Here is a 47400-nt window from a genome sequence, read left to right on the forward strand (position 1 = left end):
TGCGCACTGTCTATACTGTTTGTCGTGTCGAGCAGCTGATTTACTAAAAGAGTTTAACTTTATCAGGAGAGCATTATGGCTGTTACTAATGTCGCTGAACTTAACGCACTTGTAGAGCGCGTAAAAAAAGCCCAGCGTGAATATGCCAATTTCACCCAAGAACAGGTTGATAAAATCTTCCGCGCCGCCGCTCTGGCTGCTGCAGATGCTCGAATCCCTCTCGCTAAAATGGCCGTTGCCGAATCCGGTATGGGTATCGTTGAAGACAAAGTGATTAAAAACCACTTCGCTTCAGAGTATATCTACAACGCCTATAAAGATGAGAAAACCTGCGGGGTGCTGTCTGAAGATGATACCTTCGGCACTATCACTATCGCAGAACCTATCGGCATCATTTGCGGTATCGTTCCAACCACCAACCCAACCTCTACCGCTATCTTCAAATCGCTCATCAGCCTGAAGACCCGTAACGCAATTATCTTCTCTCCACATCCGCGTGCCAAAGATGCGACCAATAAAGCTGCAGATATCGTACTGCAGGCCGCTATCGCAGCGGGTGCACCGAAAGATTTAATCGGCTGGATCGATCAGCCTTCTGTTGAACTGTCCAATGCGCTGATGCACCACCCGGACATTAACCTGATCCTCGCGACCGGTGGTCCAGGTATGGTTAAAGCCGCTTACAGCTCTGGTAAACCTGCCATCGGTGTAGGTGCCGGTAATACCCCGGTCGTTATCGACGAAACAGCGGATATCAAACGTGCTGTGGCATCTGTACTGATGTCTAAAACCTTCGATAACGGTGTTATCTGTGCGTCTGAACAGTCTGTGGTTGTTGTTGATTCAGTATACGATGCCGTTCGCGAACGTTTTGCCAGCCACGGCGGCTACATGCTGCAGGGTAAAGAGCTGAAAGCCGTTCAGGACATCATCCTGAAAAATGGCGCGCTGAACGCGGCTATCGTAGGTCAGCCAGCGTATAAAATTGCTGAACTTGCAGGCTTTACCGTTCCTGCTTCTACCAAGATTTTGATTGGTGAAGTCACGGTTGTTGATGAAAGCGAGCCATTTGCGCACGAAAAACTTTCCCCTACTCTTGCCATGTACCGCGCAAAAGATTTCGACGACGCGGTAGAAAAAGCAGAGAAACTGGTGGCAATGGGCGGTATCGGTCATACCTCTTGCCTGTACACCGACCAGGATAACCAGCCAGAACGTGTTGCTCACTTCGGTCAGAAGATGAAAACCGCACGTATCCTGATCAACACCCCGGCTTCTCAGGGTGGTATCGGTGACCTGTATAACTTCAAACTCGCGCCTTCCCTGACTCTGGGTTGTGGTTCCTGGGGTGGTAACTCCATCTCTGAAAACGTTGGTCCTAAGCACCTGATCAACAAGAAAACCGTTGCTAAGCGAGCTGAGAACATGTTGTGGCATAAACTTCCGAAATCTATCTACTTCCGTCGTGGCTCACTGCCAATCGCGCTGGATGAAGTGATTACTGATGGCCACAAACGTGCGCTCATCGTGACTGACCGTTTCCTGTTCAACAACGGCTATGCAGACCAGATTACCTCGGTACTGAAAGCGTCCGGCGTTGAAACGGAAGTGTTCTTCGAAGTTGAAGCGGATCCAACGCTGAGCGTGGTTCGTAAAGGTGCTGAACTGGCCAACTCCTTCAAACCAGACGTGATTATCGCGCTGGGCGGCGGTTCCCCGATGGACGCAGCAAAAATCATGTGGGTGATGTACGAGCATCCTGAAACCCACTTTGAAGAACTGGCGCTGCGCTTTATGGACATCCGTAAACGTATCTACAAGTTCCCGAAAATGGGCGTAAAAGCGAAAATGATCGCGGTAACCACCACGTCCGGTACCGGTTCAGAAGTGACTCCGTTTGCGGTTGTTACCGACGATGCAACTGGTCAAAAATACCCACTGGCTGACTATGCCCTGACCCCGGATATGGCGATTGTTGACGCCAACCTGGTGATGGACATGCCGAAATCGCTCTGCGCATTCGGCGGTCTGGATGCGGTCACCCACGCTCTGGAAGCATACGTCTCCGTACTGGCTTCCGAGTTCTCCGACGGTCAGGCCTTGCAGGCTCTGAAACTGCTGAAAGAGAACCTGCCAGCCTCGTATAATGAAGGGTCTAAAAACCCGGTAGCACGCGAGCGTGTCCACAGTGCAGCAACCATCGCCGGTATCGCGTTTGCTAACGCCTTCCTGGGTGTTTGCCACTCTATGGCGCACAAACTGGGCTCTCAGTTCCACATTCCTCACGGTCTGGCGAACGCCCTGTTGATTGGCAACGTCATCCGCTATAACGCCAATGACAACCCAACCAAGCAGACTGCTTTCAGCCAGTACGATCGTCCACAAGCGCGTCGTCGTTACGCTGAAATTGCAGACCATCTGGGTCTGAGCGCACCGGGCGACCGCACTGCCGCGAAGATCGAGAAACTGCTGGCATGGCTCGACAGCATCAAAGCTGAACTGGGTATCCCTAAATCTATCCGCGAAGCCGGTGTTCAGGAAGCTGACTTCCTGGCTCACGTGGATAAACTGTCTGAAGATGCTTTCGATGACCAGTGTACTGGCGCTAACCCGCGTTACCCTCTGATCGCTGAGCTGAAACAGATTCTGCTGGATACTTACTATGGCCGCGAATACACCGAAGGTGAAACTGCTGCGCCTAAAGTTGAAATGCCAGTCAAGGCCGATAAGAAAGCGAAGAAAAGCGCTTAATTAACGGCCCAACAAAAAACCCGCCTTCTGGCGGGTTTTTTTATATATGGGGTTAACTGAGAATTGATTAAGTATTAACGGCGGTAGGCTTCTTGAATTGCGGTCAGGGAGCCCACTACCAGCGCGTCCTTATAGTGCTTGCGGCAGACCGATACGTAACGTTCGTTCCCCCCTATTACCACCTGCTCCCCTTCTGCATAAGGTTTACCATGCTGATCCAGACGCAGCACCATGCTCGCCTTACGTCCGCAGAAACAGATGGTTTTCAATTCCACCAGTTTATCTGACCATGCCAACAAATACTGGCTGCCAATAAACAACTCACCACGAAAATCCGTACGCAGGCCATAACAGAGCACAGGAATATCCAGTTCATCGACCACTTCTGAAAGTTCATGAACCTGCTGACGGGTTAAAAATTGGCTCTCATCGACCAGCACGCAGTGGATGGGCTGACGCGCATGTTCGGCGCGGATATCCTCAAGCAGGCAGGTCTGCGGGTTATAAAGCCGGGCGGGAGAAGAGAGTCCAATTCGTGAACTGACTTTACCGCTGCCAAAGCGATCGTCAATCTCAGCGGTATAGACGACAGTCCGCATCCCGCGTTCCTGGTAATTGTAGGAGGATTGCAGCAGCGCCGTCGACTTACCGGCGTTCATTGCTGAATAGTAAAAATACAGTTGTGCCATTGGCCGTAAAACCCTAATGAATGTGTATTATTCCCGATGCGGCATTGTACCATATTTTGTCGGGGCATCCGTCTGGCCTTGCAACAGGCGGCATAGCCGCGCCGCGATGGAGTTGCTATTAAAATCTAAAATAAAGCGAATGGCATGTAACAAGAACCACTGTAAGTTCTGGAAAATGCAGTTATTTATTGCTTAATGTAATGCAGAAAAAATCCGAAATTAATTAAGAATTCCTAAGGATTACTGTCTATAACGCGCTAATACAAATGGTTGATATTTATCCCTGGAAACTATAATGCTGTGGGAACCGTCACAAAAGAAAGCGATTACCGTCAGGTTAAATCCGCATCTTTTGATAACTAACGTCGCTTTCAACTGAGTAAATTTAAGTTAGCGTATTTAATAATATCGTCAGATATTGGCTATTTTTTGAATTCCTTACATTCTGCCCTATTGCACATATCAATTTATGCCTCTATTATTACCTCAACAAACCCCACAATATAAGTTTGAGATTACTACAATGAGCGAAGCACTTAAAATTCTGAACAACATCCGTACTCTTCGCGCGCAGTCAAGAGAATGCACACTTGAAACGCTTGAAGAAATGCTGGAAAAATTAGAAGTCGTAGTTAATGAGCGTCGTGAAGAAGAAAATGCTGCTGCTGCAGAAATCGAAGAGCGTACTCGTAAACTGCAACAATATCGCGAAATGCTGATTGCTGATGGTATTGATCCTAACGAATTACTGAACAGCATGGCTGCGGCTAAATCTGGCACCAAGGCTAAACGTGCAGCTCGTCCGGCTAAATATAGCTACATCGATGAGAACGGCGAATCTAAAACCTGGACTGGCCAGGGCCGTACCCCAGCTGTTATCAAGAAAGCCATGGATGAACAAGGCAAACAGCTGGACGACTTCCTGATCAAGGAATAATCCAGAACGCTTTATAAAAAATCCCGCTTAAGGCGGGATTTTTTTATGCCCCTGTTTTATTGACAGAGACATCAGGTTACAGATTGTCTTATTAAGACTCATCCTGGTGGGCATAAAAAAACCGGAGCCATGACTGGCACCGGTTTCAGAGTGGATAAAGCGAGCTTAGTTTTTAATACCCAGCGTCTCTTTCAACCAACCCTTGAATTCTTCACCCAGTGACTGGTGACGAATCCCATATTCTACAAACGCCTGCATGTAACCGAGTTTATTACCGCAGTCATGGCTTTTACCTTTCATATGGTAGGCTTCAACGGTCTCTTTCTCGATCAGCATATCGATACCGTCGGTCAGCTGAATTTCATCACCGGCGCCTGGAGGGGTTTTAGCCAGCAGCGGCCAGATTTCCGCACTCAGGACATAACGCCCTACCACCGCCAGATTAGACGGCGCTACGTCGGCTTTAGGCTTCTCTACAACGCCTACCATAGGTACGCTCTCGCCTGGCTGCAGCGCAATGCCTTTGCAGTCTACAACGCCGTATGCGGTTACGTCTTCGACAGGCTCAACCATAATCTGGCTGCTGCCGGTATCGTCGAAACGTTTGATCATTTCAGCCAGGTTATCCTGAGAAAGATCGGATTCAAATTCATCAAGGATAACGTCTGGCAGAATAACCGCGACAGGTTCATTGCCTACAACCGGGTGTGCACACAGTACGGCATGACCCAGACCTTTTGCCAGCCCCTGACGCACCTGCATAATAGTGACGTGAGGCGGGCAAATAGACTGAACTTCTTCCAGCAGCTGGCGCTTAACACGTTTTTCCAGCATGGCTTCAAGTTCAAAACTGGTATCGAAATGGTTTTCGATAGAGTTTTTGGATGAATGCGTTACCAGCACAATTTCAGTAATGCCAGCGGCAATACATTCATTGACCACATACTGGATTAATGGCTTATCAACGAGTGGCAGCATCTCTTTTGGAATTGCCTTCGTTGCCGGCAGCATACGGGTTCCTAACCCAGCAACCGGGATAACGGCCTTTGTGACTTTCGAATTTAGGGCAGCCATTGAAACTCTCCTGAACTGTTCAAGTTTTGAACTTATCTGCATAAATAACGCGTTTAGTATATCAGTCTCAGTTACCAGTCCGGGTCTGAAAAGGACGCGCTACCGATTAATTAGGATAAATACGAATGAAACTGGCAGTGATAGTAGCACTGCCCTTGAAACGACGGTAAAGCTATCTGTGGAGATATATTACAAATGCTTATTCCGTAGACAACATTAAGCGTAAACGGCCGCCTGCCCCCCAAATTTGACACTGCCAGGATGCGCAGCGGTGACTTATTTGGTTTAGATAGGTATTTCCTAAAGTACCTAAAGGGACGCCGTTACTGACCTGAATATGATGTTCCCCAGTATTAAGCGTGGCATTAAGCCCAGCGGAGACCAAAATCAAATTTTTTAAACCGCTATGGTAATAACCTACCAGTAACGGGAATTGTCCCGGTAAATTTGCCTGACGCAGCAGCTGATTAACCTGTTTAAGCAAGCTGCCCAACTCGGGGAGCCGCTGCCGCTGATGAGAAAGCTGTTCTTGCAATAAACCGTTAAACAATGCGCGTAACAATAAAGCAGCCAGGACGCCATTATCCCCTGCGCGGGTAACATCCAGACAATAAAATGCCAGATCGTTATCCGATAACGGTGCAATATCCAGCACCAGTCCCGGCTTGTCGGCAGCAACCAGCTGGCGATAATTAACCTTGCACTCGGCGATGGTCTGCTGAACCGGAGGCTGTAATTCTTTCAGTAATTTCGCTGCCGCATGGGGGTTATTGACCAGTGCATCCCAGTCCTGGAAGAGGCGTTCTTCCTCTTCCACACGTGAATTGAACATATTGGGATAAAGGCAAGCGAAGACGGTTTCCCGCAGACGATTGAGATCTTTCACTGGTTTGAGCAGTACGTCCTGCACGCCCAGACGAAGCGCTTTCGCGATGTCAGCCATATTCTCGGTGGCTGAAATCACCAGCACGGGCGTCTGATCGCCTTCATTGCGGAGGTGCTCGACGAGCGCCAGGCCATTCATACGCGGCATGGCGAGATCGCAGATCATCAGATCGGGCTTCATGCCCATCATAATTTCCAGTGCGTCGATACCATCACCGGCCAGTGCTGTTGTTGCACCTAACGATGAGAGCCAGGAGTCAAGCAGTGAACGGAAAACGGGCTCGTCTTCGACAATCAGGATATGTTTTCCGGCCAATGGTTGCGTCATGTTTTCTCCCCGGGCTGACAGTAGATCAATAGTGGCACGCTATCGGTACTATCGCCTGTCAGATTTTGCTGAAGTAATCAAAAAAAGGGGCGCTCAGTGTGTCGTGCGCACCAAAGGTATCAATTCATCCATTTTCTTTTCGACAGCTTGCACGCCTGCCGTAATGGCTGCTTCTGCCCGATGAAAATCGAGCGTCGAGATTTGCGGACAAAAAGGTTGAATCAGAATATCAGGTGGATCGCCCGCCATGCGGTTGCGTTTTAGGCGATTTTCTAGCACCTGGATGGAGGTCGTCATAATTTCCATTGCCGTAGGTGCCGCAACCAATTTACGCGCTGTAAAGCGTCCTAACCGTTCACGAAGGCGTTCATGCCATACTCGCTCCTCGCTACTGGTTTCATCAGAATGCGTGTTTACTGGCATAAGGTCTTGCTGCATAAGATGGGCATCATGCTGGAGATCAACTGCAATAACGATATCCGCGCCCATGGCGCGCGTCAGGGAGATAGGAATGGGGTTAACGACACCGCCATCCACCAGCCAGTAACCATTGTGCGGGACCGGTGCCATTAAGCCCGGCATACTGCAGGAGGCGCGAACGGCAAGGTGGATATCCCCTTCGGTGAACCAGAGTTCCCGGCCGGTGCTAAGGTTGGTGGCAACGGCGCCGAAGGGACGTTGGCAATCGGCAAAGTCGCTCAGCGGCATAACCTGACGGTACTGGTTGAAGACACGTTCACCGCGCAGTAACCCGCCACGTTGCCAGGAGAGATCCATCAGGCGCAGCACGTCCCAGTAGCTGAAAGAACGTACCCAGGTTTCCAGCTCGGGTAATTTGCCACAGGAGTACGCAGCACCCACCAGAGAACCAATCGAACAGCCTGCAACTATATCAATTTCGATACCAAGACGTTGTAAGGCATTGATCACACCTATATGCGACCAGCCCCGGGCCGCACCCGACCCTAAAGCCAGTCCAATTTTAACCTTTCTCATTCTTACCGTTTAGCGTCCCCTGGACTCCTGACAATGGCGTCATTCCAACCGCTCAGTTAACATAGTGCCACCCTGGCGTTTTCGCCGTTATTTTAGCTTTCAGGAAGAGAATGGTGTCTCAACTCTGTCCCTGTGGTAGCGCTCTCGAGTATAGCCTATGTTGCCAGCGATATCTTTCTGGTGAACAGGTTGCTCCTGATCCGTCACACCTTATGCGTTCACGTTACAGTGCTTTTGTGAGCCGTGACGCAAACTATCTGATAAAAACCTGGCATCCATCCTGTCAGGCTGAGACTTTTCGTCAGGAGATTGAAGCCGGTTTTGCTCATACCGAATGGCGCGGCCTCACCCTTTTTGACACGGCCACAGGCCATGACGAAAACGAAGGTTTTGTCAGCTTTGTCGCCCGATTTTCCGAGCAGGGAAAAGCCGGGGCGATTATCGAGCGTTCCCGTTTCTTAAAGGAAGGGGGACAGTGGTACTATATTGATGGTACTCGTCCGCAGTTTGGCCGTAATGACCCCTGCCCCTGCGGATCAGGTAAAAAATTTAAAAAGTGCTGCGGGCAGTAGTCCCTGGCCACCTATAACAAGCCAACAATCAACAGGATTTACCGGCAATGCAATCAATTCAACGCAAAGTCTTGCGCACTATTTGTCCTGACCAGAAAGGTCTCATCGCCCGCATTACCAACATTTGTTACAAGCACGAACTGAATATTGTGCAAAATAATGAGTTTGTTGATCATCGCACCGGCCGTTTCTTTATGCGTACCGAGCTGGAAGGGATTTTTAACGACGCCACGCTGCTGGCAGATCTGGATGGTGCGTTGCCGGAAGGTTCGGTTCGCGAGTTAACCCCAGCGGGTCGTCGTCGCATTGTCATTCTGGTCACTAAAGAGGCGCATTGTCTGGGTGATCTGCTGATGAAAGCGAACTACGGCGGGCTGGATGTTGAGATCGCTGCGGTAATTGGCAACCACGATACCCTGCGCACGCTGGTTGAACGTTTTGATATTCCTTTCCAGTTGGTCAGCCACGAGGGGCATACCCGCGAAGAGCATGATGCGTTAATGGCAGATGCCATTGATGCCTATAACCCGGATTACGTGGTTCTGGCGAAATATATGCGCGTATTGACCCCCTCTTTCGTGGCGCGTTTCCCGAACAAGATTATCAATATTCACCACTCGTTCCTGCCTGCCTTTATCGGCGCGCGCCCTTATCATCAGGCCTATGAGCGTGGTGTTAAAATCATTGGCGCCACTGCACACTACGTGAACGATAACCTGGATGAAGGTCCTATCATCATGCAGGACGTGATTCATGTGAATCATACCTATACCGCAGAGGATATGATGCGTGCCGGACGCGATGTTGAGAAAAACGTCTTAAGCCGCGCGTTGTATCAGGTGCTGGCGCAACGTGTGTTCGTCTACGGTAACAGAACAATTATTCTTTAATCCTTTGGGAAATGAATTGATTAGCTTTGCACCTTTACGGATAAAAAGCAGGCAAACAACGTCATTTACCTAAAGGAATGCTTTACAGGGGCGTCTCATTTGATATGATGCGCCCCGCTTCCAACAGGAAGCAGGCCAGTAATAGCATTACCCAGTGGTGGGGTTCCCGAGCGGCCAAAGGGAGCAGACTGTAAATCTGCCGTCATCGACTTCGAAGGTTCGAATCCTTCCCCCACCACCATTATTCACCACAGCAATGTGGTAACACCGGTGAGTTAACGTAAAGTTTGCGCTTATCGGGAAGGGTGAGAACCTTCGACTAAGGTTCGACTCTCGCGAAAGCGAGAGAACGTTGCAAAAAGCAACGGCCCGAAGGGTGAGGAGCGAAGCGACGAATAATCCTTCCCCCACCACCATCTTCATGCAGTACCTCAAAATAGTATTACCCCTGGTGGGGTTCCCGAGCGGCCAAAGGGAGCAGACTGTAAATCTGCCGTCATCGACTTCGAAGGTTCGAATCCTTCCCCCACCACCATCACTTACCTGTCGCTACAAACTTTCTCTTAGTTCAGTGCTCCATATTCTCCGAAGCGGGAAGGATGAGAAGCTTCGACCAAGGTTCGATTCGAGCGAAGCGAGAAAGCGTTGCCGCAGGCAACGACCCGAAGGGCGAGGCGCAGCGCGCCGAGTAATCCTTCCCCCACCACCATCACTTACCTGTCGCTACAAACACTCTCTCATTCACTGATGCACCATTAGCAGCTGCAGTTACATCGGCGGCAACCGGCGTTTTACCGGCGAACTCTTCACAATTGACGTGTTGCACTGGGCATGTTCGGCCAGACCGTCCAGCAGCGTATCCAGCTGACCGATAGAGCGCACCACCAGCCTGATCACAAAGCAATCCTCCCCCGTGACCTTATCGCTTTCAATGCACTCAGGCATGGCCTGAATATATTTATCAACCTTGTGCAGTAACCCTGGCAATGGCCGCACGCGCACCAGCGCCTGCAAGGTATACCCCAACGCCGCGAGATCCACGCGTGCGCCATAACCCTGAATCACGCCACGCTCTTCGAGCCGCTTCAGACGTTCGGCCGTGCTGGGCGATGTCAGTCCAACCCGGCTGCTAAGCACCTTTAACGACATGCGCGCATCTTCAACCAGACAGGCCAGTATTTGCCGATCGATTTCATCAAGCAGGCTTTCCATCAGTTTCACCTTATTTAAAAAAGCATTTAACCCATTTCGCCTTATTTCCTCTCTGTAAAACATATCAGACTTTTTCGACAATAGAGCCTCAATCAGGAGGTGTGCGATGCAAGATATTCATAAAGGCGTCTGGCAGATGGGTCTGGCGATGCTCATTTCAGGCTCAATTGGCGCGTTTGTTCTTCTTTCTGGTCTGCCGGTGACGGACGTCGTTTTCTGGCGCTGCGCGATCGGCGCCGTAACGCTGCTGGCTTTTATTCGGATCGGCAATAAACCGTTCAGCACCCTCACCCGCACTGCGCTGACGCTGGCAGTTATCGGCGGGATCGCCCTGGTGGTGAACTGGTTACTTCTTTTCGCGGCCTATACGCGCATCTCGATAGGGCTGTCGACCGTGGTCTATAACACTCAGCCTTTCATGCTGGTAATGATGGGGATGTTTTTAGGAGAACGCGTCAGTCTGGTGAAATGGGGGTGGCTGCTGCTCGCTTTTACGGGCGTGGTGATTTTGCTCTCCAGTGAACTTACCGGTGACCATAACGCTGAATGGCTTACGGGCATCGGGCTGGCGCTCGGCGCGGCTTTTTTCTATGCGCTTACAGCAATCATTACCCGTAAGCTCTCCTCCGTCACGCCGCAACATATTGCCTTTATTCAGGTACTGGTGGGCGTGGTGATGCTGTTGCCGATGACGCATATGCCTACGTTTTCGGGCGATTTCCCGTGGCCCATTTTACTCACCCTTGGGGTCGTCCATACCGGCATCATGTATCAGTTGCTCTACAGCGCGATTCAGAAACTACCAACGCCCATCACCGGCTCCCTCTCTTTTATCTATCCGGTAGTGGCTATCCTGGTCGATAACCTGGTGTTTGGTCACTCACTGAATCTGACACAGCTGGCGGGCGGCGCACTGATACTGTTTGCGGCGGCGGGTAACAATCTGGGCTGGGGCGAAAAAAAACCCCGCGAGTGCGGGGTTGATATCAAAACGGTGGATTAGCGACGGGCACGTACCAGCTGGTATCTGCGCGTCAGGTACTCTACCGGCGCGCTCCAGATGTGCACCAAACGTGAGAACGGGAACAGCACAAACAGCGTCATCCCCAGCACCAGGTGCACGCGGAAGACAAAGGCCACGCCGTCCAGATGCTCAGAGGCCCCGCCGTGGAAGGTCACCACGGATTGGGCCCAACCCACGAGCTTCATCATCTCACTGCCGTCCATATGCTGCGCAGAGAACGGAATGGTCAGCAGGCCGAGCGCACACTGCACCATCAGCAGGGTAAGGATCAGAATATCCGCGCCGGTAGTCGTCGCACGCACGCGTGGGCTAAACAGACGGCGTTTCAGCAGTAATAAGCCCCCCACCAGGGTCATCACCCCGCAGGCGCCGCCTGCCAGCATTGCCATTTTCTGTTTCACTTCGATCGGCAACCAGGCTTCATACATCCAGTGCGGCGTTAGCATCCCCAGGAAGTGACCGGCGAAAATCCCCAGGATCCCGATGTGAAACAGGTTAGAGGCCAGGTTCATCCCTTTGCGGTCCAGCATCTGGCTGGAGGCCGCACGCCAGCTATACTGGCCATAGTCATAACGCAGCCAGCTTCCCACCAGGAATACGGTGCCCGCAATGTACGGGTAGATGTCAAAGAAGAACATATTCAGGAAGTGCATTATTGCTGTCCTCCGTTAGAGATATTCAAATATTGCGGGGCAACGGCTCCGGCAAAACGACGCTGGTGAGCCGAGATTTCAGACTCGCCGCAATTCTGGTCAGCAAAGAATTTCACCTGCTCCTCTTCCCAGACGGCATCCAGCGCCTGTGGGGTATCATCGCGGGCTTCGTCCGCGATTTTTTCCGCCACTTTCTCACTGTCGATTGCCGCTTTTGCCAGTTTCACCAGCAGTTCGAACAGAACGGCATACGCGCTTTCACGCTGTTGCAGACGCGCGTTCAGCAATGCCAGAATCGGCGCGATATCCTGCAAACCGCCCAGCGCCTCTTCTTTCGGCAGCTGCGCCAGATACTCCAGATAGAGCGGCAGATGATCCGGCAGCTCACGGCTGTCGAGCTGCAGGCCATGCTGCTCGTACTGCGCCATCAGATCCACCATCGCCTGACCGCGGTCGCGGGATTCACCGTGTACGTGTTCGAACAGCAGCAGCGAGGTTGCGCGGCCACGGTCGAACAGCTGGCTGTAGTCTGCCTGCGCATCAAGCAGATCGCGCGCAAGCAGATCGCGCAGGAACACGCCCAGCTTCTGGGCATCGGCTTTATCCAGATTTTCAGATGACGCGAGTGCATCGAAGAGTTCCTGTTGATGCTGCGCAAGCGCAGCATCCGGGTACTCGAGCAGACGCGAAACAATGACGAGTTCAATCATTGGTGCGGCTCCGTTTTGCTGGTCACATCCATGGCATCGATGCGGCGGCTGTTAAACAGGTTGAATTTGGTGTCAGACCCGTGGCAACCATCACCAAAGGTAAAACCACATCCGCTTTTTTCCGGGAAGGCTTCGCGCGCCTGCTCACGGTGGCTGCTCGGCACCACGAAACGGTCTTCGTAGTTCGCAATGGCCAGATAGCGGTACATCTCCTGCGCCTGCGCTTCCGTCAGACCTACCTCTTCCAGGGCACGGGTATCAATCACACCGTCCACGGTTTCAGTACGTTTGAAGTGACGCATTGCCAGCATACGTTTCAGCGCCAGCAGGACCGGCTGGGTATCCCCTGCGGTGAGCAGGTTCGCCAGATACTGAACCGGGATACGCAGGCTTTCTACGTCCGGCAGAACGCCATTGCTGCCCAGTTCACCTGCGTCAGCCGCAGACTGAATCGGAGACAGAGGCGGCACATACCAGACCATCGGCAGCGTGCGGTATTCCGGATGCAGCGGCAGCGCCAGCTTCCAGTCCATCGCCATCTTGTACACCGGCGATTGCTGCGCCGCGTCGATCACGCTCTGCGGTACGCCATCTTTCAGCGCCTGCGCAATCACTTTCGGATCGTTCGGATCGAGGAACACATCCAGCTGGCGCTGATACAGATCTTTTTCGTTCTCGGTGCTGGCTGCGGTTTCAATCGCGTCCGCGTCGTACAGCAGCACGCCGAGGTAACGGATACGGCCCACGCAGCTTTCGGAGCAGACCGTCGGCATACCGGCTTCGATACGCGGATAGCAGAAGATGCACTTCTCGGATTTACCGCTCTTCCAGTTGAAGTAGATTTTCTTGTACGGGCAACCGGTGATACACATACGCCAGCCGCGGCACTTGTCCTGGTCAATCAGTACGATGCCGTCCTCTTCACGTTTGTAGATAGCACCGCTCGGACAGGTCGCCACACATGCCGGGTTCAGGCAGTGTTCGCACAGACGCGGCAGGTACATCATGAAGGTGTTTTCAAACTGACCGTACATCGCCTTCTGCATATTCTCGAAGTTTTTGTCTTTCGACAGCTTCTCGAACTCACCGCCCAGATCGTCTTCCCAGTTCGGACCTTTCTCGATCTTATTCATGCGCTGCCCGGTGATCAGGGAGCGAGGGCGTGCAATCGGCTGGTGCTTACCTTCTGCGGCGTTATGCAGGTTCTGATAGTCAAAATCAAAGGGCTCGTAGTAATCGTCGATGCCCGGCAGATGCGGGTTTGCGAAGATTTTACCCAGCAGCATGGCACGGTTACCCATGCGAGGCTGAATTTTGCCGTTGATTTTGCGGATCCAGCCGCCCTTATATTTTTCCTGGTCTTCCCAGTTGGTCGGGAACCCGGTGCCTGGCTTGGTTTCAACGTTGTTGAACCAGGCATATTCCGTACCTTCACGGCTGGTCCAGACGTTTTTACAGGTGACTGAGCAGGTATGACAGCCGATGCATTTATCCAGATTCAGCACCATGCCGACTTGTGAACGAATTTTCATTTTACGCTCTCCTGTACCTGGTCATTACCTTCGCCATCTAACCAGCTAATATTCTTCATCTTACGAACCACCACGAACTCATCGCGGTTAGACCCTACCGTACCGTAGTAGTTAAAGCCGTAGGCCAGCTGCGCATAGCCGCCGATCATGTGGGTTGGCTTCGGCGTAATACGGGTGACGGAGTTATGGATACCGCCGCGCTGCTCGGTAATTTCTGAGCCTGGAATGTTCACGATACGTTCCTGCGCGTGGTACATCATGGTCATACCTGCCGGTACACGCTGGCTCACTACCGCACGGGCGGTTAATGAACCGTTGCTGTTGAACACTTCGATCCAGTCGTTATCTTTAATGCCCAGATCCTTCGCATCCGCCTCGCTCATCCAGACAATTGGCCCACCACGACCCAGCGTCAGCATCAGCAGGTTGTCGCTGTAGGTGGAGTGGATACCCCATTTCTGGTGCGGCGTCAGGAAGTTCAGTGCTTTCTCAGGGTTGCCGTTGGACTTCTCACCCATCACTGCTTTCACCGAACGGGTGTCGATCGGTGGACGGTAAACCAGCAGGCTTTCACCGAAGTCGCGCATCCACTGGTGATCCTGATAGAGGGACTGACGTCCGGTCAGGGTGCGCCATGGGATCAGCTCGTGAACGTTGGTGTAACCCGCGTTGTAAGAAACATGCTCATCTTCCAGGCCTGACCAGGTCGGGCTGGAGATGATTTTACGCGGCTGGGCCTGAATATCGCGGAAGCGGATTTTCTCGTCTTCTTTATTCAGCGCCAGGTGCGTATGGTCACGACCAGTGAACTCGCTGAGCGCAGCCCAGGCCTTCACGGCCACCTGACCGTTCGTTTCCGGTGCCAGCGTGAGGATCATCTCTGCAGCATCAATGGCGGTGTTAAGCATTGGCTGGCCTTTGGCCGGGCCCTCTGCTTTGGTGTAATTGAGCTTACGCAGTAGGTCCATTTCGCTCTGGGTATTCCAGGCAATCCCTTTCCCGCCGTTACCGATTTTCTCCATCAGCGGGCCGATAGAGGTAAAGCGCTCGTAAGTTGCCGGGTAGTCACGTTCCACCGGAATAATGTGCGGCGCGGTGACGCCCGGGATCAGGTCACACTCGCCTTTTTTCCAGTCTTTTACGTCCAGCGGCTGCGCCAGTTCGGCAGCAGAGTCATGCTGGATTGGCAGCGTAACCACGTCGGTCTCTTTACCCAGATGACCCACGCACACTTCGGAGAATTTCTTCGCGATGCCTTTGTAGATTTCCCAGTCGCTTTTCGATTCCCATGCCGGGTCAACGGCGGCAGACAGCGGATGAATAAACGGATGCATATCCGAGGTATTCATGTCGTCTTTTTCGTACCAGGTCGCGGTTGGCAGAACGATATCGGAGTACAGGCAGGTGCTCGACAGACGGAAGTCCAGGGTCACCACCAGATCCAGCTTGCCGTCCAGACCGTTATCTTTCCATTCAACCTCTTCAGGCTTCACGCCGCCCTGCTTACCGAGATCTTTGCCCTGGATACCGTGGTCGGTACCGAGCAGGTATTTCAGCATGAACTCGTGACCTTTACCGGAAGAGCCCAGCAGGTTAGAGCGCCAGATAAACAGGTTACGCGGGTGGTTTTTACCGTTTTCAGGCTGCTCCGCCGCAAAGCGGATAGCGCCCTCTTTCAGGGATTTGACGGTGTAATCAACCGGCGACATACCCGCTTTCTTCGCCTCGTCTGCGATACGCAGCGGGTTGGTACCCAGCTGTGGCGCAGACGGCAGCCAGCCCATACGCTCAGCGCGCACGTTGAAGTCGATCAGGTGGCCGCTGTAGCGGGATTTATCCGCCGTTGGCGACAGCAGTTCCTGCGCGGTGACCGTCTCGTAGCGCCACTGGCTGGAGTGGTTGTAGAAATAGGAGGTGCTGTTCATATGACGAGCCGGACGCTGCCAGTCGAGAGCAAACGCCAGCGGCTGCCAGCCGGTCTGCGGACGCAGTTTTTCCTGGCCAACATAGTGTGCCCAGCCGCCGCCGCTCTGACCGACACAGCCACAGAAGACCAGCATGTTGATCAGACCGCGATAGTTCATATCGAGGTGGTACCAGTGGTTCAGACCCGCACCGACGATAATCATTGAACGGCCGTGCGTTTTGTCGGCGTTCTCCGCAAATTCGCGGGCAATGCGGGTGATCTGCGCGGCAGGTACGCCGGTGATCTGTTCAGCCCAGGCCGGGGTATAAGCTTTGACTTCTTCATAGCCGGTGGCGCAGTTTTCATCGTTCAGACCGCGCTCCAGGCCATAGTTGGCCATGGTCAGATCGTAAACGGTGGTCACCAGGGCAGTTGAACCATCTGCCAGCTGCAGGCGTTTCACCGGCAGTTTGTGCATCAGGACGTTGTTCAGCTCAACCTTATTGAAATGTTCGGTGCCGTCGCCGCCAAAGTACGGGAAGCCAACGTCAGCGATCTCATCCTGGCTGCCCAGCATGCTGAGACGCAGCTCGGTTTCTTCGCCGGAGGTGCCGTCGCGCTGCTCCAGGTTCCATTTACCCTTCTCACCCCAGCGGAAACCGATAGAGCCGTTAGGTGCAACCAGCTCACCATTGCTGTTACAGGCAACGGTTTTCCACTCCGGGTTATTTTCCTGACCAAGCGCATCCACCAGATCGGCGGCGCGCAGCATGCGGCCTGCCGCATAGTAGCCATCGCGCTCTTCGAGCATCACCAGCATCGGGAAATCGGTGTAACGACGCACGTAGTCGGTGAAATACTGGCTTGGTTTATCGAGATGGAACTCACGCAGCATAACGTGGCCCATCGCCAGCGCCATCGCGGCATCGGTACCCTGCTTCGGTGCCAGCCACAGGTCGCACAGTTTGGCGATTTCTGCGTAGTCCGGCGTGATGGCAACGGTTTTAGTGCCTTTGTAACGCACTTCAGTAAAGAAGTGGGCATCCGGGGTACGGGTCTGCGGTACGTTAGAACCCCATGCCAGGATGTAGCTGGAGTTATACCAGTCAGCCGATTCAGGCACGTCGGTCTGCTCACCCCAGGTCTGCGGAGACGCTGGCGGTAAATCGCAGTACCAGTCATAGAAGCTCAGGCAGGTACCACCAATCAGGGAGAGGTAGCGGGCGCCGGAGGCGTAAGAGACCATCGACATCGCCGGGATCGGCGAGAAGCCAGCCACGCGGTCCGGACCGTACGTTTTCACGGTGTAGACGTTAGACGCGGCAATCAGCTCGTTCACCTCTTGCCAGGAAGAGCGAACAAACCCGCCGCGACCACGCGCCTGTTTAAAGCTTTTCGCTTTGTCAGCGTCTTCAATAATAGAGGCCCAGGCATCAACCGGATCGCTGTGCTGAACCTTCGCCTCACGCCACATTTTCATCAGGCGTTTACGCATCAGCGGGTATTTCAGTCGGTTAGCGCTGTAGAGGTACCAGGAGTAGCTGGCACCACGCGGGCAGCCGCGCGGCTCGTGGTTTGGCAGGTCCGGGCGGGTGCGCGGGTAATCGGTTTGCTGGACTTCCCAGGTCACCAGACCATTTTTAACGAAAATTTTCCAGCTACATGAGCCAGTGCAGTTAACGCCGTGGGTAGAACGCACAACTTTGTCATGCTGCCAGCGTTGACGGTAACCGTCTTCCCAGTCCCGGTTGGTCTCCAGAACCTGGCCGTGCCCATCGGCAAAAGTTTCGCCCTTCTGTTTGAAGTAGCGAAACCGGTCCAAAAATTTGCTCATCGGGTATCTCCTGTGTGGAGCCTGTGGCTCTCTAAATCGACATTGCTGATTTGCCGCGAAGGTAACGCTATGAAAGATGGTGAGAATTGATAACGATCAAGGCGAAGGGGGTCTGGAGCAAAGGACAAACGAAGCCATACCACCAAAGCGGTATAAAAATAAATCTATTAATTCTTTGTTTTTAAAGGATATTATTTATTTATCGTACAATATGTAAGGGGTCATTTCTGCCCGGAGGTATTAAGGGGTAGGTAGCCCTGTCAGACGATGGCGATCACACTGCTGCATGGGCTACCCGACTGCCCACACATTTAAGTATGTTGTAACTAATTACGGCTAAAAAAAAGCGCGGCATCGAGCCGCGCAAACGGATAATCAAATATTACTTATTTTTATTGGAATTACGGCCATATACCAGCCAGGTCACCAGGACGCAGACGATATAGAAAACAAGGAAGATTTTCATGGCACCGGCCGGTGAGCCGGTCAGCTCAAGGGAGATACCAAAGGCTTTAGGGATAAAGAAGCCGCCAATCGCGCCAATCGCCGAGATAAAGCCCAGCGCCGCGGCGGTGTCGGTACCCGCTTCACGCATTGCCTGCTCTTCACTGCCGCCCTGGGCTTTGACGCGATCCATGGTCAGCTTACGGAAAATAACTGAGATCATCTGGAACGTTGAAGCGCTTCCCAGCCCGGCGGTCAGGAACAGCACCATAAATACCCCGAAGAAGGCAATAAAGCTGCCCCCTTCCCCGTGCGATGGCAGCGTCATGAACAGCAGCGCACAGAAGATGGCCATCACCACAAAGTTCACCAGCGTTACGCGGGTGCCGCCCAGTCGGTCAGATACCATACCACCCAGAGAACGTGCCAGCGCACCAATGAACGGACCAAAGAAGGCGAAGTGCAGGATCTGGACTTCCGGGAACTGCGTTTTTGACAACATGGCAAAACCCGCAGAGAAACCGATAAAGGAGCCGAAGGTCGCCAGATACAGTAATGCCATCACCCACAGGTGCGCGCGCTTCAGCACCGGCAACTGCTCGCTAAGAGAGGCCTTCGATGCTGACAGATCGTTCATAAAGAACCACGCCGCCAGGGTAAAGACCACGAGGAAGGGTACCCAGATCCAGGCAGCATTTTCGAGGTACAGAGAGGAACCATCCGGTTGCTCAACCCCGGTTCCGCCGAAGACAGCGAAGATGGACATGGAAATAGCCAGCGGAGCAAGCAGCTGCATCACGCTCACCCCCATGTTCCCCAGTCCACCGTTAATGCCCAGCGCACCCCCCTGCTTCGCTTTTGGGAAGAAGAAGCTGATATTCGCCATACTGGACGCGAAGTTTGCGCCGGCAAAGCCGCACAGCAGTGAGATGATGACAAAGACGCTAAACGGCGTAGAGGTGTCCTGCACCGCAAAACCCAGCCACACGCAAGGAATGATCATGATGCCGGTACTAAACGCCGTCCAGCGGCGGCCACCAAACACGGGCACCATAAAGGCATAAGGAACGCGCAGCAGCGCCCCGGACAATGATGGTAAGGCCGTCAACATAAAGAGTTGATCGGTGGTAAAATTAAACCCCACTTTGGGTAAGTTAACCGCTACCGCACTGAACAGCATCCAGACGCAGAACGCCAGCAGCAGACAAGGCACGGAAATCCATAAATTACGACTTGCAACACGTTGACCGCGCTGTTGCCAGAATGCCGGATCTTCCGGACGCCATTCTGTAATAACAGCCCCTGTTGCCCGCTCTGGGGCAGATGAGTGACTCATAGACACCTCTGATTATCAAAAGATGCTGCAAACATTAGGGTTTTAAGCTGGCGGTAAGTTGATGCAAATCAAAGGAAAAGTGGGCGAAAATTTGTTAAAAATTTCCACATCACTCGAAGTGAGTAGTATTTAACGCTTAAAAAGGTGTGGTTTTTCACGCTACTGCTCATACCGCCTTCGCGCCTCCTCCCATTCATCATACCTATGGCAATTTGTGGGTAATCCTTTAGAGGTATGGGTATACTCCAGGGTATGCCCGAGAATAAGGCTCCTCCGAGTCCAGGCATTGTCAGGAGCCACACCGCCCTATGTTTAAACGCTGTTTTTCGCCGCTCACCCTGGTTAATCAACTGGTGCTGATTGTGTTGCTGTCTACCGCTATAGGGGTGACCGGCATGGCGATCTCTGGCTGGCTGGTACAGGGCGTGCAAGGCAGTGCGCATGCGATAAACAAAGCCGGATCGTTGCGGATGCAGAGCTACCGGCTACTGGCGGCCGTACCGCTAGAAGAGAAAGATCAATCGCTACTCGACGAGATGGAGAAAACGGCCTTCAGCAAAGACCTGCAAAGAGCGGCACAACGCGACGGGCAACAAGCCCAGCTGCAGGCGCTGCAAGGTTACTGGCACGGCCAACTGGCACCGGGGCTTAAGCAGGCGCAAAGCGCAGACAGCGTGGCCGGCGATGTCGCGACCTTTGTCGGGCGCATCGACGCTCTGGTCACCGCCATCGATCTGAGTACGGAAAAACGCATCGAGCGGGTGGTATTCCTGCACCGGCTGATGACGGTATTTATGTGTTTGCTGCTGGTCTTTACCATCATTTGGCTGCGTGCAAAGTTGCTGCACCCCTGGCGGCAATTGCTGGCCATGGCGCGCGCCGTCACCGAGCGCGACTTTACTCGTCGCGCGAATATTAGCGGTCGTAACGAGATGGCGATGCTGGGCGATGCCCTGAATACTATGTCTGCTGAACTGGCAGAGAGCTATGCGGTGCTCGAACAGCGGGTACGCGAAAAGACCGCCGGCCTTGAACAAAAAAATGAGATCCTCTCTTTCCTCTGGCAGGCCAATCGCCGCCTGCACTCCCGGGTACCGCTGTGCGAACGTCTGTCGCCGGTACTGAATGGGTTACAGAATCTGACTTTGCTGCATGATATCGAACTGCGCGTCTACGACGTGGAGGATGAAGAGAATCATCAGGAGTTTACCTGCCAGTCGGACATGAGTTGCGACGAAATCGGCTGTCATCTGTGCCCGCGACATCTCCCTCCCCTGACCACCAGCGGCACCCCGCTTAAGTGGCGGCTGGCCGATAACCTCTATCAATACGGGATCTTACTGGCGACGCTGCCCGCTGGCCGCCATCTCAGCCACGATCAGCAGCAACTGGTGGATACGCTGGTCGAGCAGCTGACGGCTACGCTGGCCCTCGACCGACATCAGGAAAAACAGCAGCAGCTTATCGTAATGGAAGAGCGCGCTACCATTGCGCGCGAACTGCACGACTCTATTGCCCAGTCGCTCTCTTGTATGAAGATGCAGGTGAGCTGCCTGCAGATGCAGGACGAGGGGCTGCCTGAGAGCAGCAAACAGCTGTTGAGCCAGATCCGCAACGAACTGAATACCTCCTGGGTACAGCTTCGCGAGCTGCTCACTACCTTCCGCCTGCAGCTGACTGAGCCAGGCCTGCGCCCGGCGCTGGAAGCCAGTTGCCAGGAATATAGTGCCCGACTCGGTTTCCCGGTGCAGCTCGATTACCAGCTGCCGCCGCGCTTTGTCCCCTCCCATCAGGCGATCCATCTGCTGCAAATTGCCCGCGAAGCGTTAAGCAATGCGTTAAAACATTCCGGTGCCACGGCGGTGACGCTGACCGTGAGTCAACATGAAAATCAGGTTCGACTCCGGGTCCGCGACAACGGCTGCGGCCTGCCGGAAAATGCCGAAAGAAGTAACCACTACGGTTTAATCATTATGCGAGACCGTGCGCAGAGTCTGCGCGGGGATTGCCAGGTACGTCGGGTCGACACCGGCGGTACCGAAGTGGTAGTGACCTTTATTCCCGAAAAGCCCCATTTATCTTCTCAAGGAGAACATGATGACTAACCAGGAGCCAGCCACAATCCTGTTAATCGACGATCATCCGATGCTGCGCACCGGCGTGAAACAACTGATCAGCATGGCGCAGGACATTACGGTGGTCGGTGAGGCCAGCAATGGCGAGCAGGGTATTGAACTTGCCGATGCCCTCGATCCGGATCTGATCTTGCTCGATCTCAACATGCCGGGGATGAACGGTCTGGAGACGCTGGATAAGCTGCGTGAACGCTCGCTCTCAGGCCGCGTGGTGGTCTTTAGCGTCTCCAATCATGAAGAAGATGTCGTTACCGCGCTCAAGCGTGGTGCGGATGGGTATCTGCTGAAAGATATGGAGCCGGAAGATCTGCTCAAAGCGCTGCAGCAAGCCGCCGCCGGTGAAATGGTTCTGAGCGAGGCTCTCACCCCGGTGCTGGCCGCCAGCCTGCGCGCCAACCGCGCCACCTCAGATCGTGACGTCAGCCAGTTGACTCCACGTGAGCGCGATATCCTGAAGCTGATTGCCCAGGGGTTGCCGAACAAAATGATTGCTCGTCGTCTGGATATCACCGAAAGCACGGTAAAAGTGCATGTAAAACATATGCTGAAAAAGATGAAGCTGAAATCCCGCGTTGAAGCGGCGGTATGGGTCCATCAGGAGCGTATTTTCTAATCACTCTTCCGGCAGCAAGTTCCAGCGCGGGTCATCTGCAGGCGCCGCCAGCAGCGGTTCCGTCAGCGCGAGCGTGATCTCATTGGAGGAGACACGCTGCCCCTTTTCATCTTCCACCACCACTGACAACCGCCAGCGGTTACTCGCCCCTTCGCTATCATCCCAGGCGGGCATAATGATGCTCCAGCCATCGCTGTCATTCGCGTTAGCCGGTGAGGTCAGACTCAGCGCCTGAGCATCCCCCTGCCAGTGCAATTGACGCACGCCGTGAGCACTGCGGATCTGCAATTTGAGCATCACCGTCTCGCCCGGTTTCAGATCCCAGGGGGGCGTAGCCAGCCAAACGGAGAGCGTCTTACGCTGGCGAAACTCCATCACCGGCAGGTTCTGGCGTTCAACCGGATCGTAGCGGCTGCCGCGTAGCGATCGGCTCGCGGCGACTTCGCTGGCTGAGAGCTGTTTCTTTAGCGGTACGCCAAAGCGATAATTTACCTTCAGCCCAAGGTTGTTCTGACTGACGCCGCTCTCGCCCTGTTTATGGGCTGCGGTAAAGGTCAGCAGCGGGATGGGGGTGTAATCCAGCCCCAGATTCACCGCCAGCGGATTGTGGTAGCCGGTACCGCTGTGAAACAGATCGACATTATCGCCAAAATATTGTTCGAAGCTGACGCTGGTATTCAGGTGATGGTAGAACGGCAGCCAGGCTCTGGCGGTCACGTCGTACCCCCGCGCCATCCGCTGCTCCTCCAGCGCAGTGGCGTTGCGCCAGCTGGCCAGCGGGTGGTAGTAGTTGGCCGACAGCCGCAAATATTCACCCCACGCCTCGGCCCCTACGCCCGCACGCTGCAGGTTTTCATCCAGCAGATTGTCATAGAAGGTGTTGTAGCCCACCAGCCAGTTGCCGGCAATCCAACGCTGCCCCACCCCCGCATTACCGACCAGCCCGTCCTCCTGCTGGGTTAAACCCATCTGGCTATAGCTCAGGAAACGGTTGTTATCCTGCCAGGGGATAAACCAGCTACCGTGGCTGCCGGTGAAATTCCCCTCCTGATCTACCAGCAGATCAACGCTGGCGTTGCCCCAGGGCTGAAGCCAGGATTCGATTTGCTGATTGACCTGCTCGCTCACCACATCCCGCACCTGGCCGAAGGCAAACAGCCGGGCCTGCTCCTCGGTTGTCAGGCCGTTATCGGTCATGCTGGCTTCACCAAAGGCTTTTGCCATCTCCGCCAGATGTTTCTCGCCCTCACCGGTAGGACGGGCGAGGCCGAGATCGGGTAAGCCATCGTTATTGTTATCGAAAGGATTTTGTGCCTGCTCAACAAAGGTGTTAGGCGCAGCAGTAACGCTTCCAGCGAGGGAAAGAAGGATCGGGATCAGGATTCTGACGCGAGGTAACACAGCCATTAATGTCGTAAAGGGGGCCCTGTGAAAATCAAAAACACCCCCATACTTTAACGTTTTGTGACGCCTTTTGCAGCCTTAAGGGGAATTTTCAGGAATAACCTGACACTGCGCCAGCAGCCCTTTTAGCTCCGGAATGCAGGAGCCGCAGTTGGTGCCACAGCGCAGTGCGGCGCCCAGGGCGATTGCCGACTCACATCCCCCGGCAATCGCCTGACGGATCGCCTCCTCCCCGACGCTAAAACAGCTGCAGACGATGCGCCCCTGCGCGGGGCGCTCGTTCGCCCCCTGCCCGCTGAGCAGAGCATGCCGGGCATCCAGCGTCCGGGGCGGCTGGTCAAAGGCTTCGCTAATGGCCTGATGCGCCAGTTCAGGGCGTTCGGTGCCGCTCCAGAACCCCAGCATCAGCGCGCCATTGTGCCAGGCCAGCAGGTTACTCTGCGTCCCGCTCTGGGCCACCTGCAGTTGCCAGCCGCGAGCGCTGCAGTGATTCATTAACTCCTCCAGCAGCGGTCGGTCCGCGGCCAGGGTAAACCGCTGCACACCGGTTGCCGCTTTACGCCACCAGGTGACATAGCCGGGCAGAGCCAGCGCCTCGCGGCTGTAGAGCTCCCCCTGCCAGCCGGGCTGCCAGGGCATGACACGAACCGCGGTCTGTTTGCACTCTGGCTGACCGGAGAGCAGATCGCGCCGCCCCTCCACCAGCGCGTTGATCTTCCCCTGACGGGCAAAAACGCTGTTCCAGTGCATGGGGGCGAAGAGTTCGCCGTCGCGTTGGGCCGTGCTGACGCGGATCCGGGCCACCATCACCCCGCGAGGTGAGCTGATGCGGGCCAGCCGATCGTCGTGCAGCCCCAGGCGCGCGGCATCGCTGACGCTTACCTCCACCGTCGGTTCGTCGCAGTGCTGCATTAATCTTGCTACGTAACCGGTACGGGTCATGGTATGCCACTGATCGCGCACCCGCCCGCTGTTAAGAATGAAGGGGTACAGCGCGTCTGGCGTGGCGCCGTGCCGCTGCGGCGTAACCGCCACCAGCTGGGCCCGTTGCAGGCGCGCCCTGTCCAGCGGCCACTGCCAGGGGGTGAGCGTATCCCACTGTTCCCGGCTCAGATTTGCCAGCGCTTCCAGATTTAGCGCCCGCGTGCCCGGGTTTTCGAATGCCGTGAGCGCGGCATGTTCACAGAAGATTTCATGGGGATGTTGCCAGCTAAAGGCCGCGCCGTGCCCAAGCTGCTCTGCGATACGGGCGATAATCCACCAGTCGGGTTTCGCCTCGCCTGGGGCGGGCAAAAACGCCCGCTGGCGCGAGATACGCCGCTCGGAGTTGGTGACGGTGCCCTCCTTTTCGCCCCAGCCCAGCGCCGGAAAACGCACATGGGCGAAACGGCTGGTGTCGGTGTCGCGCATCACCTCAGAGACGATCACCAGCGGACAGGCAGCCAGCGCCTGGCACACCGTGTGGCTATCGGGCAGCGACACCGCCGGATTGGTGCCCATGATCCAGACCGCCTTCACCTCGCCCCGGGCGATGGCATCAAACAACTCTACCGCCATCAACCCCGGCGTTTGCGCCAGCCGCTCTGTACCCCAGAAACGGGCCACCCGGCTAAGATCGTCCGGCTCAAAATTCATGTGTGCCGCCAGCTGATTGGCCAGCCCGCCCACCTCGCGGCCTCCCATCGCATTTGGCTGCCCGGTCAGCGAAAAGGGGCCGCACCCTTCGCGATCGATTTTGCCGCTGGCGATATGGACGTTGATGATGGCATTGCATTTGTCGCTGCCGCTGGCGGACTGGTTAATGCCCATGGTGTAGAGCGTAATGGCCCGCGGGGCGGCGATAAACCACTGATAGAAGGTCTCCACGACCCTGGTGGGCAGTTCGCAGAAGGTCGCCACCCGGCTCACAGGCCAGTCGCGCGCCCGCTGTTGGGCCTCGCTATCGCCCGTGCCAAGCGCATTAAGCAAGCCGACAAAGAGTCCCGCGTCGCTGCCCGGCGCCAGATTAATATGCAGGTCGGCGATATCGCAGGTGGCGGTACGACGGGGATCGATAACCACCACCTTCATCGCCGGGTTCGCCGCGCGCGCCTGCACCAGACGTTGATAGAGCACCGGATGGGTCCAGGCGGCGTTCGATCCTGCCAGCACCACCAGATCGCTGTTTTCGATGTCCTGATAACTGCATGGCACCATATCTTCCCCAAAGGCGCGCTTGTACCCCACCACCGCTGACGACATGCAGAGCCGAGAGTTGGTGTCGATGTTGGCGGCGCCGATGAATCCCTTCATGAGCTTGTTGGCAGCGTAGTAGTCTTCCGTCAACAGCTGGCCCGAGGCATAAAACGCCACTGCCTGCGGGCCGAAGCGGTCAATAATTTCACGCAGCCGCTGACCCGCCGCATCCAGCGCCCGGGGCCAGCTCACCGACTGGTTATCCAGCTCCGGTTGCAATAACCGGCCTGCTAATCCCGTGGTCTCCCCGAGCGCAGAACCTTTGACGCACAGTCGCCCAAAGTTGGCCGGGTGCTGCTCATCGCCCCGCACGGTGACGGAACCCGCCTCAACGCGGGCCACTACGCCACAGCCTACGCCGCAGTAGGGACAGGTGGTTCGGGTTTCACTCATGAGGCCTCCGCGCGCATGAGCAGCGCTTCGCTGCTGACCCACACCTGATTGCCTTCAATTTTAACCGGCCAGGCGCGTACGGCCTGCTCCCCGGTATCACACTGGCGGCCATCGCGCAGGCGAATGCGCGTTTTATAGAGTGGCGAAATCACCACCGGCTCGCCGCCCGCGTCGCCCAGAATACCGCGCGACAGCACATTCGCGCTGCTGCCCGGCTCCAGATCGTCCAGCGCATAGACCGCTTTGCCAAAGCGGAACAGCGCAATCTGTTGTTCCCCCAGTCGGGCGCCAATCCCGGCCTGCTCGGGGATCTCGTCAATCCCGCAGATCGCCTGCCAGCGTTTGTGCTGAACCGGTGCCGCCTCGTTAACCTGGCTGCGGAACAGCGCCAGACGGTGAGGATCGGCAAGGGTGGTTTGCCATTCGCACTGGTAGGTATCCACCACGCGCGCCATCTCTTGCTCCAGCTCCGCGGCAATACCGAGGCTGTCTTCAATGATCACCTCCCGGAGATACTCCAGCCCTCCTTCAAGGTTATCCATCCAGGTACTGGTGCGCTGCAGACGATCGGCGGTGCGGATATAGAACATCAGGAAGCGATCCACCAGACGGATCAGGGTCGCGTCGTCAAGATCGCTGGCGAAGAGATCGGCATGGCGCGGCTTCATGCCGCCATTGCCGCACAGATAGAGATTCCAGCCCTTATCGGTAGCAATCACCCCTACGTCTTTGCTCTGGGCTTCAGCGCACTCGCGCGTACAGCCGGAGACGGCCATTTTGATTTTGTGTGGGGCCCGCAATCCCTTGTAGCGATTCTCCAGGGTGACGGCGAGGCCGGTGGAGTTCTGCACCCCATAACGGCACCAGGTCGACCCCACGCAGGATTTGACGGTGCGCAGCGATTTACCGTAGGCATGCCCGGTTTCGAAGCCCGCCGCGACCAGTTCGCGCCAGATGTCCGGCAACTGATCCAGCCGGGCGCCAAAGAGATCGATACGCTGCCCACCGGTGATTTTGCTGTAGAGTTGATAACGTTTGGCGATCTGCCCGATGGCGATCAGCCCGTCCGCCGTCACCTCTCCGGCGGCCATCCGCGGCACCACCGAGTAAGTGCCATCTTTTTGAATATTGGCGAAGTAGCGATCGTTGGTGTCCTGCAGGGGCAGATGCGCCGGCTTCAGCAGGTATTCGTTCCAGCACGAGGCCAGCACCGATCCCACCAGCGGTTTACAGATTTCACACCCGTGGCCCCTGCCGTAGCGGCTAATCAGCTGATCAAAGGTATGGATGCGGTTGACGCGAACCAGGTGGTAGATCTCCTGGCGCGAGTAGGGGAAGTGTTCACAAATATCTTTTTTCACTTCCACACCCTGGGCCGCCAGTTGGTACTCCATCACCTGCTTTACCAGCGCGCTGCAGCCGCCGCAGCCGGTGGCCGCTTTGGTGCACTGCTTGATGGCCCCCATATCGTCCGCGCCGCTGCTGACCGCCTGGCAGATATCCCCTTTGCTGACGTTATGACAGGAACAGATTTGCGCGCTCTCCGGCAGGGCCGCCACGCCGAGGGCTTTCGGCGCGCTCCCGGCGCTGGCGGGCAGGATCAGGGTCTCCGGATCTTTCGGCAGCGCAATGCCGTTGAGCATCATCTGCACCAGGGTGGCGTACTCTGCTGCATCGCCTACCAGCACGCCCCCCAGCAGGGTTTTGTTGTCGGCGCTGACCACGATTTTTTTATAGATCTGCTGCGGGCCGTGCGTCCACTGATAGCACAGAGCGCCCGGCGTGCGGCCATGTGCATCGCCAAACGAGGCGACATCCACCCCCAGCAGCTTGAGCTTGGTGCTCATATCCGCCCCTGTAAAACCGCTTTCTTCACCGGCAAGGGTGGCGGCGGCTACGCGGGCCATCTGATAACCCGGGGCGACCAGCCCGTAGATCTTGCCCTCCCACAGGGCGCATTCACCAATGGCATAGATATCCTTATCCGGCGTGCGGCACTGGTTATCAATGCAAATTCCGCCGCGTTCGCCGAGCTGAAGCCCGCTCGCCCGGGCCAGGGCGTCCTGGGGGCGGATCCCCGCTGAGAAGACCACCATATCGGTCGCCAGCTCGCCGCCGTCGGCAAAGCGCAGCACCAGACCGGCCTGCGTCATGGTAATTTCGCTGGTCGCTTTGCTGGTGTGTACCCCTACCCCGAGGGCTTCGATTTTGCGTCGCAGCATGGCTGCCCCGTCGTTGTCGAGCTGCACGGCCATCAGATTGGGGGCAAATTCCACCACATGCGTTTCCAGCCCCAGCTGTTTCAGGGCGTTGGCGGCTTCGAGCCCCAGCAGCCCGCCGCCAATGACCACCCCGGTACGCGAATTTTTGGCCTGCGCGGCGATCTGGTCCAGATCGTCGAGGGTACGGTAGACAAAGCAGCCCGGCAGATCATGCCCCGGCACCGGCGGCACAAAGGGATAAGAGCCGGTCGCCAGGACCAGCTTGTCCCAGTGGGTTTCATGCCCCGAGGCAGACCGCACAACGCGCGCATCGCGATCGATTGCCACCACCTGCCGGGAAAGGCGCAGTTCGATCCCATGTTCGGCAAAGAAATTCCCCTCAACCATCGACAGAGAGTCGGCGCTGCGTCCGGCAAAATAGTCAGAAAGATGCACGCGGTCATAGGCGGCGTATCGCTCCTCGCCAAAGACCACTATCTGGTATTGCTGATGCAGATTGTGTTTTACGCACTCTTCCAGAAAATGGTGACCGACCATACCGTGCCCCACCACCACCAACGTTGGTTTTGTCATAGCGTTCTGTCCTGCAACCTGCGGCTGCGTTGTGAATCGATCGAACAGCCAGTCCGCCTGGGCGGGTTCTGACTGAGCCAGTAAGTCCGTGAAGGTTGCCGCGCTGCGGCACTCTCCCAGCAACAGCACGCCCGCAAGCCTGCCGTCGCGAATCAGTAATCGACGATAGTGCCGGGTCAGGGGATCCCAGCTGGTCCAGAGGGCATCCCCCTCTCCGGCCGCGACCTGACCGGCGCTGAAGAGCTCAATCCCTGTCACCTTCAGGCGCATCCCGCTTTCAGAGGCGGCAAAGGGTGCGCAATCTTCTCCTGCCAGCCGCGCCGCCAGCACCTCCGCCTGCGCCAGACAAGGGGCGACCACTCCCCAGGTCTGGCCGTCCAGCTCGCAACATTCGCCAATGGCGCTAACGCCCTCAATGGCGCTCTGCATCTGCTGATTCACCAGGATGCCGCGCCCGCACGGGACCCCGCTCTCCTGGGCCAGTGCGATGCGGGGTTTCACTCCCGTCGCCAGTAGCACGCGGGTGGCACTGAGTTCTCGCCCGGTGCTGAGCGTGACGTGCTGGGGGTGTATCTCGCGGATGGCGCACTCCAGCTCGCAGTGAATACCGCGCTCGCTCAGGGCCTCTTCCAGCAAGGCTCCGGCCTGCTGATCCAGCTGCTGATCCATTAGCCAGGGGCCGCGATGCACCAAATTGACGTTGTCACATCTTCGTTTCAACGCCGCAGCGGCTTCTACGCCAAGCACCCCGCCGCCCAGCACCACCGCAGGGCCAGGGATAGAGAGAATGGCCTCAACATCGGCCTGGGTACGAAAGGTAAAAACATGCGGCTGGTGACTGCCCGGTATCGGCGGCACGACGGGCTGCGAGCCGGTGGCGAACACCAGTTCATCCCACGCCAGGCTACGCGCATCGGTATGAAGTAAACGGGCCGCGATATCGACCCGAACCACCTGCTCGCCGTTAAGGACCTCGACCCCGCGCTGTTGATACCAGTCGCCATCGTGATAACCGATGTCGGCAAACGCCTTCTCACCCCCCAGTACCGGTGAAAGCTGAATGCGGTTATAGGCGTGACACGGCTCATCGCCGATCGCGGTGATAGTAAAGCGACCTGGAGCACGGGCTGTCAGTGCCTCAATCAGCCGCGTTGCCGCCATGCCGTTGCCGATGATGACCAGTCGCATAGAGAGTCCTCAGGCCGCTTTCGGCTGTTTTTCATAGAGGAAGTGCAGGATCTGCTGACGCATGTGGTGATACCGGCTATCGTCCGCCAGCTGCACCCGGTTGCGCGGGCGCGGCAGGTCGACGCGCAGGATCTCCCCCACCGTCGCCGCCGGGCCGTTGGTCATCATCAGCACCCGGTCCGAGAGCAGCACCGCCTCGTCGATGTCGTGAGTAATCAACACAATGGTGGTATTAAGCGCCTGCTGGATGTTCATCACGGAGTCCTGCAGATGGGCACGGGTCAGGGCATCAAGCGCGCCGAACGGCTCATCCATTAGCAGAACTTTTGGCTTCATGGCCAGCGCCCGGGCGATGCCGACACGCTGCTTCATACCGCCCGAGATCTCCCCCGGGCGCTTGTGCAGGGCGTGCCCCATCTGCACGCGGTCGAGATTGTGCTCAATCCACTCTTTACGCTCAGCCTTGCTCATGGTGCGGCGAAAGACCTGATCCACCGCCAGCGCCACGTTGTCGAAGCAGGTGAGCCACGGCAGCAGGGAGTGATTCTGGAAGACCACCGCCCGCTCCGGTCCCGGCCCGGCAATTTCGCGGTTATCGCAAATTAGTCCCCCTTCGGTGGGCAACGTAATCCCGGCAATCAGATTTAGCAGCGTCGATTTCCCGCAGCCGGAGTGGCCAATCAGGCTGACGGTTTCGCCTTCGTGGATATCGAACGAGACATTCTGCAGCGCCAGAAACTCGCCGCTGGCGGTGGAAAAACGCTGGCTAACGGCCTGGACCTGAATTAATGGTTTCATGTGCGCTCCTTATTTATCCTGCCAGCTAAAGCGGCGGGCGATGAGCATCAGCCCCTGCTCCAGCAGTAACCCGACCACGCCGATAATGACGATGGCGATGAGAATGTTTTCAACATTGAGGTTGTTCCACTCGTTCCAGATCCAGAAGCCGATACCCAGTCCGCCGGTTAGCATCTCGGCGGCGACAATCACCAGCCAGGCAATACCAATTGAGAGGCGCACCCCGGTGAGTACCGCAGGCAATACGGCGGGGAAGAGAATGCGGCGCATCACGGTCCACTCGGAGAGTTGCAGCACCCGCGCCACGTTGAGGTAGTCCTCCGGTATGCGGCGTACCCCCTCGGCGGTGTTGATCACCATCGGCCAGATAGAGCAGATAAAAATGGTCCAGCTGGAGGCCGGTTCGGCTTTCTGGAATAGCAGCAGACCAATCGGCAGCCAGGCCAGCGGACTGACCGGGCGCAGGAGCGCGACAAGCGGGGTGAACATGCGTGAGAAGAAGACAAAACGGCCAATCAGGAAGCCAAGAGGGATCCCCACCAGCGCGGCGAGGCCGAAACCCACCGCCACGCGCTGCAGCGAGGCCAGCACATTCCAGCCGATACCCATGTCGTTTGGCCCGTCACGATAGAACGGATCTGCAAACAGGGTTCGCGCCGACTCCAGAGTGCTGAGCGGCGTAGGGAAACCTTTACTGTTGATGGCGGCCAGCTGCCAGCAGAGCACCAGCAACCCAAGGCCCAGTGCGGCCGGGATAAGCTGTTGTAAAAAACCGTTCATTCGGCGGGCAAATGCCGGGGCGCGCCGACGCACCTGAACCGGCGGCAGCGTAATGACTTCCCCGATGACGGGCGTCTCCACCGCCGCTTTGGTGTTTTGCAGATGTTTCATATCAGGCCTCCGTACGGTGAATGGCAAAATTGCGGGCATAGGCTTTAGGATCGGTTCCGTTCCAGACGGTGCCGTCCATCAGGGTGCTGCTGCGCATGGGTGAAGTGGGTGCGGTGATCCCGCCGACCGCCGTGGCGGCCTCCTGCCAGATATCGGTGCGATTGATGCGGCTGGCGAGAGCGGCATAGTCCGGGTCGCTTTTCAACAACCCCCAACGGCGGAACTGGGTCAAAAACCACATGCCATCGGAGTGCCAGGGATAGCTGACTGCCCCCTCGTCAAAAAAGCGGATCGGGTGACTGTCCTGCCAGCGGTCGCCAAGGCCGTTGTCGTACGCCCCCAACATTCGGCCCGTGAGATACTGCTCTTTCGTATTGAGCCAGGCCCGGCGGGCAAGAATTTGCGCGGTTTCGCGTTTATTCTCCGGCGAGGCGTCGATCCAGCGTTGCGCCTCCATTACGGCACAGACCAGCGCCCGGGCGGTATTGGGGTGCTGCGCTACCCATGCGCTGCGGGTACCAAGAATTTTTTCAGGGTGATCCGGCCAGATCGCCTGGCTGGTGGCGGCGGTAAAACCAATTCGATCGTTGATGGCGCGGGCGTTCCACGGCTCGCCGACGCAAAAGCCCACCATGTTGCCGATGCGCATGTTCATCACCATCTGCGGCGGCGGCACCACCACGGTGCGCACATCGTCAAAGGGGTTAATTCCCGCGCTTGCCAGCCAGTAGTAGAGCCACATGGCATGCGTGCCGGTGGGAAAGGTATGGGCGAAGGTGTAGGTCCCCGGCGCCTGCTGAGAGACCTGCTTGTGCAGCCCTTCGGCATCCCGTATCCCCTGCTCCGCCAGATCCATCGACAGGGTAATAGCCTGGCCGTTCTGGTTCAGGGTCATCAGGTTCGCCATCGGCGTGGCCTTACCGGCAATCCCCAGCTCCAGGCCATACAGCAGGCCATAGAGAATGTGGGCCGCGTCCAGCTCGCCCGCGACCAGCTTGTCTCGCACCGCCGCCCAGCTCGCCTCTTTGGTGGGCACGATGGTGATCCCATATTTTTTATCGAACCCTTTGAGGGCCGCGATAGCCACCGGGGCGCAGTCCGTCAGCGGAATAAATCCGACGCGTACGGTTTCCAGTTCTGGCTTATCTGAGCCTGCAGCCCAGGCCGCCTGCATGATGCCGGGTAACATCATTGCCCCGCCTGCCAGCGCGCTGGCCTGTAAAAATCGCCGTCTCGTCCACTCCACCATGCCCACTCCTGAAAAAAAGCCAAAAAAAAAGCGTCCGACAGTGCCGAAGCACTGCAGGACGCCTTTATCCCGAAGACTGACGCGCCGCCGTTGGCGCGTCGTCGAAAAATGGTTAATGAGTTAATGCAAAGGTGATGCCAGCTTTTAACGGCTTCATTTCCGGGCTTTTTCACGCCAGGCGGAAGCAAAACGCACCCCAACCATGCAGCAAATGCCCACAGACCGTGCAACTACTCCTTTGGTGTTACCTGCCAGAGTGCTTTCACGGTGAGCAGCGCACGGGCGATATCCACCATGCGCTGGTTCTTGTCCATCGCCATCTTACGCAGCTGACACCAGGCCTGATCTTCGCTCATCTGCTGATGAGTCATCAGCACGCTTTTGGCTTTATCGATGATCTTGCGCTCCTCCAGGGTGTCGCGCATCGATGCCAGCTGCTGCGATAGCTGCTCTATCTCGCGCGCCTGCTGGCGAACCAGCGGTAAGAGTGGCTGAACAGGATAGTGGCCGAGGGGCTCATTGACCGCCGCAGCTTCCGGCGGGTAGTCGTCGGCGTGGGTAATCAGCCGATCGACGGCAATCATCAGATCGGCAATGAGCAGCTCTTCCTGGCTGCGCAGGTGTTCCAGCCGCTCGGTCAGCAGAGTGAACCAGTGCAGGGCCAGCACGCCGTTGTCCGCAGCAGGCTGTCGGGTGCAGGCCAGACGACGCAGCTGTTCCGCCTCCGCGCCGGGGGTGCTTAAGGTGAAATGCTCCTGCAACTGCTGAGGGGTAAGTGAGAGAAAAACGTCAAAGCAGGCCTGCTGGCCGTCGATGCGGTCCACCAGCGTCTGACGCATCTCGTCGCTGAAGAAGCCCTGCGTAAAGCCGATGGCGCCAAGCGCCCGCTCCTGCCCGACCAGCTCTTTGCCCTGCATCAGACTATAAAGGGCAACAAAACGGCCCGCGATTTGCGGATCGTCAATGCTATCATTGAGTTGCGGCACGATACTGAGCAGGTGGCGCAGCGTGCGGCTATAGTGCTCCATGGCGCGGTCAGCCGCCAGGGTGCGGGCCATAATCTGTTCGCGCAGAGTGGGCAACTGTTCAAGATGATGCAGGGCATGGGCCACGCGCTCACAGAGCGCGGCGCTGGCCATCAGCGGTGAGTCCAGCGCCTGCTGAAAAGCGAGCAGCTGTTCATCCACCAGCGCGCGGCTGGCTTTACACTCCGGGGCATACAGCGCACCCTGTGAACAGAGCCAGATATTCGAGGCGCCGCGTTCGCACTGGAGCATATGCGCCAGATGGCTAATGCGGCTGACCAGCGTACCCAGCTGTGCCAGTTTGCAGAGCTGCTGTTTACGCATCAATTTTGCGTGCTGTAACCATTCGGTGGCGCCGGGTGGACTGCCCGTTATTTTCATCATGCTTACTCTCCCGGGTCGTTGGTATCAGGATCAGTAAGCAATAACCGTGCCTTATCATTTATCAGGAGAAAATATGCAGCAGATCGTGATTATCGCCAACGGGGCGGCCTACGGAAGTGAATCCCTGTTCAACAGCCTGCGTCTGGCCATCGCCCTGCGTGAACAGGACAACGCGCCGGAACTGAAGCTGTTTTTAATGTCTGATGCGGTCACGGCAGGGCTGCGCGGCCAGAAGCCTGCGGAGGGGTATAACATTCAGCAATTGCTGGAGATCCTGACGGCGCAAAATGTGCCGGTTAAACTCTGCAAAACTTGCACCGATGGGCGTGGCATCACGGCGTTACCGCTGATTGACGGCGTGGAGATCGGGACGCTGGTTGAGTTGGCGCAGTGGACTCTGTCCGCCGATAAAGTATTAACTTTCTAATAATAACATTCAGTAGATATATTTTTCTTATGGACGCGGTTGCAGCATCAAGTTTGCCTCTGGGTTGCCGATAGGCTCTTTACAATCACTCAGCAGGTATTTCACTTATGTTCAGGTCAATTCGCGCACGCATTATCGCGGCGGCAGTCGGGTGTCTGTTCGTCGCGTTACTTCTTAACACCGTAATCAACTACCAGGTCACCCGCCTGGATAACCTGCAAACACAGCGCGATATGCTCGCCAGCAGCGGCTCTAGTCATAGCCTCGCCATTGGCGACTGGGTTGCGACCAAAATGACCGCGATTACCTCCCTGCAAAGCGTGGCCCTGACCGAAGATCCAGTACCGGTCTTCAAACAGCTGGCGCAGGCAGCGGGTTTTAGTAACGTCTATGTGGGCTATGCGACGAAAACCGCGAAATTTTCTGACCCGACCGGCGTGCCCGCCGATTACGACCCCACCGTACGCCCGTGGTATCAGCAGGTGCTGAATGCCGACGCACCGGCGGTAACGGCCCCCTACGTCGATGCAGGCACAGGTAAACTGGTGGTCACCTTCGCAGTACCGGTTAAAGAGAACGGGACGCTGAAAGCCGTCGTGGCGGGGGATGTGGTGATGGACAGCGTGGTGGCGAACGTGCGCGAGATCCATCCCACGCCGGCCAGCAGCGGCCTGCTGGTCAACAGCGATGGCAGCGTCATTGCCGCCAGCGATCCGGCTCTGACGCTGAAACCCTTTGCAGAAGCCATCAGCGGTGCCGACCTCAACGCCCTGAAAAAGGGGGAAACCTCTACCGGCCTGCTGAAAGGCGCCGAGAAGAACTTTGCCGCCACGCCGATCCCGGGTACCCAGTGGATGCTGGTGGTGGCTTTGGATCAGCACGATGCCACCAGCGGTATGCGCTCGATGCTGAAAGCCTCCGCCCTGTCGCTGGTGATTTTGATCCTGCTCGCCGGCGCGGTAGTGCACGTCACCATTGCCCGCCTGCTTAAACGCCTGTCGGAAATTCGCGACGCCATGCACGCCATCGCCAACGGCACCAACGATCTCTCCCAGCGCCTGCCAGAGCAAGGCCAGGACGAAGTGGCCGAGATTGCCCACGCCTTTAACGCCTTTAGCGATAAGCTGTCGGTGGTGATGGCCCAGCTGCGCGACGCCAGCGCGTCGGTGAAAACCGCCGCCCAGGAGATTGCCGCCGGGAACCATGACCTTTCTGGCCGCACCGAGCAGGCGGCCTCAAGCCTGCGTGAAACCGCCAGCGCTGTCGAGCAGATCACCGCCTCGGTGGCGCAGTCGACGGAGTCGGCGGTACAAGCAAACGATCAGGCCTCCCGCGCCACCGAAGCCGCCTCGCGCGGTGGCAATGTGGTGTCTCAGGCGATCACCACCATGCAGTCTATTGAGAGCGCCTCGGCCAAAATTGGGGATATCACCAGCGTCATCGACGGTATCGCCTTCCAGACCAATATTCTGGCGCTGAATGCCTCGGTGGAAGCGGCGCGCGCCGGTGAGCAAGGGCGTGGGTTTGCTGTGGTGGCGGGCGAAGTGCGTAATCTGGCCAGCCGCAGCGCCCAGGCGGCGAAAGAGATCAAATCCCTGATCGACTCAACCACCCAGAGTGTGGCTACCGGCTCGCGTTATGTGCACCTGGCGGGTGAGAGCATGCAGGAGATCGTGGCCAGTATCGGCAGTGTGTCCGGCATCATGCACCAGATCACCGTCGCCACTCACGAGCAGATGAAAGGGATTCAGGAGATTAACCACGCGGTGAATCATCTTGATCGGATGGTGCAGCAGAACGCCGAGCTGGTTGTACAATCTGCCGCTGCCGCCAGCGCACTGCAGGGCCAGGCGGGCGAACTGGCTGAGACGGCTGGGCATTTCCGCATTTAATCTCAATCTGACGCGCATTCACCGTGAAAATGCGCGTCAGTGAAACCCTTTCAGAAAGATTGTCATTTTTGTTTAAGGGTTATTCTTTTTTTTGATCAAAATCAGCACTCCAACCCCACCCCTTTGGTGTTATGCAGCGAGTGGATTGTGAACAACATCACGCTCAGGATTAACCGCAGGGAGCGCGTTTTTTTCGCATAACGGGGTAAAAAATGGCACTGGTGAAAACAAGTTTAAAACTCTTTGGTGGGGATACGGTGGTGGTACGCTGCTCAGAGCGTTGTCATATCCATCTGATGAACAGCAAGGCGCCGCAGAAAACGCAGGCAGATATACTCAGCGTACAAAACCGGGATAATGCCTGGCTGACGGTACCCTATACCGGCACCTGGGAGGTGTTAATCGATAGCCATAGCCAGTCGCTGGAGCACTCGATTAGTTTTGTGGCTGCTTAATGCGAAAACGCCCGGCTTACCGGGCGTTTTTTCAGGCGTAACCGGGGCGCAGATGGCTCTCCGGCGGGGTACAGTCCAGTAACGCTCGCACCTTCATTACCAGCTCATTCAGACACTCATCCTGCATTCCCAGACGCGTCAGCTCCTGGTCGAGTGAGAAGAGATATTGTGCGTTAGTGCCCAGCGGCCCGCTGGCGGCTGCGATCAATGGGGCGATAACCTGCGTGCGGGTATCAGATTCATACAGAGGATGCCGCGGATCCATAATGAACACCAGCGCGTTAACGGTACGACCATCGTCAAGTTCCAGTTTGCACCAGCTCGGCATATAGCAGCCGGTGATCATCTCGCGTTTCCACAGCAGCGCCAGCTCCTCTTCAAGAGCGGTATCGGGTAGACGGTAGGCCACCCCCGTGGTGCGTCCGCCCTCTTTCAGTGCAAGCATGCGTCCCGGCTGACAAGCGCTTCCTCGTCCCGCCGTCAGGCGCAGACAGAACGCACGGTGCCAGCCCGGTAGCGTACCGGTGGCCGACTCGACAAATTCCAGCGCCGGGTTCCACATTAACGAACCATAGCCGAAGATCCAGACCGGACCCGCGTCCGGACGGCAGGCCAGCGTGGCCGCAAGCGATGCCGCACGCTGTTCAGCCGACCAGAGAAGCGACTCTTCAATCGCACCGAAGGCCGTTTTGCAATCGGCCTTCATTAAGAAATCTCGCGTTAACACATTGCACCTCCGCCACTGCATGCCTCCTTGCGACAACTTTTTTTGAACCATCCAGGTCTTTTTACTGCTCATTTAGAAAGCAGTTCCAGTGACGATATGCAATTCCCTCGCCGCTTGCAACCCGGCGGTAGATTAATCGCCTTATTCGTCAAAGTTTGCAGTGTTGCGGTGTGATAGCGCTCACGCCTGACGCGCGTTTAGCGCTTTTTATGCCACTTATCGTCCTCTCCCTTCTCGTAATCCTGCTTAACGGCGGCCCAGGCAACCTTATGCGCTGTCTCCTCCCGGCTGTCATCACCCCGGCGATCATCCTTATCTTTATATTGATCCCAGGCGCTATTGAAGGCCTCTTTATAGATCTCCTGCGCATGGGCAGGAAGCACATGCTGAACGCTATCGGGTAAATCGCTTTTTGATTTATAGGGCATTGTGAACCTCTCTTTTTCTGAACTTATTAAGTGTGGTAGACAACGCCAAATGGCGCCAGAAAAAGAAAGTAACTGTTCGAAAACGATTTATAATTAATTGTTATTCATTATTTATTTAGAAAAGATGCTGAATAATAGCTTCTTTGCTCTAAATATCTTAAAAACCGTAAAATCAAGTAAAGCATCATCAGAAATTGACTGAATTCTGTTAACTTATTGACCTTCAGTTTCTATCTATAATTACAAGCACCTGCATTGATGGAGAAACACATGACAACCACACATGAGGCGGTTAAGACCCGCCACAAGGAGACGTCACTCATTTTCCCGGTGCTGGCACTGGCTGTGCTGTACTTCTGGGGAAGCACACAGTCACTGCCAGTGGTCATCGGCATTAATATCCTGGCGCTGGTGGGGATCCTTTCTAGCGCATTCAGCGTGGTACGCCATGCGGATGTTCTGGCCCACCGTCTCGGCGAACCTTACGGCTCGCTCATTTTAAGCCTTTCCGTTGTTATTCTGGAAGTTAGCCTGATTTCCGCGCTGATGGCGACGGGCGACGCCGCGCCGACATTAATGCGCGATACGCTCTATTCCATCATCATGATTGTGACCGGCGGCCTGGTGGGCTTTTCGCTGCTGCTGGGTGGGCGCAAATTTGCCACCCAGTATATGAACCTGTTCGGAATCAAACAGTATCTGATCGCCCTCTTCCCGCTGGCGATTATTGTGCTGGTCTTTCCGATGGCGTTACCGGGCGGCAACTTTACCACCGGGCAAGCCCTGCTGGTGGCGCTGATCTCGGCGGCCATGTATGGCGTGTTCCTGCTTATTCAGACCAAAACGCACCAGAGTCTGTTCGTCTATGAACATGAAGATGACGGCGACGATCCGCACCACGGTAAGCCCTCCGCCCACAGTAGCCTGTGGCATGCCGTCTGGCTAATCGTGCACCTGATTGCCGTGATTGCGGTGACCAAAATGAATGCCAATCCGCTGGAGGCGCTGCTCACTGAGCTGAACGCGCCGGTGGCCTTCACTGGCTTCCTGGTGGCGCTGTTGATTCTCTCGCCGGAAGGGCTGGGTGCGCTGAAAGCGGTATTGAATAACCAGGTGCAGCGCGCCATGAATCTCTTCTTCGGTTCAGTGCTCGCCACCATCTCCCTGACGGTACCCGTGGTGACCCTGATTGCCTTTATCACCGGCAATGAACTGCAGTTCGCTCTGGGCGCACCAGAGATGATCGTAATGGTCGCCTCGCTGCTGCTGTGCCAGATCTCCTTCTCTACCGGGCGTACCAACGTGCTGAACGGTGCCGCGCATATGGCCCTGTTTGCCGCCTACCTGATGACAATATTCGCCTGAGTGCGTGTCTGGCTTCAGGCCAAAAAAAACCCGCCGAGGCGGGTTTTTTTATTAGTTGCTGGTATCCAGCTCTTCAAAGTTCTTGACCAGATCGTCAATCGCTTTAATCTGTTTCAGGAATGGCTCCAGCTTATCCAACGGCAGCGCGGACGGGCCGTCGCATTTTGCGTTGGCTGGATCCGGGTGCGCTTCGATAAACAGACCGGCCAGACCGGTTGCCATCCCGGCGCGCGCCAGTTCAGTCACCTGGGCGCGACGGCCGCCAGAGGCGGCACCAAACGGGTCGCGGCACTGCAGCGCGTGGGTGACGTCAAAGATCACCGGCGACTGGTTAGAGACGTTCTTCATGACGCCAAAGCCCAGCATATCGACAACCAGGTTGTCATAACCGAAGTTCGCCCCACGGTCACACAGAATAACCTTGTCGTTACCGCCTTCGATGAACTTATCGACGATATTCCCCATCTGACCAGGGCTTACGAACTGCGGCTTCTTCACGTTAATTACGGCGCCGGTCTTCGCCATCGCTTCGACCAGGTCGGTCTGACGGGCAAGGAACGCAGGCAGCTGAATGACGTCAACCACGTCTGCGACTGGCTGCGCCTGTGCTGATTCGTGTACGTCGGTAATGATCTTCACGCCGAAGGTCTGCTTCAGCTCCTGAAAGATTTTCATCCCCTCTTCCAGGCCTGGGCCACGGTAAGAGTGAATAGAGGAGCGGTTGGCTTTATCAAAAGAGGCTTTGAACACATACGGGATGCCCAGCTTCTGGGTCACGGTCACATAGTGTTCGCAGATGCGCATGGCGAGGTCACGAGACTCCAGAACGTTCATGCCGCCGAACAGCACGAACGGCAGGTCGTTCGCTACATTAATGTCGCCAATGCTAACCACTTTTTGTTTCATAGGATTGCCTTATTCAAAGGTGAATCGGAATTATGATTAATGCAGTGTAATAGGTTTGTGCGCGATGGAGTTGATCTGCGCGCGAATCATTTCGCTGATCGGATCTTCCGGGCACTGTTCCACGAAATAGCTCAGATCGTTCAGCGCGACGTGGTCGCACTCCAGTTGAACGTAAATCAGGCCACGATCGCGGATTTCATAAGGGTCTTCCGGATTGAACTGTAACAGCACTTCACTGGCCCGTAAGGCCAGCTCCATCTGCCGCTCTTCCATCAGTGCGGACTTGAGGGTATCCAGCAATTTGCGGATCACCTCGGCGTTGTCGGCTTCGTCCAGATCTTCATTGAACAGCTCAGCCACCGGGCTGATGTTCCCCTTTAACCAGACGTCGAGGGTGTGCTCGTTGAGCGTCTCGCCGTTAAAGGGATTGATTAACCACATTTCGCCGTCCAGCCACTCGCCGCGCAGGATCATCTGCGTCGGGAAAATGACCGGCACCAGTGGAATATCCAGACGGTGGGCCACCCACAGGAAAATGGCCCCCAGCGACACCGCGCTTCCCTGGCGGTGTTTCAGAACCTGGTCCAGCCACAGGGCATCCGACAGACGATAAACGCCACGTTTATCGCCGAATCCCCATTCGCCATAGAAAAGCGAAATCAGCTTTTCCAGTTGCCACTCCTGTGGACGTGCTTCGCTAATTTCTTCACGCGCCAGGCTGGCGAGATGTTCCAGTTCATCGTAGACATACTGCGCGTTGAAATCATCGCGGATTATCTCGGATATCTGGACCATTCCATCGCACAACGGCACTTTGTTAAATTCGAAATCGGCTAAGGACTTCATACTTACCCCAGTAACGGTATTCTTGTGGTGGCGAGTTTAATGATGATGTACAGCACCACCAGCCCCAGCAAAAAGGCGATAAACCCCGCCTGCTGGCTGCGCGGACGACGTCGCCCCAGCGCAATAAAACCCAAAACGATGTAGATGATAACGCCAAACAGCTTCTCAGTCAGCCATCCCCCTTCTTGCGTAAAGGGCAGATAGCCCGTTTTCCACATTAAACCGACCCCGGAAAGAAACAGGACGGTATCAACGCAGTGCGGCGCAACGCGTACCCAGCGGGCGTTTATCAGCGCATTATTGCTGTAACGCCACCAATACCGCAGGATGACAAAACTGATGGTGAGTACCACGGCAGAAATATGCAGGGTGATTAACAGACTTAAACTCATGCCCGTTTTCCCAGCGTCAGGCGTTCATTGCCGCCGTAGTCACGACAGGTCTCCACCGAGGTATAGCCTGCCGCACAAAAAAGTTCGCGTACCGCTTCGCCCTGCGTCCAGCCATGCTCCAGTAACAGCCAGCCGTCTGGCTGCAAGTGGTGACGCGCTCTGGTAATGATGTGGTCAAGATCGGCCAGCCCCGCATTGGCCGCTACCAGTGCGGTCAGCGGCTCAAAGCGCACATCGCCCTGCGACAGATGCGGGTCGAGCTCATCGATATAGGGCGGATTGCTGACGATCATTGAGAATGTCTGGTTGCCCAGCGCACTGAACCAGCTACTGCAAAGGACGGTGACGTTGCTTAAGGCGTGGCGGGCCACATTGCGTTGCGCCAGCGCCACCGCATCGGGCATCAGGTCGACGGCGGTGATAGCGCAATCGGGTCGCTCGCTGGCCAGGGCCAACGCGATGGCACCGGTACCGGTGCCCAGATCGAGAATCTCACACGGGGTTGCAGGCAGACGCACCAGCGCCTGCTCCACCAGACACTCGGTATCCGGACGCGGGATCAGCGTGGCCGCAGAGACATACAGCGGTAGCGACCAGAACTCACGCTCGCCGACCAGATGCGCTACCGGCTCGCCGGTTTTGCGTCGGGCCAGCAGTTCATCCAGCTGTGCCTGCTGTTCAGCCGTCAGTGGCGTTTCACCGAACGCGAGAATATAGGTGCGTGCCTTGCCGGTCACATGCTCCAGCAGGATCTCGGCGTCGCGGCGGGGGCTTTCGCTCTCCGCCAGCGCTGCAATAGCCTGCTGTAGCCAGTGATGAAAATCCATTAATCCTGCTCTGCCAGGGCCGCCAGCTGATCGGCCTGGTACTCCTGCACGATGGGCTCAATCAGGGCGTCGAGCTTGCCTTCCATGGTCTCATCCAGACGATAGATGGTGAGGTTAATACGGTGGTCAGTCACGCGACCCTGCGGGAAGTTGTAGGTACGGTTACGATCGCTGCGATCGCCGCTACCCAGCAGGTTACGACGGGTAGAGGCTTCGGCCTGCTGGCGTTTTGCCACCTCAGCCGCATGGATACGCGCACCCAGCACCGACAGCGCTTTGGCTTTGTTTTTGTGCTGTGAACGTTCATCCTGACACTCCACCACGATCCCGGTGGGCAGGTGGGTAATACGGATTGCAGAATCGGTGGTGTTAACGTGCTGGCCACCCGCGCCGGAGGAGCGGAAGGTATCGATACGCAGATCGGCCGGGTTGATGTCCGGCAGTTCCGCTTCAGGCAGTTCCGGCATCACCGCCACGGTGCAGGCGGAGGTATGGATACGGCCCTGAGATTCAGTCGCCGGCACGCGCTGCACGCGATGGCCGCCAGATTCAAACTTCAGACGGCCATAGGCACCGTCACCGCTGATCTTGGCGATCACCTCTTTATAGCCACCGTGTTCGCCCTCGCTGGCGCTCATGATCTCCACGCGCCAGCGACGGGACTCCGCATAACGGCTGTACATCCGGAACAGGTCGCCGGCAAAAAGCGCCGCTTCATCACCGCCGGTTCCGGCGCGCACTTCCACAAACGCATTGCGTTCGTCGTCCGGATCTTTTGGCAGCAACAGCACCTGCAGCTCTTGTTCCATCTCTTCGGAACGGGCCCTGGCCTCCTGCAGCTCTTCCTGCGCCATTTCGCGCATTTCCGGATCGTCGAGCATCATCTGCGCCGTTTCAATATCTTCCTGAACCTGCTGCCAGGCGGTAAAGCAACGCGCAACATCGCTGAGCTGCGCATATTCACGCGACAGAGCGCGAAAACGCTCCTGATCGGCAATGGTCGCGGCATCGCCGAGCAGAGCCTGAACTTCTTCATGACGCTCGTGCAGAGCTTCCAGTTTGGCGACGATAGAGGGCTTCATAGGCGTAAGTGCACCTTGTTATAAAATTGGGGGTAGAGGGCGCTATTCCAGCCCGAGGCTGTCGCGCAGAATATTCAGGCGTTCGTCATCCCCGTCACGGGCGGCCTGTTGAAGTGATTTGGTTGGTGCATGGATAAGACGATTCGTCAGTTTCCACGCCAGATCCTGCATGATGACCTGCGGATCGCCGCCCTGTTCGAGGGCTGCCATCGCTTTTGCCGTCAGTTCATTGCGAACCTGTTCAGCCTGGCCACGGTATTCACGGATAGTCTGGCTGGCGCTTTGTGCCCGCAGCCAGGCCATAAATTCGCTGGTTTCTTGCTCGACAATAGTCTCTGCCTGCACCGCCGCCGCCTTACGCTGGGCAAGGTTGTGCGAAATGATGCTCTGCAGATCGTCCACGCTGTATAAATACGCGTTAGCCAGCTTGCCTACTTCCGGTTCGACATCGCGCGGGACGGCGATGTCCACCAGCAGCATCGGCTGATTACGACGCGATTTTAGGGCGCGCTCCACCATGCCTTTGCCAATAATGGGCAGCGGGCTGGCGGTAGAGCTGATAATAATATCCGCCTCCTGCAGGCGCGCGTCGATATCGCTCAACGAGACCACTTCGGCCCCGACCTCCTCTGCCAGCGCTTGCGCACGTTCGCGGGTGCGGTTGGCGATGATCATCTTTTTGACTTTGTGTTCGCGCAGGTGACGGGCGACCAGTTCAATGGTCTCCCCTGCGCCAACCAGTAAAACGGTGACCGTGGAGAGCGATTCAAAGATTTGACGCGCCAGAGTACAGGCAGCAAAAGCAACAGATACCGCACTGGCACCAATGTCGGTTTCAGTTCGCACTCGCTTGGCGACAGAGAATGATTTCTGGAACATGCGCTCCAGTTCGCTGGCCTTCAGATGCCCCTTCTGGGAGTCCGCAAAGGCTTTTTTAACCTGTCCGAGGATCTGAGGCTCGCCAAGCACCAGCGAATCCAGGCCGCTGGCGACGCGCATTAAATGGCTGACCGCGTCGTTGTCGTGGTGCCAGTAAAGGCTATTTCGCAGCTCATCTTCGTTCAGATTATGGTATTCACATAGCCAGCGAATGAGCGCTTCGTGCAGGTTATCCTGCTCCTCTACGCTCAGGTACAGCTCGGTACGGTTGCACGTCGACAGCACCACGCCGCCCTGCACCATCGGTTGGGCAAGGAGGCTCTCCAGCGCCTGGTCGAGATTATCCGGCGAAAACGTAACGCGTTCTCGCAGTGAAACCGGGGCTGTTTTGTGGTTAATACCGAGTGCTAAAAGGGTCATGTGAGCGGGAGTAGTACCAGCGTTAATAAGGTTAGCAGGTCGCATCATACAGGATGCGCGAGATCAATAAAAGAGACAGTCCCCTTTCGGAGTAATAGCTTAGATCGCGCTTTGAGATAATTTGAACGTAGACGCTACCACGACGGGACGCTAGCATTAACAGTTATAACTGCCACGTATCTCAAGGATTTGTCATCATTATGACCAGAATGATTCGCCTGCTGCCCCTGGCCGCGCTGGTGCTTACTGCATGTTCGATTACTCCGCCAAAAGGGCCGGGTAAAAGCCCTGATTCGCCTCAGTGGCGCCAGCATCAGCAAGAGGTGCGTTCGTTAAACCAATACCAGACCCGTGGCGCCTTCGCCTACCTGTCCGATCAGCAGAAAGTCTACGCCCGCTTCTTCTGGCAACAGACCGGCCAGGATCGCTATCGTCTGCTGCTGCTGAACCCGCTGGGCAGCACCGAAATGGAGCTGCTGGCCCAGCCCGGCACCGTGCAGATCACCGACAATAAAGGGCAGAAATATAGCGGAACGGACGCGGAAGAGATGATAGGTAAGCTGACCGGCATGCCGATCCCCATCAGCAGCCTGCGTCAGTGGATCCTGGGTCTGCCGGGCGATGCCACCGATTACAAACTCGACGACCAGTATCGCCTGAGCCAGGTAAATTACAGCCAGAATGGTAAAAACTGGAAAGTGGTTTACGGCGGCTATGACAGTAGCGGTAAAACGGCCCTACCCTCCAGTTTGGAGCTGACCGAGGGCAGCCAGCGTATCAAGCTGAAAATGGATAACTGGATTGTCAAATGATGACCCACTGGCCCTCTCCTGCAAAACTGAACCTGTTTTTATACATTACAGGACAGCGTGCCGATGGTTATCACACGCTTCAGACGTTATTCCAGTTTGTTGATTATGGCGACACGCTCTCCATTGCGTTGCGCCAGGATGGGCAACTTAACCTGCTGACCCCTGTTGAAGGGGTCGAAAACGAAGACAACCTGATTGTGCGTGCGGCGCGCCTGCTGATGAACGCGGCGCAACAGTCCGGTCGCCTGCCCGCCGGCAGCGGCGCGGATATTCGCGTTGAGAAGCGTCTGCCGATGGGCGGTGGACTGGGCGGCGGATCGTCTAACGCCGCCACGGTGCTGGTGGTATTGAATCACCTTTGGGGCTGCGGGCTCTCTGACGATGAGCTGGCCGAACTGGGCCTGACTCTTGGCGCCGATGTCCCGGTCTTCGTGCGGGGTCACGCGGCCTTTGCCGAAGGGGTGGGCGAAGTGCTCACGCCAGTGAATCCGCCGGAAAAGTGGTACCTGGTGGCCCATCCTGGCGTCAGCATTCCGACGCCAGTCATTTTCAAGGATCCGGGGCTAACACGTAATACGCCGGTGCGGTCAATAGAAACGTTATTAAATTGTGAATTCAGCAATGATTGCGAGGATATCGCAAGAAAACGTTTTCGCGAGGTTGATGCGGCGCTTTCCTGGCTGTTAGAATACGCGCCGTCGCGCCTGACTGGCACAGGAGCCTGTGTCTTTGCTGAATTTGACACAGAGACTGCTGCACGTCAGGTGCTCGAGCTGGCCCCGGAATGGCTGCACGGTTTTGTGGCGCGAGGTGTGAACATCTCCCCGCTACGACAGGCCATTCTGGCGCAACCTGAGTTTCGGTGACAACGTCACCCTGTTCCAGACGTTGCATCGCGCTCTTTAATACACCGCCTGGATAGCGTTCGCCTGGCCCGCACAGTTTTTGGCGAAGGTTATCCACCACTGGACGCATGCCTGAGGTTCTTCTCGTGCCTGATATGAAGCTTTTTGCTGGTAACGCCACCCCGGAACTAGCACAACGTATTGCCAACCGCCT

At 56.2% G+C, this 47400-nt stretch carries 39 protein-coding genes, 2 tRNA genes and 2 other RNA genes; 18 read left to right on the forward strand and 25 right to left on the reverse strand.

Annotation, left to right across the window (positions count from 1 at the left end; genetic code table 11):
- Nucleotides 1–75: 75 nt before the first annotated feature.
- Nucleotides 76–2751: a bifunctional acetaldehyde-CoA/alcohol dehydrogenase gene (adhE, locus tag B3B59_RS12405; protein ID WP_046885197.1), complete on the forward strand. Its 2676-nt coding sequence runs from the start codon at nucleotides 76–78 to the stop codon at nucleotides 2749–2751.
- Between the two features lie 74 nt (nucleotides 2752–2825).
- Here the strand turns inward: adhE and tdk are convergent, their stop codons facing one another.
- Nucleotides 2826–3440, reverse strand: coding sequence for a thymidine kinase (gene tdk, locus B3B59_RS12410; protein ID WP_212475703.1), 615 nt, complete (start codon nucleotides 3438–3440; stop codon nucleotides 2826–2828).
- 523 nt (nucleotides 3441–3963) lie between these two features.
- Between tdk and hns the strand changes: the two genes are divergently transcribed.
- Nucleotides 3964–4377 carry a histone-like nucleoid-structuring protein H-NS gene (gene hns, locus B3B59_RS12415; protein ID WP_040075269.1) on the forward strand — a complete coding sequence of 138 codons (414 nt, stop codon included), beginning with the start codon at nucleotides 3964–3966 and terminating at the stop codon, nucleotides 4375–4377.
- A gap of 165 nt (nucleotides 4378–4542) precedes the next feature.
- On the opposite strand, the gene galU is transcribed toward hns, so the two are convergent.
- The 3 genes from galU to rssA form a co-directional block, all read right to left on the reverse strand.
- On the reverse strand, nucleotides 4543–5451 hold the full coding sequence (gene galU, locus B3B59_RS12420; protein WP_040075268.1) for a UTP--glucose-1-phosphate uridylyltransferase GalU: 909 nt from the start codon (nucleotides 5449–5451) through the stop codon (nucleotides 4543–4545).
- A gap of 199 nt (nucleotides 5452–5650) precedes the next feature.
- Nucleotides 5651–6664, reverse strand: coding sequence for a two-component system response regulator RssB (rssB, locus tag B3B59_RS12425; protein ID WP_040075267.1), 1014 nt, complete (start codon nucleotides 6662–6664; stop codon nucleotides 5651–5653).
- A 93-nt stretch (nucleotides 6665–6757) separates the two neighbouring features.
- Nucleotides 6758–7660: a patatin-like phospholipase RssA gene (rssA, locus tag B3B59_RS12430; protein WP_046885196.1), complete on the reverse strand. Its 903-nt coding sequence runs from the start codon at nucleotides 7658–7660 to the stop codon at nucleotides 6758–6760.
- Between the two features lie 113 nt (nucleotides 7661–7773).
- Between rssA and B3B59_RS12435 the strand changes: the two genes are divergently transcribed.
- From B3B59_RS12435 to B3B59_RS12460, 6 genes are all read left to right on the forward strand, one after another.
- The gene (locus B3B59_RS12435; RefSeq protein ID WP_072039561.1) at nucleotides 7774–8232 is read left to right on the forward strand and encodes a YchJ family protein; all 459 of its coding nucleotides are present in this window, start codon (nucleotides 7774–7776) and stop codon (nucleotides 8230–8232) included.
- 47 nt (nucleotides 8233–8279) lie between these two features.
- The gene (gene purU / locus B3B59_RS12440) at nucleotides 8280–9122 is read left to right on the forward strand and encodes a formyltetrahydrofolate deformylase (RefSeq protein WP_040075264.1); all 843 of its coding nucleotides are present in this window, start codon (nucleotides 8280–8282) and stop codon (nucleotides 9120–9122) included.
- Between the two features lie 156 nt (nucleotides 9123–9278).
- A tRNA-Tyr gene (locus B3B59_RS12445) sits at nucleotides 9279–9363 on the forward strand.
- A 43-nt stretch (nucleotides 9364–9406) separates the two neighbouring features.
- A non-coding RNA gene (locus B3B59_RS12450) (RtT sRNA) lies at nucleotides 9407–9538 on the forward strand.
- Nucleotides 9539–9572: 34 nt separating this feature from the next.
- Nucleotides 9573–9657 (forward strand) — tRNA-Tyr (locus B3B59_RS12455).
- A gap of 43 nt (nucleotides 9658–9700) precedes the next feature.
- Nucleotides 9701–9831, forward strand: a non-coding RNA gene (locus B3B59_RS12460) — RtT sRNA.
- A 59-nt stretch (nucleotides 9832–9890) separates the two neighbouring features.
- Here the strand turns inward: B3B59_RS12460 and B3B59_RS12465 are convergent.
- Nucleotides 9891–10334 carry an Lrp/AsnC family transcriptional regulator gene (locus B3B59_RS12465; RefSeq protein WP_046885195.1) on the reverse strand — a complete coding sequence of 148 codons (444 nt, stop codon included), beginning with the start codon at nucleotides 10332–10334 and terminating at the stop codon, nucleotides 9891–9893.
- 106 nt (nucleotides 10335–10440) lie between these two features.
- Here B3B59_RS12465 and B3B59_RS12470 point away from each other — a divergent pair, with 106 nt between their 5' ends.
- The gene (locus B3B59_RS12470; protein ID WP_286809137.1) at nucleotides 10441–11337 is read left to right on the forward strand and encodes a DMT family transporter; all 897 of its coding nucleotides are present in this window, start codon (nucleotides 10441–10443) and stop codon (nucleotides 11335–11337) included.
- Here B3B59_RS12470 and narI read toward each other — a convergent pair.
- From narI to B3B59_RS12495, 5 genes are all read right to left on the reverse strand, one after another.
- Nucleotides 11334–12011 carry a respiratory nitrate reductase subunit gamma gene (gene narI / locus B3B59_RS12475; protein WP_040075260.1) on the reverse strand — a complete coding sequence of 226 codons (678 nt, stop codon included), beginning with the start codon at nucleotides 12009–12011 and terminating at the stop codon, nucleotides 11334–11336. The two genes, B3B59_RS12470 and narI, sit on opposite strands and share 4 nt — an antisense overlap.
- A complete protein-coding gene (narJ, locus tag B3B59_RS12480; RefSeq protein ID WP_040075259.1) occupies nucleotides 12011–12721 on the reverse strand; it encodes a nitrate reductase molybdenum cofactor assembly chaperone in 711 nt (236 codons plus the stop codon). Before narJ ends, narI begins: the two co-directional genes overlap by 1 nt.
- Entirely contained in the window at nucleotides 12718–14253 is a 1536-nt protein-coding gene (gene narH, locus B3B59_RS12485; protein ID WP_286809138.1) for a nitrate reductase subunit beta, read from the reverse strand. The genes narJ and narH overlap by 4 nt, the downstream gene beginning before the upstream one ends.
- Entirely contained in the window at nucleotides 14250–17993 is a 3744-nt protein-coding gene (locus tag B3B59_RS12490; RefSeq protein WP_286809139.1) for a nitrate reductase subunit alpha, read from the reverse strand. The genes narH and B3B59_RS12490 overlap by 4 nt, the downstream gene beginning before the upstream one ends.
- Nucleotides 17994–18375: 382 nt before the next feature.
- Nucleotides 18376–19773 (reverse strand): NarK family nitrate/nitrite MFS transporter, encoded by a 1398-nt coding sequence (locus tag B3B59_RS12495; protein ID WP_040075256.1) that lies wholly within the window; start codon nucleotides 19771–19773, stop codon nucleotides 18376–18378.
- Nucleotides 19774–20081: 308 nt separating this feature from the next.
- On the opposite strand from B3B59_RS12495, the gene narX reads away from it, so the two are divergent.
- Both narX and narL read left to right on the forward strand, forming a co-directional pair.
- A complete protein-coding gene (gene narX / locus B3B59_RS12500; RefSeq protein WP_286809141.1) occupies nucleotides 20082–21878 on the forward strand; it encodes a nitrate/nitrite two-component system sensor histidine kinase NarX in 1797 nt (598 codons plus the stop codon).
- Nucleotides 21871–22521: a two-component system response regulator NarL gene (gene narL, locus B3B59_RS12505; RefSeq protein WP_040075254.1), complete on the forward strand. Its 651-nt coding sequence runs from the start codon at nucleotides 21871–21873 to the stop codon at nucleotides 22519–22521. The genes narX and narL overlap by 8 nt, the downstream gene beginning before the upstream one ends.
- On the opposite strand, the gene B3B59_RS12510 is transcribed toward narL, so the two are convergent.
- The 7 genes from B3B59_RS12510 to nasR all read right to left on the reverse strand — a co-directional run bounded on the left by B3B59_RS12510 (nucleotide 22522) and on the right by nasR (nucleotide 34883).
- The gene (locus tag B3B59_RS12510) at nucleotides 22522–23928 is read right to left on the reverse strand and encodes a YchO/YchP family invasin (protein WP_046885189.1); all 1407 of its coding nucleotides are present in this window, start codon (nucleotides 23926–23928) and stop codon (nucleotides 22522–22524) included.
- A 75-nt stretch (nucleotides 23929–24003) separates the two neighbouring features.
- Nucleotides 24004–26553 carry a nitrate reductase gene (locus tag B3B59_RS12515; protein ID WP_286809143.1) on the reverse strand — a complete coding sequence of 850 codons (2550 nt, stop codon included), beginning with the start codon at nucleotides 26551–26553 and terminating at the stop codon, nucleotides 24004–24006.
- A complete protein-coding gene (nirB, locus tag B3B59_RS12520; RefSeq protein ID WP_286809145.1) occupies nucleotides 26550–30536 on the reverse strand; it encodes a nitrite reductase large subunit NirB in 3987 nt (1328 codons plus the stop codon). The genes B3B59_RS12515 and nirB overlap by 4 nt, the downstream gene beginning before the upstream one ends.
- A gap of 9 nt (nucleotides 30537–30545) precedes the next feature.
- A complete protein-coding gene (locus B3B59_RS12525; protein ID WP_286809146.1) occupies nucleotides 30546–31334 on the reverse strand; it encodes an ABC transporter ATP-binding protein in 789 nt (262 codons plus the stop codon).
- 9 nt (nucleotides 31335–31343) lie between these two features.
- Nucleotides 31344–32225, reverse strand: a complete 882-nt coding sequence (gene ntrB / locus B3B59_RS12530) for a nitrate ABC transporter permease (protein WP_207291883.1) — start codon at nucleotides 32223–32225, stop codon at nucleotides 31344–31346.
- A 1-nt stretch (nucleotide 32226) separates the two neighbouring features.
- A complete protein-coding gene (locus B3B59_RS12535; RefSeq protein WP_046885187.1) occupies nucleotides 32227–33474 on the reverse strand; it encodes a CmpA/NrtA family ABC transporter substrate-binding protein in 1248 nt (415 codons plus the stop codon).
- Nucleotides 33475–33704: 230 nt separating this feature from the next.
- Nucleotides 33705–34883, reverse strand: a complete 1179-nt coding sequence (gene nasR / locus B3B59_RS12540) for a nitrate regulatory protein NasR (RefSeq protein WP_286809148.1) — start codon at nucleotides 34881–34883, stop codon at nucleotides 33705–33707.
- A 73-nt stretch (nucleotides 34884–34956) separates the two neighbouring features.
- Here nasR and B3B59_RS12545 point away from each other — a divergent pair, with 73 nt between their 5' ends.
- The 3 genes from B3B59_RS12545 (at nucleotide 34957) to B3B59_RS12555 (ending at nucleotide 37657) form a co-directional block, all read left to right on the forward strand.
- Nucleotides 34957–35310: a DsrE/DsrF/TusD sulfur relay family protein gene (locus tag B3B59_RS12545; RefSeq protein ID WP_286809150.1), complete on the forward strand. Its 354-nt coding sequence runs from the start codon at nucleotides 34957–34959 to the stop codon at nucleotides 35308–35310.
- Nucleotides 35311–35417: 107 nt separating this feature from the next.
- Nucleotides 35418–37202 carry a methyl-accepting chemotaxis protein gene (locus tag B3B59_RS12550; protein ID WP_212475685.1) on the forward strand — a complete coding sequence of 595 codons (1785 nt, stop codon included), beginning with the start codon at nucleotides 35418–35420 and terminating at the stop codon, nucleotides 37200–37202.
- 212 nt (nucleotides 37203–37414) lie between these two features.
- Nucleotides 37415–37657: a DUF1883 domain-containing protein gene (locus tag B3B59_RS12555; RefSeq protein WP_040075243.1), complete on the forward strand. Its 243-nt coding sequence runs from the start codon at nucleotides 37415–37417 to the stop codon at nucleotides 37655–37657.
- Between the two features lie 31 nt (nucleotides 37658–37688).
- Here the strand turns inward: B3B59_RS12555 and B3B59_RS12560 are convergent, their stop codons facing one another.
- Nucleotides 37689–38384 carry a gamma-glutamylcyclotransferase gene (locus B3B59_RS12560; protein WP_040075242.1) on the reverse strand — a complete coding sequence of 232 codons (696 nt, stop codon included), beginning with the start codon at nucleotides 38382–38384 and terminating at the stop codon, nucleotides 37689–37691.
- Nucleotides 38385–38581: 197 nt separating this feature from the next.
- A complete protein-coding gene (gene chaB / locus B3B59_RS12565) occupies nucleotides 38582–38812 on the reverse strand; it encodes a putative cation transport regulator ChaB (RefSeq protein WP_046885183.1) in 231 nt (76 codons plus the stop codon).
- A gap of 270 nt (nucleotides 38813–39082) precedes the next feature.
- On the opposite strand from chaB, the gene chaA reads away from it, so the two are divergent.
- Complete coding sequence (gene chaA, locus B3B59_RS12570) at nucleotides 39083–40177, forward strand: sodium-potassium/proton antiporter ChaA (RefSeq protein ID WP_046885182.1); 1095 nt, start codon at nucleotides 39083–39085, stop codon at nucleotides 40175–40177.
- A gap of 51 nt (nucleotides 40178–40228) precedes the next feature.
- On the opposite strand, the gene kdsA is transcribed toward chaA, so the two are convergent.
- Genes kdsA through hemA form a run of 6 tightly spaced genes read right to left on the reverse strand, consistent with a single transcriptional unit; the run spans nucleotide 40229 to nucleotide 45529 of the window.
- On the reverse strand, nucleotides 40229–41083 hold the full coding sequence (gene kdsA, locus B3B59_RS12575; protein WP_040075238.1) for a 3-deoxy-8-phosphooctulonate synthase: 855 nt from the start codon (nucleotides 41081–41083) through the stop codon (nucleotides 40229–40231).
- Between the two features lie 36 nt (nucleotides 41084–41119).
- Nucleotides 41120–41929 (reverse strand): invasion regulator SirB1, encoded by an 810-nt coding sequence (gene sirB1, locus B3B59_RS12580; protein ID WP_040075237.1) that lies wholly within the window; start codon nucleotides 41927–41929, stop codon nucleotides 41120–41122.
- A gap of 2 nt (nucleotides 41930–41931) precedes the next feature.
- Nucleotides 41932–42321, reverse strand: coding sequence for an invasion regulator SirB2 (sirB2, locus tag B3B59_RS12585; protein ID WP_286809152.1), 390 nt, complete (start codon nucleotides 42319–42321; stop codon nucleotides 41932–41934).
- The gene (gene prmC / locus B3B59_RS12590; RefSeq protein ID WP_212475680.1) at nucleotides 42318–43148 is read right to left on the reverse strand and encodes a peptide chain release factor N(5)-glutamine methyltransferase; all 831 of its coding nucleotides are present in this window, start codon (nucleotides 43146–43148) and stop codon (nucleotides 42318–42320) included. Before prmC ends, sirB2 begins: the two co-directional genes overlap by 4 nt.
- Complete coding sequence (gene prfA / locus B3B59_RS12595; protein ID WP_046885179.1) at nucleotides 43148–44230, reverse strand: peptide chain release factor 1; 1083 nt, start codon at nucleotides 44228–44230, stop codon at nucleotides 43148–43150. Before prfA ends, prmC begins: the two co-directional genes overlap by 1 nt.
- Nucleotides 44231–44272: 42 nt before the next feature.
- Entirely contained in the window at nucleotides 44273–45529 is a 1257-nt protein-coding gene (hemA, locus tag B3B59_RS12600; protein ID WP_040075233.1) for a glutamyl-tRNA reductase, read from the reverse strand.
- 200 nt (nucleotides 45530–45729) lie between these two features.
- On the opposite strand from hemA, the gene lolB reads away from it, so the two are divergent.
- The 3 genes from lolB to B3B59_RS20500 all read left to right on the forward strand — a co-directional run.
- Complete coding sequence (gene lolB, locus B3B59_RS12605; protein ID WP_040075232.1) at nucleotides 45730–46341, forward strand: lipoprotein insertase outer membrane protein LolB; 612 nt, start codon at nucleotides 45730–45732, stop codon at nucleotides 46339–46341.
- On the forward strand, nucleotides 46338–47207 hold the full coding sequence (gene ispE, locus B3B59_RS12610) for a 4-(cytidine 5'-diphospho)-2-C-methyl-D-erythritol kinase (RefSeq protein WP_040075231.1): 870 nt from the start codon (nucleotides 46338–46340) through the stop codon (nucleotides 47205–47207). Before lolB ends, ispE begins: the two co-directional genes overlap by 4 nt.
- A gap of 125 nt (nucleotides 47208–47332) precedes the next feature.
- On the forward strand, nucleotides 47333–47400 hold a 68-nt coding region (locus tag B3B59_RS20500), incomplete at its 3' end, for a hypothetical protein (RefSeq protein WP_414671910.1).

The sequence above is a fragment of the Leclercia sp. UBA2479 genome, from assembly GCF_002341985.1.
GTDB lineage: Bacteria > Pseudomonadota > Gammaproteobacteria > Enterobacterales > Enterobacteriaceae > Enterobacter > Enterobacter pneumoniae.

What these genes read in the sequence shown, in the direction of transcription:
- narH (WP_286809138.1), bottom strand. Translation starts at nt 14,253, where the DNA reads ATGAAAATTCGTTCACAAGTCGGCATGGTGCTGAATCTGGATAAATGC.
- sirB1 (WP_040075237.1), bottom strand. Translation starts at nt 41,929, where the DNA reads ATGAAGTCCTTAGCCGATTTCGAATTTAACAAAGTGCCGTTGTGCGAT.
- B3B59_RS12490 (WP_286809139.1), bottom strand. Translation starts at nt 17,993, where the DNA reads ATGAGCAAATTTTTGGACCGGTTTCGCTACTTCAAACAGAAGGGCGAA.
- prmC (WP_212475680.1), bottom strand. Translation starts at nt 43,148, where the DNA reads ATGGATTTTCATCACTGGCTACAGCAGGCTATTGCAGCGCTGGCGGAG.
- lolB (WP_040075232.1), top strand. Translation starts at nt 45,730, where the DNA reads ATGACCAGAATGATTCGCCTGCTGCCCCTGGCCGCGCTGGTGCTTACT.
- nasR (WP_286809148.1), bottom strand. Translation starts at nt 34,883, where the DNA reads ATGATGAAAATAACGGGCAGTCCACCCGGCGCCACCGAATGGTTACAG.
- nirB (WP_286809145.1), bottom strand. Translation starts at nt 30,536, where the DNA reads ATGCGACTGGTCATCATCGGCAACGGCATGGCGGCAACGCGGCTGATT.
- adhE (WP_046885197.1), top strand. Translation starts at nt 76, where the DNA reads ATGGCTGTTACTAATGTCGCTGAACTTAACGCACTTGTAGAGCGCGTA.
- B3B59_RS12515 (WP_286809143.1), bottom strand. Translation starts at nt 26,553, where the DNA reads ATGAGTGAAACCCGAACCACCTGTCCCTACTGCGGCGTAGGCTGTGGC.
- hns (WP_040075269.1), top strand. Translation starts at nt 3,964, where the DNA reads ATGAGCGAAGCACTTAAAATTCTGAACAACATCCGTACTCTTCGCGCG.
- hemA (WP_040075233.1), bottom strand. Translation starts at nt 45,529, where the DNA reads ATGACCCTTTTAGCACTCGGTATTAACCACAAAACAGCCCCGGTTTCA.
- narI (WP_040075260.1), bottom strand. Translation starts at nt 12,011, where the DNA reads ATGCACTTCCTGAATATGTTCTTCTTTGACATCTACCCGTACATTGCG.
- B3B59_RS12465 (WP_046885195.1), bottom strand. Translation starts at nt 10,334, where the DNA reads ATGGAAAGCCTGCTTGATGAAATCGATCGGCAAATACTGGCCTGTCTG.
- prfA (WP_046885179.1), bottom strand. Translation starts at nt 44,230, where the DNA reads ATGAAGCCCTCTATCGTCGCCAAACTGGAAGCTCTGCACGAGCGTCAT.
- B3B59_RS12510 (WP_046885189.1), bottom strand. Translation starts at nt 23,928, where the DNA reads ATGGCTGTGTTACCTCGCGTCAGAATCCTGATCCCGATCCTTCTTTCC.
- narJ (WP_040075259.1), bottom strand. Translation starts at nt 12,721, where the DNA reads ATGATTGAACTCGTCATTGTTTCGCGTCTGCTCGAGTACCCGGATGCT.
- B3B59_RS12535 (WP_046885187.1), bottom strand. Translation starts at nt 33,474, where the DNA reads ATGGTGGAGTGGACGAGACGGCGATTTTTACAGGCCAGCGCGCTGGCA.
- B3B59_RS12495 (WP_040075256.1), bottom strand. Translation starts at nt 19,773, where the DNA reads ATGAGTCACTCATCTGCCCCAGAGCGGGCAACAGGGGCTGTTATTACA.
- narL (WP_040075254.1), top strand. Translation starts at nt 21,871, where the DNA reads ATGACTAACCAGGAGCCAGCCACAATCCTGTTAATCGACGATCATCCG.
- B3B59_RS12525 (WP_286809146.1), bottom strand. Translation starts at nt 31,334, where the DNA reads ATGAAACCATTAATTCAGGTCCAGGCCGTTAGCCAGCGTTTTTCCACC.
- B3B59_RS12545 (WP_286809150.1), top strand. Translation starts at nt 34,957, where the DNA reads ATGCAGCAGATCGTGATTATCGCCAACGGGGCGGCCTACGGAAGTGAA.
- galU (WP_040075268.1), bottom strand. Translation starts at nt 5,451, where the DNA reads ATGGCTGCCCTAAATTCGAAAGTCACAAAGGCCGTTATCCCGGTTGCT.
- B3B59_RS12555 (WP_040075243.1), top strand. Translation starts at nt 37,415, where the DNA reads ATGGCACTGGTGAAAACAAGTTTAAAACTCTTTGGTGGGGATACGGTG.
- B3B59_RS12550 (WP_212475685.1), top strand. Translation starts at nt 35,418, where the DNA reads ATGTTCAGGTCAATTCGCGCACGCATTATCGCGGCGGCAGTCGGGTGT.
- kdsA (WP_040075238.1), bottom strand. Translation starts at nt 41,083, where the DNA reads ATGAAACAAAAAGTGGTTAGCATTGGCGACATTAATGTAGCGAACGAC.
- chaB (WP_046885183.1), bottom strand. Translation starts at nt 38,812, where the DNA reads ATGCCCTATAAATCAAAAAGCGATTTACCCGATAGCGTTCAGCATGTG.
- ntrB (WP_207291883.1), bottom strand. Translation starts at nt 32,225, where the DNA reads ATGAAACATCTGCAAAACACCAAAGCGGCGGTGGAGACGCCCGTCATC.
- rssA (WP_046885196.1), bottom strand. Translation starts at nt 7,660, where the DNA reads ATGAGAAAGGTTAAAATTGGACTGGCTTTAGGGTCGGGTGCGGCCCGG.
- tdk (WP_212475703.1), bottom strand. Translation starts at nt 3,440, where the DNA reads ATGGCACAACTGTATTTTTACTATTCAGCAATGAACGCCGGTAAGTCG.
- B3B59_RS12470 (WP_286809137.1), top strand. Translation starts at nt 10,441, where the DNA reads ATGCAAGATATTCATAAAGGCGTCTGGCAGATGGGTCTGGCGATGCTC.
- purU (WP_040075264.1), top strand. Translation starts at nt 8,280, where the DNA reads ATGCAATCAATTCAACGCAAAGTCTTGCGCACTATTTGTCCTGACCAG.
- narX (WP_286809141.1), top strand. Translation starts at nt 20,082, where the DNA reads ATGTTTAAACGCTGTTTTTCGCCGCTCACCCTGGTTAATCAACTGGTG.
- chaA (WP_046885182.1), top strand. Translation starts at nt 39,083, where the DNA reads ATGACAACCACACATGAGGCGGTTAAGACCCGCCACAAGGAGACGTCA.
- sirB2 (WP_286809152.1), bottom strand. Translation starts at nt 42,321, where the DNA reads ATGAGTTTAAGTCTGTTAATCACCCTGCATATTTCTGCCGTGGTACTC.
- rssB (WP_040075267.1), bottom strand. Translation starts at nt 6,664, where the DNA reads ATGACGCAACCATTGGCCGGAAAACATATCCTGATTGTCGAAGACGAG.
- ispE (WP_040075231.1), top strand. Translation starts at nt 46,338, where the DNA reads ATGATGACCCACTGGCCCTCTCCTGCAAAACTGAACCTGTTTTTATAC.